Raw genomic sequence first — 55,023 nt, forward strand, 5'->3', positions numbered from 1 at the left:
CTGCCCTCAAGCGCCGTGCCGCTGCCCTGGGCTACCAGATCAATCCGATGGAGGCAGTCGCATGAACGACCGTCCTCAGTTCTGTTTCTTGTGAGGCCACAGAAGTCTTGAAAACCTTGAAAACGAGCCAGTGCCCCGACTGGTCTGTTTCCGTACAGCCCACCTTAAGCACCCCCACCTCTGAGCGACGCATTCCAGTTGTCGCGAAGATGATAGTTATGCAAGAGTCCAGCAAACTTTGAACATACGCCGAAACCTGGGCATAGCTGATGTACTCACCACGGTCCTTTGGATGGCTTCGCTCCAATACGCGCAGATTCCACCAAGGCTCACCGTTGATCAGCTTGGGCTGGTATGCCTTGAAAGCAGCCACACCTGCTGGTTCCCCTAGCGACAGGCCGTCGGCGATTGACGGGGCACGATCGGGCTCCCGACCGATCAGCGTGGGGTAGTAGGTCCGGGCCAACCACAATAGGTCCTCAGCGTAGTCATTTACCATTGACGCCGAATAGGCAAGAAGTTGTGCGTAGTCATCGAGAGGGATGGGCTCAAATGGGACAGCGAGATCATCCATTTCCTTTCGATATTTGTAGACCTCGTCTGCCGTAACGAATTCACCGGAGATGCAATATATCGGCGGCAACATTCCCGATCGAGATAGATTTTGCCAATATTGCAAAGAAGAGGCGAAGTCCCAACGTTGCGACAAAGAAGGTCTTTGGAGGATATATTTATGGACGGTTTCCTTGGATAGGTCATCGAGGATCCCCGTCGGCATTCCGTCATGAGTACCGCTGCAATAGAGCCCGAACTCTTGAAAGAACTTAATCAACGGCAAGAACTTGTTCCTGCTCGATGTGAGTCCATCTCCGTAGGCTCGATTTCTGCCCGAGAAGGAGTACTTTGGAATTCTGTACAGAACCAAGAACTTCATGATCCTCAGCCAATGCACGGACTCTTTGACAAGATTAAACCCGAAATGATTTGTGTAGTTAAAGTGGATTCGCGCCACTTTGACCGCCGACGGATAGCAAGAAAAATCCCAAGTATCCTCACGGAACAATGACAACGGGCTAACTCGAATCGAGCCCCAATCGTCTATTGGGATGCTTGCCAATACCAGCCCATGGATCGCCATATCAGCACCAGAAGCGGTCTCAGAAAACTCGGCCATTTCATCAGCCAGCGAAATTTCGCTCTGAGACGCTGGCGCATCGTCCGCCTCCTCCTGAGCGTGTTTTAGCTCGTCGAGTCGAGCCTTGATTTCCTTAGCAGTGAATGTCATTGGGCACCCCTCATGGTGAGCGGTAGCGAAAACTCCAATTTGAGGCACTGCCGTTGTGCATGTTGGACCGCGTCGCGATCATTCCAGTCATCGAGGATCGCCTGCCAAGCGTGCGCCTCTTGGCCGTAATTCCTCGTCCAATCGCCGATGGTTAGCTGCAGCTTCAGACGCTCAAGATCCATGACACGGCGCGCGACGAACGGCAGCGCTTCCTCGAAGATGACGGCCTTGTCACATAGACAACAACGGTTGAAGAAACTGCAGGATGCCCCTGGCGGCACAAACTGCTCCGCGTTTGGCCAAGACGGACTATTCCTATCCACACAGGCGGCGATGTATGTTTGACCTTTTGGAGATAGGAGATGCACGATCTCGCGATCCGCGAGGCCGGCTTCAGCTCCGGCCCCCGCTGCGGGCGTCACTCGCCTCGCGTCCGCTGCCAACTGGATGGCCGAGCGCAGCTCTTGAAGGGTGACGGAGGTCATCAGCCGCGCCCTGTAATCCCGAAAGTCGTCGACGAACTCTTCCTGCAAACCACGAATACGCTTGTTTTTCAGTTCGATTGCTGCACCGTCTGAGTCGTATGAGGCGTCGGTCGTGTCGATCTGAGCGTGGCCCATGAGCGTGCAAACCTCGTCGATGCTCAGACCAGATTCACGACGCCGTGTTTCGCAGGTCGTTCTGAGCCTCCGCGCGTCAACACGTTGCTGTTTCACAAAGGAAGTGCCGAGCTCGATTGAATGACGCTTGATAAACGCCGCGCTTAGTGGCGCAGACATGCCGCTCCCGATCAAGCCTACGCAGCGGTCAAACTTCATCCAAAGGTTTTTTGACAACACATACTGCCATAGGTCATCAGAAAGCTTTTGGTTGGGGTCGTGCTGCCCCTCAAGCACCATCGACACAAACTTAAGGATGTTATAGACACTAAATGGTGCAGTGCGGCTACTGCGGTGTGAGGCCGGTGCTCCAACCTTCCCCTTCCACCCCCAAATCAACACATACTCCGGATCAATAATGTCCGTCTCAATATGTCTTTCAAGGTTCCGCGAAAGCGAGCCAACCACCTCTTCGTTCCAGCCTGTATTTAATTGAACGTAGAGATAAAATGGATATAGCGTTGCTCCGGTGAAAAACGTCCGTGCGAAGAAGGCGTCTATGCCAACCTCAAACGGTCGATCGATCTCACCGTATCTCATGGACTGAAGCACTCTGTAATTCGAAATCTCAGCGCGACTGTTTCCTTCCCTCGTCCGATTGAATCGCTCTAGCGACATCATGAAGTCGGCGTCAGGCACGTCCACTCCCAACGGCCACTCAGGATAAAACTCGGCCGTCGTGCGGGTCGAAATGTCCCAGGACTCTTGAAAACCAATTCCTGAGAAACATCTGTCGAGGTTGACCCGATAGGTTGGGAAGGGAACGCCGCTACGAGAAAGTTCCTCACCTGATGCCAGGTAAAGGTCAACGAACTGCTGAATGGTCAAATTCGAACGCGCAGCAACCCGCTGCACCATGGCATTCTTGGCAATCCTATTTCTTCGAATTGAAAGGAACTCTGGCGACTTTCCGCGCTCGACGCGCGCCTCCTCAAGGTGTCGCAGCACTAGGCAAACATCGGGAATCGATTGCTCCGGGAATGCCACTACCGGAATACTGTCCCAGCTTTTTTCCAGCCTGTTCCACTCGGCCATTACATAGCGAATATCTGCCAATGAGGCACTAACTAGACTGTTAAATAGCTCGGCCCGATAGCTTTCAACAGGCCGGTCATTGTGCTTCGGCCCTGTTGGCCATTTGAAATCCGGCCCAACATCGGGCAATGCTCCAAAGTCCTTCTTGAGCTTCGAAACAATTGACCGAATCTTGCCGTATCTTTTTCTATTTACAGTCCGCCCAGGGTATACAGAGAGATACCAGGCATCCAGATCCTTCGCAGTTTGAACACCGATGTCTGCGAACGAGCGAATCGACGTACTTGTATATCGACCCGAAAACGCGAATTCAATGAACTCGTCGATGCCGTAATAGAAATCCTGAACAACAGTAAACGAGGTGGCACGCCCTTTAAGGGCCAGTTCAGCGCCGGCAAGCAGTTGGCGAATGAGGAGATTGCGTTCCGGAGGATGGTGGCTGTAGTCCCGGCTCCAACTCCTGCCGCCAGCACTCACCACGAACGACATAGAAATACTATCTAGGTCAAGCGTGGCCCTTGCCAGCTTTCGAGCAGCCAGGCTTGCTCCATCTATCGGAAGCGCCGGGCCTGCTGCAAGTCCTGCTTTACTTTTTGATTTACGTGCTTTGCGTAGCGGGCCTTGAGCCATTTCAATCTTGACGGTGGTCTTTCGATGGCAGACATGTTGCCAAGACTTAGACACAGACAATCAAGACACACATGCTCCATCACTAGATAACGTGCTCGCAGCCCCGGTAGGGGTTGATGGAGTAATCGAAGGCGATGTCGGGCGACTGGTTGCTGGTGACGATCTTCTTCGCCTGCTCCTCGATGACCTGGGTGGCCGGCGCCAGCCTCTCCTCGGCGGCCTGCTGGTCCAGCGTGCCCCAGCCGTCGTCGTACTGCTCGCGCTGGTCCTGCGCGAAGCGGTGCGGCATCGCGCCCGCACTGCCGCGGCCCTTGATCGAGTCGAGCGGGACGAGGCTGGGCTGGGCGGGTGCGATGCGCGTGGGGGTGGGCGGCATGCTGTAAATATATACAGCATTCGTCCACACCGCCAGACGACGGCCCGGCGATTTACTGGGCGGGCTTGAGCATGGTCTTCAGCCGCGCCAGCAGGCGCTCGTCCACGCCGGCCAGCATCGAGGTGCGGGCGGCGACGCGGCCCTCGCCGTCGAGCAGGATCAGCTCGCCGCTGTGGTTGAAGTCGCCATTGGGCAGGGCCCGGTACTGGAACTTCAGCAGCGCGGCGATCTTGCGCACGCTGGCCGGGTCGGTGCGCGCCAGATGCCAGCGCGTACCGTCCACGCCGCGCTCGCGGGCTTTCGCGGCCAGCACGGCGACGCTGTCGCGCGCCGGGTCGAAGCTGACGAAGATCACGCGCAGCTCACGCCTCTCGGCCTCGCTGAGCGAGGCTTCGGTGGCGCGCGCGGCCTCGACGAGCATCGGGCAGACGAACTCGCAGGATGTGTAGAACATGCTGACCAGCACCGGGTGGCCCTGGGCGGCGTCCAAGGCCAGCGACTGGCCCTGCTGGTCGGTCAGGATGGCCTTGAGCTGGTAGACCGAATCGCTCGGCCAGGCCCAGGCCAGGCTGCTGCACAGCAGCGCGGCCGCAAGGCAGAGTCTTCTCTTCATCGTGAAATCTCCTTGGCGCAGCGAAAGCCCAGGCTGGCCGTGCTGTCGGCCGCGCTCAGCGAGGCCAGCAGCGCGATGCGCATCAGCACGGCATAGTTCTGGCGGTCCTGCAGATCCAGCGCGCCAGCGCCGCAGAACTTGAGCCGGTCGGGGTCTTCGGCGCTGCGGCTATCGGAATTGACCAGCAGGCTGTTGAAGTCGTCCACCCATTCCCAGACCAGGCCGTGCAGGTCGCGCACGCCGTAGACATTGGGCGCGCCGCCGACGGCCGGCAGCGGGGTGTTGGCCGGGCGCGCATACCAGCCGAGGATGGTGGCCAGCCAGCGCGGGTCGCTGCGCGCGTCCGGGCGCGTCGCGTCGGCCGCGGCGGCGTACTCCCATTCCAGCCAGGTCGGCAGCCGCGCGCCCTCGCTCTCGCAATAGGCCTGGGCCGCGAACCAGCTGACCGCCGTCTGCGGCGCATCGGGGGCGCCCTCCGCCTGCAGATAGCCGGCCGACGCGAAGGCCTGCGGCGCGCGCTCGGCCTGCCATTCGGGATGCTCCTGCAGGAAGGCCGCGAACTCGGCCCGCGTGACCGGCCGCTCGCGCAGCGCGAAGGCGGCGACGCTGGCCGGCTCGCGGTCCGAGTCGCGCGCCAGCACGCTGGCGATGTGACCAGCAGGCAGGCTCACATAGGCCGCCAGTGCGAGTGCGGCCAGGCTCATCAGTGAGCCGCCGCGGCAGCCGCCGGCTTGCTGGCGCGGGCCTTCTTGACCTCGTCGGCCGCGATGCTGCCACCGGCGTTGTCCCAGCTGTTCAGCACATAGGTCAGGATGTTGGCGACCTCGTCGTCATTGAGCTGATTCATCGGTGGCATCACCGAGTTGTAGTCCTTGCCGTTGACGGTGACCTTGCCCGACAGGCCGTTCAGCACCACGCCGACGGCGCGCTTGGGGTCGGCGCCCAGGAAGTCGGACTTGGCCAGCGGCGGGAAGACGCCCGGCAGGCCGGCGCCACCGGCTTGGTGGCAGACCGAGCAGGTGCCGGCGAACAGTTCCTTGCCGGCGGCGATCTGGTCCTGCAGCGTCAGCTTGCCGCTGGCGGCGGCCTGCGTGGCGGTGGCCACGGCCTTCAGGTTGGGCTGGGCGCGGTCGCCGAGGTAGACGGAGTCCAGTTCCTTGCCAGAGTAGATGCTCTTGTCCTCGGGGCCGTCGATCTTCAGGATGGCCAGCGCGCCCTTGTTGAAGGCACGGAAGATGGAGTGGTCGACCAGCACATAGCTGCCCGGCACCTTGGCCTTGAAGTCGACGATGGCGGCGCCGCCGGCCGGGATCAGCGTCGTCTGCACGTTCTTCTGCGCCAGCGTGCCGCCCTCGAAGCGCACGTTGTCGAAGATGGCGCCGATGACGTGGAAGCTCGACACCAGGTTGGGGCCGCCGTTGCCGACGAACATGCGCACCGTCTCACCGGTCTTGGCCTTCAGCGCGCGGTCGCCGGTCAGCGAACCCTCGGCGCCGTTGAAGACAACATAGGTCGGGCGCTCGTCGATGGCCTTCTCCATGTCGAAGGGCTGCTGGCCCTTCTCGCGGTACTTGCCGGCCGTGTAGAAGTCGCCCTGCATAACGTAGTACTCGTGATCCACCTTGGGCAGGCCCTGCGGCGGCTCGACGAGGATGAGGCCGTACATGCCGTTGGCCACGTGCATGCCCACTGGCGCCGTCGCGCAGTGGTACACATAGATGCCTTCGTTCAGCGCCTTGAACGTGAACTGCGATTCATGCCCCGGCGCCGTGAAGCTGGACGCCGCGCCGCCGCCCGGGCCGGTCACGCCGTGCAGGTCGATGTTGTGCGGCATCTTGCTGCTCGGGTGGTTCTTCAGGTGAAACTCGACGGTGTCGCCCTGGCGCACGCGGATGAAGCTGCCCGGCACCGTGCCGCCGAAGGTCCAGAAGGTGTAGCTGACGCCTTCCGAGAGGGACATCTCCTTCTCGACCACTTCCAGCTCGACGATGACCTTGGCCGGCGCCTTGCGACCGGTGGGCGGCGGCACCAGCGGCGGGCTGGTCAGCTCCGCCCTCACGACGGGCAGGGGCGTCTGGGCCTGCAACGGCTGCAACGCCAGCAGCGATGTGACCAGCACGGCCAAGCCCAACAGTCGGGTACGCATGTGGAAATCTCCTTGTTGTGTGCGGCCATGCTAGGGAGCCCGTGCGACAACGGGATTGCGTTGGATCAAAGACGGCGCCGCGGCCACGCGGCGGGCGCCCGAGACGAGCGCCGCTTGCGCCGCGTCAAAGAGAAATCGCCGCAACCGGCCTAGCCTTGCCCGGCCAAAGCCAGGGGATTCCATGCCAACGCTCTCCACACCTAACCCGGCCACCGATGGCCTCGACATCGAGGCCTTCGGCCTTGCGTTGCGCGCGCGGCGCGCGGTCCTGCACCAGGCCCTGCGGCCCGACGAGGCCGCCAGGGAGGCCGCGCACGATGTGACCGACCAGAAGGACTGCGCGGCCCGCAGCGAGGCCGACGACGTCGAGGACGAGCACCAGCGGCTCGAACTCGCCGAACTGCGCGACGTCGACGCCGCCCTGCAGCGGCTGGAGCGCGGCGAATACGGTCTGTGCGAGCGCTGCGACGAACCTATCCCGCCGGAGCGCCTGCGCGCCAACCCGTCGGCCCTGCGCTGCACGGCCTGCCAGGCCGCGCACGAAGCGCGCGAGCCCTGACCCCGGGGAGCCGCCATGCCGATGATGAAAGCCGCTATCGTCCGCGCCTACCGCGAACCGCTCAGCCTGGAGGAAGTGCCGGTGCCCGAAGTGGCGCCGGGGCGGATCCTCGTCAAGGTGGCGGCCTGCGGCGTCTGCCACACCGACCTGCACGCCGCCGACGGCGACTGGCCCGTCAAGCCGCCCCTGCCCTTCATTCCCGGCCACGAGGGCGTCGGCCATGTCGCGGCCGTGGGGGCTGGCGTGCGCGGCATCCGCGAGGGCGACCGCGTCGGCGTGCCCTGGCTGCACACCGCCTGCGGCCACTGCGAGCACTGCCTGACGGGCTGGGAGACGCTGTGCGACAGCCAGCAGATGACCGGCTACACGGTCAACGGCGGCTTTGCCGAATACGTGCTCGCAGACCCCGCCTATGTCGGCCACCTGCCCGCCGGCCTGTCCTTCGAGGCGCTCGCGCCCATCCTGTGCGCCGGCGTGACGGTCTACAAGGGCCTGAAGGTGCTGGACGCGCGACCCGGCCAGTGGGTCGCCGTCGTCGGCGTGGGCGGCCTCGGGCATCTGGCCGTGCAGTACGCGCGGGCCATGGGCTACCACGTCGCGGCGGTGGACATCGACAGCAGCCGGCTGCAGATGGCCGGGCGCCTGGGCGCCGAACTCTGCATCAACGCCGCCGAATGCGACCCGGCGGCCGCGCTTCAGCAGGAGCTGCGCGGCGTGCACGGCGCCCTCGTCACGGCGGTCTCGCGCGAGTCCTTCGGCCAATCGCTGGGCATGCTGCACAAGCGCGGCACGATGTCCATGGTGGGCCTGCCGCCCGGCGACTTCGCGCTGCCCATCTTCGACGTGGTGCTCAACGCCAAGACCGTGCGCGGCTCCATCGTCGGCAGCCGCCAGGACCTGAACGAGGCGCTGCAGTTCGCCGCCGAGGGCAAGGTGCACGCCGCCACGACGACGCACCGGCTCGAGGACGTCAACCACATCCTCGAAGACCTGCGCGTCGGCCGCGTCGACGGGCGGGCCGTGCTGAGCATCACCTGACCCCGACCCCGCTCCGATCTCATCCCCATCCCATCCACCAGGAGGCATACACGCCATGACTTACCGCAGCATGCTGGTCGCCCTCGATGCACTGCCGGCCAACCCGGCCCGCATCAACATCGCCATTGCCCTGGCCAGGCAGTTCGAGGCCCACCTGATCGGCCTCGCGCCGATCCCCACCCTCGACCTGCAGACCCTGCAGGCCGCCGCGATGGACGACTACGTCGCGCGCGCCAGCGCCACGATGCAGGCCCAGGCGCACGACATCGCCCAGCACTTCCACGCGCGCTGCGAAGCCGCCGCGCTGCCGTCCTTCGAGGCGCTGGTCGACAAGGCGCCGGTGGCCGAATCGCTGACGAGCCGCGCGCAGTGCACCGACCTGCTCGTCATGAGCCAGCCCGACCCCTCGCTGCCCGGCCACAAGCAGCAGCTCGCCGAGCTGGAAGAGGTGCTGCTGGACTGCTCGCGGCCCGTCCTGCTCGTCCCCTATACCCACCTGGAGCCGCTGCGCCTGCGCCGCGTGCTGCTGGCCTGGGACGGTAGCCGCGAGTCGGTGCGCGCGATGACCGACGCGCTGCCGCTGCTGCGCCGCGCCGAGGCCGTCACGCTGATGCACTGGCGCGGTGAGGCCGACGACCAGCGCCCGCTGGAGCGCCTGGCCGGCCTGCGCCAATGGCTGGCCTTCCAGGGCGTCGATGCCGAGGTGCGTGACGAGGTGACGCCGCTGTCGGTCGGCGACGCGTTGCTGAACGCTGCCTCCGACCACGGCGCCGACCTGATCGTCATGGGCGCCTACGGCCATGCGCGCTGGACTGAACGGCTGTTCGGCGGCGTGTCGCGCACGCTGCTGCAGTCGATGACTGTGCCGGTGTTGATGTCGCACTGATGCCCCCGGCCCAGCGGGTACGCTGGGCTGCCTTGCAGGCCGCGCTGCGGCTATCGCCGAAGCGAATGCGGCAACACCCCGGCCGCAGGGAACAGGATGGCGCCATTGACCCGCATCAAGGGCCATCCCGGCGCCGAGGTCTAGGGTGAAGCCATGCCGAAACGCTGTCTCCCTGCCCTGCTTCTTGCCTGTGCGCTGGCCGCGCTGGCGCCCGTGGCGGCTGCCGCCACTGCGACCACGGGCCGCGTGCCCGCGAGCTTCGCTGCCGCCTACCAGCGCGGCGCGGCTTGGGCCGTGGGCGTCTACATGTTCGTGCCGGGCGAGGACGAACCGCGCGTCGGCGCGGGCTTCTTCGTCGACGACAAGGGCTCCATCGCCACCGCCGCCCATCTGCTGGGGCCGGCGCAGCAGATCCTCATCGCCCTGCCCGACAGGAAGCTGCTGGCCGCCGAGGTGCTGGGCCGCGACGAGGCCGCCGACATCGCGCTGCTGCGCATCAGCCCGGCGCCGCGCCTGCGGCCGGTGCTGGCCTGTACCGGCTGCCTGCGGGTGGGCGACTGGGTGATGGCCATCGGCGAGCCCTTCGGCCTGGAGCGTTCGGTGTCGGCAGGCATCGTCAGCGGCAAGGACAGGCACTTCAGCGACGACGACGCGCTGCTGTTCATCCAGAGCGACGTGGGCCTGAATCCCGGCAATTCCGGCGGCCCGCTGCTGGACGCCAGCGGCGCCATCGTGGGCATGAACGCCCGCACCATCGTCGGGCCCGTCGGCACGCCGGGCGCCAGCCTGGCCATCCCCATCGACATCGTCATGCAGGTCATCGGCGAGTTGCGCCCGGACGGCGGCGCGCCGCCACGGCCGCGCCTGGGCGCCGCGTTCGACGACGTGCCGCCGCTGGTGGCCTGGTCGGCCGGCCGGCACGAGACCCGTGGGGCGCTGATCCTGTCGGTCCCGCACGGCAGCCTGGCGGAGCAACTGCAGCTGCACGCCGGCGACATCGTGACGACGATGAACGGCCGGCCCATAGCCGGCAGCGCCGACCTCGTCAACGCGCTGCTCGCATGGCGCAGGCTGGCGGGCACCCGCCTCGTCGTGCGGCGCGCCGGCGAGGAGCTGATGCTGGGGCAGGAATGAGCGCCTGGACCGCCCCCGGACTCGTGGCGCTGGCGCTGCTCGCGGTAGCCTGCTGCGCCCGGGCCCGGCACCGGCTGGCCCGCAGCTGGACGACGTCGCTGGTGTTCGACCACACCGACCTGGGCATCATCGTCACCGACACCCGCGCCAACATCGTGGCCGTCAACCCCGCCTACTGCCGCATGTCCGGCTATGCGGCCGAGGAGCTGATCGACCACAACCCGCGCATCCAGCAGAGCGGCCGGCACGACAAGGCCTTCTACCGCGAGCTGTGGCGCACGCTGCAGGCCAGCGGCCAGTGGCAGGGCGAGATCTGGAACCGGCGCAGGAACGGCGAGGCCTACCCGGTGTGGCAGAACATCAGCGCGGTGCGCGACTCGCGCGGCCGCGTCGTGCAATACCTGGCCGTGATGTCCGACATCACGCCCGTCAAGGCCGTGCAGGAGAGGCTGGACCACCTGGCCCACCACGACGCCCTCACCGGGCTGCCGAACCGGCTGCACTTCATGGCCGCGCTGGAGCGCTCGCTGGCACATGCCGACCGCGAGCGCACGAGCGTGGCCCTGCTGTTTGTCGACCTCGACCATTTCAAATCGATCAACGACTCCTTCGGCCACGCCGTCGGCGACCAGCTGCTGGCCGCCGTGGCCCGGCGGCTGCAGCGCACGGTCCGCTCGGAGGACATGGTGGCCCGGCTGGGCGGCGACGAGTTCGTCGTGACATTGGCGAACCTGCGCGAGCGCGACGAAGCGGTGCGCATCGCCCGCAAGCTGCTCGCCGAACTGCAGGAAGCGCTGGACATCGACGGGCAGCGCCTGGCGCCGGCCGCGAGCATCGGCATCGCGCTCTACCCGGGCGACGGCGGCACGCCTGCGGAGTTGCTCGCGGCCGCCGACGAAGCCATGTACGAGGCCAAGCGCCGCGGCCGGCACACCTTTGCGTTCCGGCCGTCGCCGCCGTCATGAGCCGGCCATGCCCGCGCCACACGATAACGGCTTGATACAGCTCAAGCGCCGCAGCGCTTACTCGCCTAGAGTGGTCTTGAAATCCCGGAGAACCGTCATGCCCGCGATCACCCCCGCCCCCTCGCCCGCCCACCCCTTCGTCGAGTTCGCCTCGCTGTTCGAGCAATGGGCCGCCGGCCCGCTGGCCTACAGCCGCTGGCTCACCCAACTGCTCGATGCGCAGACCAGCCTGTGGAAGGACATGGAGCGCCGCACGGCCAACCTGTGGCAGCCCCTGCTCGGCCCGGTGGCGGCGCCTTCTGCGCAGCCGCTGGTCGACGCGGCCCAGGGCCTGGGCCTGTTCGGGCCGGAGGCCTTGCAGCAGGCCTGGGCCAACTGGGCTCAGGTCTGGGTGGACGCGCTCAGGCATGACGCCACCGAGGCCTGACCCCCGCTAACACCAGGAGAGGCCATGGGCATCCGCAGCATCCTCGTCCCGCTGGACAACGGCAGGCACACGCACGCTCGGGTGGCCGTGGCGGCGGCGCTGGCGCTGCAGCACGACGCCCACCTTGTCGGCCTGGCCTCGAGCGGCTGGGTTGCCGTGCCGGCCGATGTCAGCGGCACGCTGGGCCTGGCGGCCTACCAGGAGGTCGCCACGCAGGAACTGCAGCAGCTGGCCCAGGCCTGCGTGAGCGACTTCCGCGCACAGGTCGGGCGGCTGGGCCTGAGATCCCATGAGGCGCGCATCGAGGTGGGCCATCCGGCGGACGTGATGCCGCGGGCGGCGCGCTACTGCGACCTCACCGTGGTCACGCAGAACGACCCCGATGAAAGCCTCGCCCTCCAGGCCCCGCAGACCTCTCAGCAAGTGCTGCTGCAGTCCGGCCGCCCCGTGCTGGTGCTGCCCTATGCCGGCGATTGCGCCGTCGCGCCGGCCAAGCGGGTTCTGGCCGGCTGGGACGGCAGCCGCGAGGCGGCCCGCGCCCTGCACGATGCGCTGCCCTGGCTGAGGCAGGCCGTGCACGTGGAGGTGGCCGTGTTCGTGCCGCCCGAGGACGCCGACCTCGCCCATGGCGACCTGCCCGGCGCCGACATCGGGCTGTGGCTGGCCCGCCATGGCGTGCGGGTCGAGGCCAGGCATCTGCCGACGCAGGTGGCGGCCGGCGAGGCGCTGCTGTCCCACGCGGCCGACATGGGCGCCGACCTCATCGTCGCCGGCGGCTACGGCCACTCGCGCCTGCGCGAGGCCGTGCTGGGCGGCGTGACGCGCACGCTGATGAACAGCTCGCCGACCCCGGTGCTGCTGTCGCACTGAACCTGGCGCCCCCCAACCCGGCGCCATGACGCAACGCCACCTCGACCGCCTGCTGTCGCCCCGCTCCGTGGCCGTCTTCGGCGCCTCGGACAAGCCCGCCCGCGTGGGCACCACCGTCTGGCGCAACCTCGTGGAAGGCGGCTTCAAGGGCAGGCTCGCCCCGGTCAACCCGCGGCTGAGCGAGCTCGACGGCGCCCGCTGCCACCCTGACCTGGCCGCCCTGCCCTTCGTGCCCGATCTGGCCGTGCTGTGCACGCCGCCGGCCACCATCGCCCCCCTCGTCGCCGAGCTCGGCGAGCGCGGCACGCGCGCGGCCATCGTCGTCACCGCCGGGCTGACGCCGCAGCAGAAGCAGGCGGCGCTGGACGCCGCAAGGCCCTATGTGCTGCGCCTGCTGGGGCCCAACTGCATCGGCGTGCTCAGCCCCCACCTGGGCCTGAACGCCAGCTTCACCCAGGCCAGGGCCCGGCCCGGCGAGCTGGCCCTGGTGTCGCAGTCGGGCGCGCTGCTGACCGCGCTGCTGGACTGGGCCAACACCGAGCGCATCGGCTTCTCCCACCTGATCTCGCTGGGCGAGCACATGGACGTCGACTTCGGCGACCTGCTCGACCACCTCGCCACCGAGCGCCACACGCGTGCCATCCTGCTCTACATCGAGTCGATCACGTCGCCGCGCAAGTTCATGTCGGCGGCACGGGCCGCAGCGCGCGCCAAGCCCGTCATCGTCGTGAAGGCCGGCCGCGCGGCGGCCGGCATCCGGGCCGCCGCGTCGCACACCGGCGCGCTGGCCGGCGAGGACATCGTCTTCGACGCCGCCATCCGCCGCGCCGGCATGCTGCGCGTGGACACGCTGAAGGAGCTCTTCATCGCGGCCGAGACGCTGGCGCGCTTTCGCGACAACCGCAGCGCCGAGCTGATGGTGATGACCAACGGCGGCGGCGCCGGCGTGATGGTGGCGGATGCCGCCTCTGCACTGGGCGTGAAGCTGGCCCAGCCCAGCGAGGCGCTCCTGCGGCGGCTCGACGCGGTGCTGCCACCCAACTGGTCGCACGGCAACCCCATCGACATCATCGGCGACGCACCGGCCCGGCGCTATGTCGACACGCTGGACGCGCTGCTCGACGCGCCCGAGGCGGGCGCCCTGCTCTTCGTGCACGCGCCGACCGCCATCGTCCCGAGCCGCGACATCGCCGAGGCCTGCGCCCCGCGCATCGCGGCGCAGCGCGGCCGGGTCATGAGCTGCTGGCTCGGTGGCGCCACCATCGCGCCGGCGCGGCGGCTGTTCGAGGAAGCCGGCATCGCCGACTACGAGACGCCCGAAGAGGCCGTGCGTGCCTTCGCGCTGATGCAGACCTACCGGCGGAACCAGGCGGTGCTGCGCCAGACGCCCGCCGCCAGCGCCGCGGCCGAGCCCGACCTGCCGCGCGCGCGCCGCCTCATCGACGCAGCGCTGGGCGCCGGCCGCCCGTGGCTGGACGAGGTGGATGCCAAAGACCTGCTCGACGCCTATGGCATCCCCGTCATCGCCACGCGGCGTGTGCCGGCCACGCCCGAGGCCGCCGCCGCGGCAGCCCGCGAGATCGACGGCCCGGTCGCACTGAAGATCGTCTCGCCCGACATCCTGCACAAGTCCGACGCGGGCGGCGTGCGCCTGGACCTGCACGGCGACGAGGCCGTGCGCGGCGCCGCCGTCGACATGCTCGAACGCCTGCGCCGCGAGCGCCCCCAGGCACGCATCGACGGCTTCAGCGTGCAGGCCATGGCGCGGCGGCCGCATGCGCAGGAGCTCATCGTCGGCACGCATGTGGACGCCATCTTCGGCCCGGTGCTGCTGTTCGGCCAGGGCGGCACCGCCGTCGAGGTGCTGGGCGACCGCGCGGTGGCCCTGCCGCCGCTGAACCGCGCGCTGGCACGCGAGCTGATCGACCGCACCCGCGTGGCCCGGCTGCTGGCCGGCTACCGCGACCGCCCGCCCGCGCAGCTGGACGCGCTGTGCGACGCGCTGATCGCCGTCGCGCGCATGCTGGCCGACCTGCCCGAGCTGGCCGAGCTGGACATCAACCCGCTGTGGGCCGACGAGTGCGGCGTGCTGGCGCTGGACGCGCGCGTGCACCTGTCCGCCGCGCGGCCCGCGGGCGTCGCGAGCTTCGCGGTGCGCCCCTACCCGGGCGAGCTGGAGCGCCGGCTGGCCTGGCAGGGCCGCAGCGTCGTCATGCGGCCGATCCGCCCCGAGGACGAGGCCCTGCACCGCGAGTTCCTGGAGGCAGCGGACCCGGAGGACCTGCGCATGCGCTTCTTCGAGGCGCCGCACACCCTCAGCCACGACGAGCTGGCCCGCATGACGCAGATCGACTACGAGCGCGAGATGGCCTTCGTCGTCATCGACACCGAGGCCCCCGGCGGCCCGCGCACGCTGGGCGTCGCGCGCCTGGCCCGCGACCCCGACAACGTCGACGCCGAGTTCGCCGTCATGGTGCGCAGCGACCTCAAGGGCCGGGGCCTGGGCCGCCTGCTGATACAGGCCCTGCTGGACTACGCCGCCTCGCGCGGCACGCAGCGCATCGTGGGCTATGTGCTGCGCGAGAACCGCGCGATGCTGGCGCTGGTGAAGGCGCTGGGCTTCGAGTGCCGGGCCGACCTGAACGAACCGTCCGAGATCATGTTCGTCAGCCGCAGGCTGGCGCCCGCCTGAGCGCTCGAGATCAGGCCGGCGCCGCGACGATGGCGCCGTCCACGACCTCGATGATGCGGTCGCAACGCTGCGCCAGCGCCGGGTTGTGCGTCACGAACAGCACGGTGGTCTTGTGCTCGCGGTTGACATGGCGCAGCAACTCGAACACGACATCGGCCGACTTGGTGTCGAGGTTGCCGGTGGGCTCGTCGGCCAGCAGCACCGCGGGCCGCATGGCCAGCGCGCGCGCCACGGCCACGCGCTGCTGCTCGCCGCCGCTCAGGTGCAGGGCCAGGTTGTCGCGGCGGTGCGAGAGGCCGACGCTGCCCAGCAGCTCGGCGGCGCGCTCGTGCATCGCGCGGCTCGGGAAGCCCGCATCGCCCAGCATCGGCATCATCACGTTCTCCAGCGCGGTGAACGCGCCGATCAGATGGTGGTACTGGAACACGAAGCCGATGCTGCGCCCGCGCAGCCGGGTCAGCGCGGCGTCGTCCAGGCTGGTCGTCTCCTGGCCGCAGATCGACAGCTGGCCCGAGGTCGGCCGGTCCAGCAGCCCGACGATGTTGAGCAGCGTGCTCTTGCCCGAGCCGGACGGTCCCATCACCGCGCAGAACTCGCCGCTGCGCAGCGCCAGGTCGATACCGTGCAGCACCTCCGTCTCCGACGGCAGGCCGACATTGAAGGCCTTGCGCACCTGCTGCAGGCGCACGACGACTTGATCGTTGTCTGCTTCAACCACGGATGGCCACCACCGGGTCAAGGCGCGCGGCGCGCAGGGCTGGCGCCACGGCGGCGAGCAGGCCGGTGACGGTGGCCAGCAGCAGTGCCGCCACGAAGAGCACGGCCTCCAGCGTCACCGGCACCAGCGGCAGCCCGTCGGGGCCGAGGGCGAGCCGCCGCCACAGCAACAGGGCCACGGCGCCGATGGACGAACCCACCGCCGAGCCCGCCAGGCCCAGCAGCCCGCCCTGCAGCAGGAACAGACGCAGCACGCGCCCGCGCGTGACGCCCATCGCGCGCAGGATGCCGATCTCGCGTGACTTCTGCACCACCGACACGAAGAGCACGCTGGCGATGCCGAAGGCCACCGACAGGCCGACGAAGAAGCGGATGGCCGTGTTGGCCGTGATCTGCGCCTGCACCGCGCTGAAGAACTGCGCATTGGTCTTGATCCAGCTGTCGGCCTCCACGCCGGTACGCGCCGTGATGCGCTGGGCGACATCCTCGGCGGCATAGATGTCGGCCACGGTCACGTCGAGGCTGGAGATGCCGCCCTGCAGACCGAGCAGGCTCTGCGCGCCGTGCAGGGCCATATAGGTGGTGCGCTGGTTGGCGCCCTTGTTGCCGAGGTCGAAGATGCCGCTCACGGTGAACACGCTGTCGGCCCCCGAGGCCGCGGTGACGCGCAGCTTGTCGCCCACCCCCAGGCCGAGGTCGCTGGCCAGGTCCACACCGATCAGGATGTCGCCGGCGTTCAGCCGCGTGCCGCCGCGCACCATCTTGTCGGGCAGCGTGACGATGCGGAAGTAGAGCTGCGGCTCGATGCCGACGACACTGGTCGCCCGGCTGGCCTCGCCCCGCACGACCAGGGCCGAGCCGGTCGCCGAGGGCGACACGACGAGCACCTCGGGCATGGCGCGGATCTGCGCGGCGATGGCCTGCCACTGGTCGATGGATTTGAGCCTCTGCAGCGGTGCCTGCACGATGGCGTCCTCGACGAGGCCGGGCTGGCCGCCGCGCAGCGGCCGCGCGGTCTGCTGGGGCGGCAGCAGCTGGATGTGAGACTGGGCGGTCAGCACGCGGCGGATGAAATTGGCCTGCAGCCCGGTGAGCAGCGCGGACATGAAGACGATGACCGCGACGCCGATGGCCACGCCGCCGATGATGAACACGGTCTGCCAGCGCCCTTCGCGCAGAAAGCGCGACGCGACGATCCACTCGAAGGGCTGCCAGTTCCTCACGGCGTGCCGCCCGCGGCGCGCAGCCGGCCACCCTCGCTCACGCCCGCCGAGGCCGGCACGAGCTGGTCACCCGGCTTCAGGCCGTCCAGCACCTCGACGAGGCCGGTGCCGCGCAGCCCGAGCCGCACGGGCTGGCGCCGGGCGTGGCCGGCATCGACCTTGAGCACCCAGGGCTTGGCGGTCTCGGCGTCGTGCAGCAGGTCCACCGGCACGGCCAGCGCATGCGCGCGGCGCGCGACCTCGACATCGACCGAGACGGTCATGTCCTGGCGCAGATAGGCCGGCGGCGTGGGCACGCGCAGCTTGACCTCCACCGAGCCGCGCTGCACGTCCACGCCCGGGTTGATGTAGGTCAGCTCGGCGGCAAAGCGCTGGTCGGCGAAGGCGTCGGCCGAGGCCAGCGCCTTCTGGCCCAGCGCCAGCAGGCCGAGGTTCTTCTCGTCGAACTGCACGACGAGCTGGGTCTCGCCGGCCGGCGACAGCACCATCAGCGTCTTGCCCGGCTGCACGACGTCGCCACGCTCCACGTCGCGGCTGATCAGCACGCCGTCCACCGGCGCGCTGACCGTGGCATAGCGCAGCCGCGCCTGCGCCATCTCGGCATTGGCCTGGGCCTGGGCCAGGGCCGCCGCGGCGATGGCCACATCGCTGCCACCGGGCTGGGCCGACTCGAGCTGCTTGCGGGCCGCGCCGAGCTGGGCATCCGCGAGCTCCACGCTCTTGCGCGCATCGTCGAGCGCGGCCTGGCCCACATAGCCCTGGGCGAACAGCTCTTCCTGGCGGCGCTGCGTGGCGCGCGCGTTGTCCAGCGTGGCCTGGGCCTGGCGCAGCCCCTGCACGGCCACCGGGCGCTGCACCTCCTGCAGCTGGCGCAGGCGCGCCCGTGCCTGCGCCACCGCCACGTCGGCCTCGCGGGCCGCGGCGCGCAGCTCGCCGTCGTCCAGCTCCACGAGAGGCTGGCCAGCCTTCACCGTCTGGCCCTCGTCGACCGGCACGCGCAGCACCGTGCCGACGATCTGCGCGCCAACATCCACCCGGTGCGGCGCCTCGACCCGGCCGGTGGCGACCACGGAGCGCACCAGGTCACGCGGCGCGACGCCGACCGTCTGCACCCTGGGCCCGAGCAGCAGGACGCTGCCCTGCCAGGCCAGCAGCGCGGCCACGGCCAGGCCCGCGCCCAGATAGACAGCCCGCACGCGCTAGGCTCCGCGCACCAGCAGCACCGGCACGTTGGCGGTGCGTAGGATCTGCTCAGCGTCGCTGCCCAGCAGCATGCGCTTCACGCCGCGCCGGCCATGGGTGCCGATGACGATGAGGTCGGCCTTCCAGCCGGTGGCCTCCTCCAGCACGATCTCGTGGACGCGCTCGGCCATCACCTCGCGCAGGCAGGTGTCGACCTGCACACCGGCCGCCGCGACACGCTGGCGCGCGCGGTCGAGCACGATCTGCCCGCCCTCGCGCAGCAACGGCAGGATCTCCGCGGAATAGCCGGCGAAGGCGTCGGCATCGACGACGACGGGCATCGCATCCACGACATTCAGCAGGCGGATGTGGCCGCCGGTCAGCTTGGCCAGCGAGATGGCTTCGTCCAGGCCCTTCTCGGACGTGACACTGCCGTCGGTGGGAACGAGGATGCGTTGATACATGATTCAGCCTTCCTGGAAGTGCCGCGATCGGCACGAGCCCGACCTTAGGCCAACGCCCTCCGCCGCCTCTTGATCGCGGTCAAGCGTTCAGGCCATGCTGACGATCAGCGCGGCCTGCAGGATGCGGCGGCGCTTGTCGGCCGGCGACGCGTCGCCATCGAGCTCGGCGGCGAGCGCCGTGGTCGGATGCGCCGCGGTGGCCAGGCCGGCGAACACCGGGATGCCGGCGCTGCGCGCGATGCGCTGCACCAGCGCGGCCGGCAGGTGCTGGCACTCGACCGCGTCGTAGAGCCGGCCCAGCATGCGCGCGGTGTCTTCGACCTGGCGCGCGCTGCTGCGCGCATCCAGGCCGGGCTGGACGAGGGAGACATGGGCCCCGAGCGCCGCGGCCGCCTGCACGAACTCGCTGGCGCTCTGGTCATCCTTGCTGGGCGACAGCAGGGCCAGGTTCTTGCCGTTGAGCAGCTGCCGGGCGGCTTCGCCCGCACCGGCCAGGGCACGCGCCTGGAGCACCAGGGCTGCGGCGTCCTGGGGGCCGGAGAAGTCGGCGGGCATGGCGCCTTGACGGGGTCTGGAGGGCATCGGCGCCAGCGTAGCGAAGCGATTCGCGCGCTCTTTGACGGCCGTCAACCCCCGGGGCCCTTGGCCTGCCTGTTGCCATCCATTCACCGTCGGCTCACGCAGCGTTACGCAGCGCTACCGAACGATGCCGCGCATTGCCGCGGCATTGGCGGCCGCTGCCTAGCATCGATGCCATCGACGCAATATCGGACACCGCCATGCAGCTCCAGCCCGCCTGTACCGCCAGCAACTTCACCGCTGCCCCCCGTCAGGCCGCCCCCGAGGCCGGCGCCTGCGGGCAGCGCATCGCCGACGCGTTGAAGCTGATCGCGACGCTGCTGGAACCCCAGCGCCGCGTGGTGCACGCGGGCGACGTGATCTACCGGGCCGGCGAGCCCTTCAGCAGGCTGCATATCCTGAACTCGGGCCTGTTCAAGCTGCTCAGCCTGTCGGCCGACGGCCGCGAGCAGGTCGTCGGGCTGCGCCTGCGCGGCGACTGGCTGGGCTTCAGCGCCATCGCCGGCGGCGTCTATGCCTGCGACGCCATCGCGATGGACACGGGCGAGGTCTGGACCGTGCCCTACGACGCGCTGCTGCGGGCCTGCAGCCGGCACCCCGAGCTGACGGCGATCGTCCACGAGGCCATGAGCCACGAGATCGTGCGCGACCGCGACTCGCTGATCGCCCTGTGCACGCTGCCCGCCGATGCGCGGGTGGTGGCCTTCCTGCAGTTCTGGGCCGACTCGCTGGCCCGACGCGGCCTGCGGACCGACCAGATCAGCCTGCGCCTGACCCGCGCCGAGATCGGCAACTACCTGGGCCTGACGCTGGAGACCGTGAGCCGCGTGCTGTCCAAGCTGGCACGCGCCCGCCTCATCGCCTTCAACGAGAAGAACCGCCGCGACATCTGCATTCCCGACTTCCATGCCCTCGGCGCCTTCGTCCAGAGGCGCGAGGCCGGCGTGGGCCTGCACTGAAGACGCAGCGGCCTGGCGTCAGCTCCCGGCCGACAACGCGCGCGAGATGGCCTGTGCCAGTTCGCCGCGCGAATACGGCTTCTGCAGCAGCTCCCAGCCGGGCGGTGAATCGCGGTCGGCGTCGAGCAGCTCGGCCGAGAAGCCGGACATCAGCAGGATGGGCAGGCCGGGCAGGCGCGCCTGGGCCAGGCGGGCCAGCTCGGTGCCACGCATGCCGGAGCCCAGCGCGATGTCCGTCAGCAGCAGCTGGAAGCCGGCGCCGGGTACCAGCAGCAGCAGCGCCTGCTCGCCGCTGGCGCAGCTCGTGACCTCGCAACCCAGCATGCCCAGGAAATGCCAGGCAACCGAGCGCACCTCGGTGTCGTCCTCGACCATCAGCACCTTCAGGCCGGGCGGGATCGGGCCGGCGCTCCCGGCCGGCCCGCCGGCCGCGCCCTCGGGCAGCAGCGGCCGGGGCAGGTAGAGCGAGATCGTCGTGCCCGCGCCGGGCGCCGAGTCGATGGCCACGGCGCCGCGCGACTGCTTGACGAAGCCGTAGACGGTGCTGAGCCCCAGCCCCGTGCCACGCCCGGCCTGCTTGGTCGTGAAGAAGGGCTCGAAGGCCCGCTCCCTGACCTCCTCGGGCATGCCGGCACCGGTGTCGTAGATGGCGATGCGAAGGAAGCCGTCGTCCGCGGCGCCAGGGTCGTCGATCTCGCGCCTCACGTCCGCCGGCAGCGCGCTGGCGGGGCTCACGGCAAAGCGCAGCGCGCCGCCGTCGGGCATCGCGTCGCGCGCGTTGATGGCGATGTTCAGCAGCGCCGCCTCGAGCTGGCCGGGGTCGGCCTGCACCGTGCTGGCGGCGGGGTCGGCAAGGTCGACGCTGATCTCGATGCGCTGGTCCAGCGTGCGGCGCAGCATGTCGGCCAGCGAATCCAGCATCGCGCCCACGTCGACCGTGCTCGGCTGCAGCACCTGGCGCCGCGAGAAGGCCAGCAGCTTGCCGGTCAGCTCGGCACCACGCCGGGCCGCACGCGTGGCGGCGCCGACGAGCTGCTGGCCGAACTTGTCCCGGGCCAGCGCCGGCAGTTCCTCGAGCACCTGCAGATTGCCCTGGATGACGGTCAACAGGTTGTTGAAGTCATGCGCGATGCCCCCCGTGAGCTGCCCGACGCTCTCCAGGCGCTGCGCATGGCTGAGGGCCTCCTCGCTCTGGGCCCGCTGCAGGCAGGTGGCCAGCAGGCTGGCGAGCGATTCGAGGAAGAGCGTGTCGTCGCTGCCGAAACGGCCGGCGCTGCGCGACTGCACGGACAGCACGCCGATGATGCGGCCCCGATCGGACAGCGGCACGGCCAGCAGGCTCGCCACGCCGGCTTCGACATAGGCCTGCGGCAACTCGAAGCGAGCTTCCTGCGCCAGGTCGGCGACGACGACGGGGCCGCCCTGGGACAGCACATAGCCCGCCGCCGTGTCGGGCCGGTTGTCCATGCCGGAACCGACCGGCGCACCGGCCATCTCGCCACAGCAGCCGACGACGCGGAACGCCAGCCGGTCAGGGTCCAGCAGCAGCACGCTCGCGAACTCCACCTCCAGGGCATCGGCTGCGACGGCCAGCGCCTGCATCAGCAATTGCTGCGGATCGCGCTCGTCCACGGCGCTGCGGCCGAGCTGCGCGAGGAGCTCGCTGTGGCGGGCACGCTGCAGCGCCTGCTTCACGCGCGGGTAGGCGCCGATGCCCCGGATGGCCGCCACGACGAAGGGCAGACCGTGGCTTTGCAGCGGGCTCAGCGCGATCTCGACCATGACCTCGCTGCCGTCGCGGCGCTTGGCCACCAGCTCCATCTGCGTGCCCATGGGCCGCGGCCTCGGCGCCTGGCCATAGGCCTGGCGGTAGGCCGCATGGCGCGGGCGGATGCTGTCCGGCACGAGTTCGTCCACGCCCAGGCCGATGAGCTCCTGCGCCGGATAGCCCAGCAGCGCGGCCGCCGCGGGATTGGCCAGCACGATCAGGCCCGCGGCGTCCACGAGCAGCAGGGCGTCCGGGTAGGCCGAAAACAGCGAGCGGTAGACCGTCAGGTCGTCCACGGCCTGCGCCGGCCCGGCCGCGGAGGGGGCAGGCGGCAGCAGTTCCATCAATGAACGGAAGCGACCGGCGGAATGAAGATGTAGCCGGCGCCGCGAACCGACTTGATGATCTGCGGGTTGTCCGCGTCGGGCTCAAGCTTCCTGCGCAGGCGGCCGATCTGGACGTCGATGGTGCGGTCGAAGGGAGCCGCCTCGCGGCCACGCGTCTGCTCGAGCAGGAAATCGCGCGACAGCACGCGGCCCGGATGCTGCACCAGGGCCGCGAGCAGTTCGAACTCGCCCGTGGTCAGCCTCACTTCCGCGCCGCCCGGCGCATCCAGGCGGCGCGCGGCGAGATCCAGGCGCCAACCCAGGAAAGCCATGCAGCGGCGCGCCTCGGCAGCGCTCGCGGCAGGCACCGCGGCGGGTGACGTGACCGGCGCCTGCGGCATCCGCCGCAGCACGGCCTTGATGCGCGCCACCAGCTCGCGCAGGTCGAAGGGCTTGGTGACGTAGTCGTCGGCCCCCACCTCCAGGCCCACGACCTTGTCGACCGCGTCGCCCCGCCCCGTGATGATGACCAGCCCGCATCGCCAGTGCTCGCGCAGCTGGCGTGCGATGGCGAAGCCGTCCTCGCCCGGCAGGCCCAGGTCCAGCAGCACGAGGTCGGGCGGGTCGCTCGGCATCAGCGCCATCAGCGCGTGGCCGGAGTGCAGCTGCGTGGCGCGAAAGCCATGCTCCCCGAGGTAGTGGGCCAGCAACTCGGTGATGGCCGACTCGTCGTCGACTACGGCAATATGCTGATGCGTCACGGTGTCGCGCAGCTGCAGCGTTATGGTGCTGGCGATTCTTGCATCGATTGGGGTCCGGCGCTCAAGGGCATCCGGCGGCACACGCGAAGAAGTGCAGCGGAAAAAACAAAACCCGCGCATGGCGGTTTTCGTGATGTTGAGCCAAATCGTTGATTCAGCTCGAAATTTTGGTGCCTGTTGCGCTGACCGTCTCTATGAAAAGTGAGGCTTTTCGCTACAAGTTACCCGCAAGCGCGATGGCTTTTAGCCGAAACCAGGTTCGATTCCTAGGCCGCCGTTCCGGCGGGCCTAGCTGCCTTCTCCCTGCTCATCTAGCCCAACGAACTTCGCTGGGTTCACCAAGTCATGCAGTGGCACTCCGATGGCGCGGGACAGGGCGTCTGCATTGTCCATCGAGATGTTGATGGTGCCACGCTCCACGCGGCTCAAATAGCCTCGGGGCACCCCGGCGTCGAGGGCGAGGCTCTCTTGGGTCAGTCAGTGTACGAACGCTGGCGCAGAAAGGTCAAACGATGCGCTACGCGTGTAGGCAACAAGGTGCCTACATCTTGCCCAGCCGCTGCGATCGCCTTGCCCTTGCAAATGGGAGGCCACAGCGAGTCGGCCCAACTTGACCGCGGGATACGCACTCAGCGGCACGTCGAGGCCGAGTTCCATTTGCTCTGATGACATCAACGGCAACGCATCGTTGGCAAGCGTGAAGTACGCGACAACGCCGGCAACGTCTCGATGAAAAACCACCGTGGTGAGGCCGATGCGCTTCCTGTGCCAATCGACGGCCTGGTTCGTCAGGAACTCGTCAAGGTGGGCCCTGCCGCATTGGAACGCAGCAAGCGGCGCGTGCGCAACGTCAGCAACCGGCAATAAGCCGTAGTCATCCGCTGCGAGCGGCATCAGACAACGATTCGGTACTGCTGCAGGAAATCCGCGGCCTTCGCGGCGCGCACGCTCTCTACAAGCTGGCTAGCTTTGAGACGCGTTTCTTCAGTGGGCTCCGTGGCCCGCAATTGAGCCAAGAACTGCGCGCGTGCAGCCTTCCTTGCGACAACGCGCTTCACCGCAACCTTTTGCAGGCGCTGCTTCGCAAGCTGGAGCGTTGGAGAAAGAGCCTTCTTGGACATTCCAGAAGTTCTAGCAAACTGCTAGAACACGACAAGGCCGACTATGCAGCAGGCCCGCTAAGCCACAAGAAAACGCACCGCACGCGGTGACCAGCGACTGCTACGCTCGGTCACGAGGATCTTTTCAGCGAGCGTAGCAGTCGCTGGTCACCACCTGGCATGAAAGCCAACAGCGCGCAGAGGGACTTTGCGAATGCCACTCCGCACATACACCAGCGCCTACAGACGCGCGGCAATGAAAAAAGCACTTAGCCGCTCACGCCGCTAAGTGCTTGATTCAAAACGAAAATTTTGGTGGGCCCTGAAGGATTCGAACCTTCGACCAACGGATTAAGAGTCCGCTGCTCTACCAACTGAGCTAAGAGCCCTGATTCAGTTCGGCGTGCGCCTCGCTGAGCCAATGATTATAGCGTGATTCTTTCGAATCTCCGCCAGAAAGTCTGGTGGGATGTGCAGGATTCGAACCTGCGACCAACGGATTAAAAGTCCGCTGCTCTACCGACTGAGCTAACATCCCGCGTCAAGCAGAGCCTGCCATTATAGGCAAGTTTTCGACGGCCCTGCAAGAATTTTCATTGAATTGTGGCTCGACCCGGCTTGCGGGCCAGATACAGACGTTGCAGCTCGGCCGCGGCGCACAGGCCGAAGGTCGCCGTGACGGCGACGCTGGAGCCATAGCCATGGCAGTTCAGGCTGCCGTCGCCACTCGCGGCGACTTCGCAGGCCTCGCCCTCCCCTTGCTGCGGCAACTGCACGGGCTCGCGCGAGTAGACGCAGGCGATATCCATGCGACCGGAGCGCGGCGCGCCGTGATGTTTGCGCAGGCGCTGGCGCAGTGAAGCCAGCAGCGGGTCGTGCGTCGTGCCGGCCAGGTCGTCGATCTGCACGCGGTGCGGCTCACGCTTGCCGCCAGCCGCGCCGACGGTGACGAAGGGCAGTTGCCGCTCACGCGCCCAGGCGGCGAGCGTGGCTTTGGCGCGGACCTGATCGCAGCAATCGATCAGGCCGTCGAACTCGGCGGCGCCGATCAGTGCGGGCCAGTTGCCGGGCTCGACGAACTCCTCGATGACACGCACCGCGCAGCCGGGATGAATGTCGGCGATGCGCAGGCGCAGCGCCTCGGCCTTGGCCATGCCGACGGTGGAGCCCAGGGCCTGGATCTGGCGGTTGATGTTGGATTCGGCGACCTGGTCGAGATCGATCAGCGTCAACGCCGCCACGCCGCTGCGCGCCAGCGCCTCGACGGCCCAGGAGCCGACGCCGCCCAGGCCCACGACCGCAAAGCGCGCGGCACGCAGGTGCTGGTAGGCGGCATCGCCATGCAGACGGCGCAGCCCACCGAAACGGCGCTCCAGATCAGCCTCGTTGACATCGATCATGCGTTAAGCCCCCGAGCCCGACTTACGCGGCAACTGCCGCGGAACCGGCTTGGCCGGGCCGCTGGCAGCGGCCCCTTGAGGGGGCCGGCGCAGCCGATAGGGAATGGGCCTATTTGAGCGCGTGCAGGCGTTCCTTGCCGGCCTGCGCGGCCTCGGTGCCGGGGTAGGCCTTGATGAGGTCTTCGAGGCTGCGGCGGGCCGACTTGTTGTCCTTCAGCTCGATCTGGCAATTGGCCAGCGCGAGCAGGGCTTCGCCAGCGCGCGGATGGTCGGGGTTGCCGGCGATGAAGGCCTTGAAAGTCGCGATCGCGTCCTTGTAGTCGCGCTTACCGTACTGCGCATTGCCCAGCCAGAAGCGCACCGAGTCGGTGTAGCCGCTGGCTGTGTAGCGCTTCAGGAACGCGTTCAGCGCGGCCACGGCCTCGGCGAAGTCGCCGCGCCGCACGAGGCCGATGGCGGCTTCGTACTGGCTGCGCTCGTCCGGGCTGACCTGGAACTCGCGGCCATCGAGGCTGACCTTCTGCGGCTCGAGCGGCTTCAGGCGGGCATCGACGGACTGCGACTGGTCGGTCAGCTTGCGCTGGGTATCTGCCAGGTCGCGGGCCAGTTGCTCGTTGGTGCCGCGCAGCTTGGCGATCTCGGCGCGCAGCGCATCGATCTGGGCGTTCAGGTCCAGCACGCTGCGGCGCAGCGGCTGGATCTGGTCCTGGATCAGGGAGTTGAGCTGCTCGGCCCGCTTGTTGGCCAGGTCCTCGTTGGCCTGCACCTTGCCGCGCAGTTCGAGGATGGCCTTGCGGGCCTCGTCATCCTCGAACAGGCCTGCCCGGGCCGGCTGGACAAAGGCCGCGCTGGCCGCAACGGCGATCAGCGCCAGACGCAGAACCCGCATCACTTGTCCTTGAGCTCGACGCGACGGTTCTTGGCCCAGGCTTCCTCGGTGCTGCCCTGCACGGCCGGACGCTCCTTGCCGAAGCTGACGGCTTCAACCTGGTTGGCGGCAGTGCCCAGCAGCGTCAGCGACTTGGCGACCGACTCGGCACGGCGCTGGCCCAGGGCCAGGTTGTATTCGCGGCCACCGCGCTCGTCGGTGTGGCCTTCGAGCATCAGCGCGGCCTGCGGCTTGGCCTTCAGGCGGCGGGCATGCAGGTCCACGAGGCCGCGGTACTCCTCCTTGACGACGTCGCTGTCGAAGTCGAAGTAGATGACGCGCTTGTCCTTGACCTGCTGGGAAAGCTCGCTGAACAGGTCGACCGTCGAGACGCGCGAATCGGCGAGCGGCTCGGTCTTGCCCTGAGACGTGTTGCCCGTGGGCGCGGTCGTGGAGATGTCCTTGACCGGCGCGGGTTCGTCCAGCTTGACGGTGGAGCCGCAACCGGCAAGGGCGGCGGCGGCAACCAGGGTGAGCGCGTAACGGGTCAGCTTCATTCGAGTGTTCTCCAGAACGGACAGAGAGAGCGAGGGTTGGGGTACAGGGGCCGCGGCGGCGCGGGCCGGCCATTGTCCAACATGGTGCGAACTGTCAAGTTACTGACGTGTAAACGGTCCCCAGGTGGGCTCGCGCACCTCGGTCAGCGTGACGAGCAGGGGGGTCTTGATCTTGCCGTCCAGCGTCGTCGTCATCAGCACTTCCTTGCCGCCGGCGCGGGTCGCGTAGACGATGAGCTTGCCGTTGGGCGAGAAGTCGGGGCTCTCGTCGTCATTGGTCTCGCTGATCTGCTGCACCTGGCCGCTGGCCAGGTCCATCACGCACAGGCGGAAATTGCCGTTCACGCGCGTGATGTAGGCCAGCGTGCGGCCGTTGGGGCTGATGGCCGGGCTGATGTTGTAGTTGCCGCTGAAGGTGACACGCTCGGCCGCACCACCGCCGGCCGGCATGCGGTAGACCTGGGGGCCGCCGCCACGGTCGCTGACGAAATAAATCTTGCTGCCATCGGGCGCATAGCAGGCCTCGGTGTCGATGGCGCTGCTCTGCGTCAGGCGGCGCAGGCCGGAGCCGTCACGGTTGATGACGAAAAGCTGGGTGCCGCCCTCGCGCGACAGGCTCAGCGTCAGCTGCGAGCCATCGGGCGACCAGGCGGGCGCGCTGTTGGTGCCCTTGAAGTCGGCCAGCACGCGGCGCTGGCCGGTCTGCACGTCCTGGATGCGCACGGTGGCCTTGCGGCTTTCGAACGATACATAGGCCAGCTCACGGCCATTGGGCGCCCAGGCCGGCGAGATGATGGGCTCGGGGCTGGTCAGCGCGATCTTGGCGCCCTCGCCGTCGGCGTCCGCGACGACGAGGCTGTAGCGCGAGCCGGCCTTGGTGACATAGGCCATGCGCGTCGCGAACGCGCCCTTGTCGCCGGTGAGCTTCTCGTAGACCACGTCGGCGATGCGGTGGGCAGCAAGGCGGGCGTCGTCGGGCAGCACGGCCTGGGCCTGGCCGACGATCTCGGCGCCCTTGACGACGTCCCAGAGCTTGAAGCGGATGTCCAGCCGCCCGTCGGCCAGGCGGCTGACCGAGCCGGCCACCAACGCGTCGGCCTGGCGGGCGCGCCAGTCGGGCCAGACGGGGCTGCTGGTCTCGTTCAGGCCACCCGGTGCATCGACGCTGCGGAATTGGCCGCTGCGTTCGAGGTCGGCACGCACGATGGCGGCGATGGGCTGGGGCGACTTGGACTCGTCGCGGAAATCGACGATGGCCACCGGCACGCGCGAGCCGCCGACGCCGGCGATGTCGATGCGCAGTTGGGCAAAGGCGGGCGAGGCGCCAAGAGCGGCCAGGGTCGCAAGGCCGCGGCGACGGGAGACGGGCGCGAAAGATGCAAGCATGGCGCGGGATTCTGCCGCAGCCCGGCAAGTTGTAACGTCAGACAAGGCCGCGTCGGGCCGGAGAGCGGACGCTGCACCCGGCCCTGGTTCAGAGCAGCACGATGTCGTAGTGCTCGGTCTGGTTGGTCGGCTCGGCGGTCAGCGAGATGGGTCTGCCGATGAAGTCCGACAGCCCCGCCAGATGGGCGCTCTCCTCGTCGAGCAGCATCTCGACGACATTGGCCGCGGCGACGACGCGGAACTCCCGAGGCGAGAACTGGCGCGCCTCGCGCAGTATTTCTCGAAGGATGTCGTAGCAGACCGAGCGCGCCGTCTTGACCTGGCCGCGGCCCTCGCAGGTCGGACAGGGCTCGCAGAGCATGCGGGCCAGCGACTCGCGGGTGCGCTTGCGCGTCATTTCGACGAGGCCGAGCTGGGTGAAGCCGCCGACGGTGACCTTGGTGCGGTCGCGGTTCAGCTGCTTCCTGAACTCGGCCAGCACGGCGGCCTTGTGCTCCTCGCGCGTCATGTCGATGAAGTCGACGATGATGATGCCGCCCAGGTTGCGCAGCCGCAGCTGGCGGGCTATTGATCCCGCCGCTTCGAGATTCGTCTTGAAGATGGTGTCGTCGAAGTTCTTGGCGCCGACGAAGCCGCCGGTGTTGACGTCGATGGTCGTCATCGCCTCGGTCTGGTCGAAGACGAGCGAACCGCCGGACTTCAGCTCCACCTTGCGCGCCAGCGCCCGCGCGATCTCGGCGTCGACATTGCACAGGTCGAAGATGGGGCGCTCGCCGCGGTAGTGCTCCAGCTTGGCGGTGGCCGCGGGCATGAAGGTCTCGCCGAACTGGCGCAGCACGTCGTACTGCATGCGCGAGTCGATGCGGATGGAGCCGGTGCGTTCGTTCGTCAGGTCGCGCAGCACGCGCTCGACGAGGCTGAGGTCCTGGTGCAGCAGGCTGGCCGGCGGCGTGGTGAGGGCGCCGGCGCGAATCTGCTGCCAAGTCTTGCGCAGGTAGGCGATGTCGGCGGCCAGCTCCTCGTCGGAGGCGTCCTCGGCATTCGTGCGCAGGATGAAGCCGCCACCGCCGCCCTGCTCCTTCGTGCCCACCAGCGCGAGCATGCGCGCGCGCAACGCCTCGCGCGCCTCGGGCGAGCCGATCTTCTGGCTGATGCCAATGTGGTCGTCCTGCGGCAGATAGACCAGCATGCGCCCGGCGATGCTGATCTGGCTGGACAGGCGCGCGCCCTTGGTGCCGATCGGGTCCTTGATGACCTGCACCGTCAACGGCTGCCCCTCGAAGACCAGGCGCTCGATGGGCGTGGGCGGCGCATCCGTGTTCTGGTGCCGGCCATGGCCGAACTGCGAGGCGCTGTGCAGGTCGGCCACGTGCAGGAAGGCCGCGCGCTCCAGGCCGATGTCGATGAAGGCCGACTGCATGCCGGGCAGCACGCGCACCACCTTGCCGAGATAGACGTTGCCGACCAGGCCCCGCTCCAACGTGCGCTCGATGTGCAGCTCCTGCACGGCGCCGTTCTCGACCACGGCCACCCGCGTCTCCTGCGGGGACCAGTTGATCAGGATGTCTTCCATCGCGAACCCTTGAATGCTGATGCGTGCCGCCGGCCAGGGCGGCACGCATCAAAACTCAAAGCCGAATTGTTCGAGCAGCGAGGCGGTCTCAAAGAGGGGCAACCCCATGATGCCCGAGTAGCTGCCGGCAATCTTCACGATCCAGGCCGCGGCCTGGCTCTGGATGGCATAGGCGCCGGCCTTGCCGAAGGGCTCGCGGCTGGCGATGTAGCGGGCTATCTGCGCGGCGGACAGCGGCGCGAACTCGACCTGCGAGATGTTCAGCGCGGCCGCGCGCCGCGTCGCATCGGCCACCGCGACGGCCGTGATGACGCGATGGCTGCGCCCAGACATCAGCCCCAGCATGCGCGCGGCATCGGCCGCGTCGGCGGGCTTGCCGAGGATGAGGTCGTCGACCGCCACCGTCGTGTCCGCGCAGAGGATGGGCGCCGGCGGCAGGCCACGGGCCGCCAGGCGGGCGAGCGCGGCATCGAGCTTGGCGGCGGTCACGCGGGCACAGTAGCTCTGCGGCAGGTCGTTGGCATGGACGACCTCCAGCGCCTCGGCGTCTTCGTCGGCGCCGGGCAGCAGCAGCTCGTGGTGCACGCCGATCTGCTCCAGCAGTTGGCGACGACGCGGGCTTTGCGAGGCCAGGTAGAGAAACTTATTCACGGTGATAGGGATGGCCGGTGGTCACCGTCCAGGCGCGGTACAGACCCTCGGCCAGCAGCACGCGGGCGAAGGCATGCGGCAGCGTTAGGTCTGACAGGCGCAGCGTCTCGTCGGCCGTGGCCTTGAGGTCGGGATGCAGGCCGTCGGGGCCGCCGATGATCAGCGCCGCGTCGCGGCCCTCGCCCATCCACAGTTTGAGGCGCTCGGCCAGCTGCACCGAGGTGCGGCGCTCGCCGCGTTCGTCGAGGATGATGCGGCGCACGCCTTTCGGCAAAGCCGTCTCGATGCGCGCCGCTTCGGCCGCCATCAGCTGCTCGGCCGTCTTGCTGCCGCGCGTCTCGGCCTTGACGGCCTTCAGCTCCAGCCTGAGCTCGGGCGGAAAGCGCTTGGCGAAATCCTCGTAGGCCGTGTCGGCCCAGGCCGGCTGGCGCTGGCCCACGGCGACAAGCAGCAGCCGCATCAGGCCTTCTTGGCCGCTGTCTTCTTGGCCGGCGCCTTCTTGGCGACGACCTTCTTCGCCGGTGCCGCCTTCTTCGCCGGCACAGACTTGGCCGCCGTCTTCTTGGCAGCCGGCTTGGCCACGCCGACCTTGACGGTCTTGGCCGCCGGCGTCTTCGCGCCGACGACGCGGCTGACGCCCTTCTTGGCCGGCACCGCCTTCTTCGCCGCAGGTGCGGCCTTCTTCGCGGCGGGCGCCTTCTTCGCGGGCGCGGTCTTCTTCGCCGGCGCCTTCTTCGCGACCGGCTCGGGCTCGGAGGCCTTCACCAGCTTGACCTCGGCGCTGCCGAGCTTGAGCTTGACCGGCTTGTCACCCCAGATTTCCTCGAGGTGGTAGTAGTCGCGGATGGCCGGCTGCATCACGTGCACGACGGCGGCGCCGCAGTCCACGATGATCCATTCGCCGTTGTCCTCGCCCTCGGTGCGCATCACCTGCATGCCGCGGCCCTTGACCGTTTCACGCACGCTGGAGGCCAGTGCCTTGGTCTGCCGGTTGCTGGTGCCGGAGGCAATGATGACGCGCTCGAACAATGGCGACAGGTGCTCGGTATTGAACACGACGATGTTCTGAGCCTTGACGTCTTCCAGACCATCGACGATGGCGCGTTGCAGCTTGCGAATATCCATTCAGGGCTTCTTCCCGTAAAGACGGTGCGAGGCAATATAGCTCGCCACGTCGGCGCCCACCAAGGGGCTGATGTCGTCGCCGCGCGCAATGGCGGTGCGCACGGCGGTGGATGAGATGGGTACGTCCGGCAGATCCAGCACCTGCAGGCGGTGCGGGGGCATGCCGGGCGGCGTGACGACGGCCACGCCCGAGCGCGGCACGACGACGAGAGTCGCCAGCTCGACGACGAGCTCGGCGCGGTACCAGGTCGGCAGCCTTTCGTACTGGTCCTGGCCGATCAGGAACATCAGCTCGGCGCCCGGATACTCGGCCGTGAACTCACGCAGCGTGTCGGCCGTGAAGCTGGGGCCGCGGCGGTGCAGCTCGCGCTCGTCGAGCTCGAAGCGCGACTCGGCACCGAACAGCAGGCGGACCATGGCCGCGCGATGCACTGCCGCCGCCATGACCTGGTCGGGCTTCTGCCACTGCCGGCCGGCCGGCAGCCACAGCAGGCGGTCGGGCGCCAGCACATGCAGCGCGAAGCGCGCGAAGGCCAGGTGGCCGAGGTGGGGCGGGTCGAAACTGCCGCCGAAGAGTGCCAGTTTCAAAGCCAGAGCGCCGTCGGGGTTTCGTCGGCCCAGTCGCGCGGGCGCAGGAAGTCGCTGTAGAGCCGCGCCTCGGGCGTGCCCGGCTCGGGCGCCCAGTCGTAGCGCCACTTCACCTGCGGCGGCATGGACATCAGGATGGACTCGGTGCGCCCGCCGGACTGCAGGCCGAACAGCGTGCCGCGGTCGAACACAAGGTTGAACTCGACGTAGCGGCCTCGCCGGTAGGCCTGGAAGTCGCGCTCGCGCTCGCCGTAGGCATAGCCGTGACGGCGCTCGACGATGGGCAGGTAGGCCGCCAGGAAGGCGTCGCCCACCGAGCGGATCAGCGCGAAGCCGGCATCGAAGCCGCCCTCCGCGTAGTCGTCGAAGAAGATGCCGCCGATGCCGCGCGGCTCGTTGCGGTGCTTCAGGAAGAAGTAGTCGTCGCACCAGGCCTTGAACTTCGGATGCAGCTCGGCGCCATACGGCACGAGCGCGTCGCGGCAGACACGATGGAAGTGCTGGGCGTCGCGCTCGTAGCCATAGTAGGGCGTCAGGTCCATGCCGCCGCCGAACCAGGTGACAGCGGGCCCACCGGCCGGCAGGGCCGCAAACATGCGCACGTTCATGTGCACCGTCGGCACGAAGGGGTTGTGCGGATGCAGCACCAGCGACACGCCCATCGCCTCGAAGGGCGCACCGGCCAGCTCGGGGCGATGCTGCGTGGCGGAAGGCGGCAGCACGCGGCCCTTCACATGCGAGAAGTTGGCGCCGCCGCGCTCGAACACGGAGCCGCCTTCGATCAGGCGCGACAGGCCGTCGCCCTCCAGTCGGCCGCCGGGCTCGCGGCTCCAGCCGTCGCTGAGGAAGGCGTTGCCGTCGGCCGCCTCCAGCGCGCTGACGATGCGCTGCTGCAAGGCCAGCAGATAGTCACGGACGGCTTGCGAGTTCATGGGCGCGGCGGCTTGGGTTGGATGGGGCTGGCCAGCGCCGGGCGCTTGCCCACCCGCGGACCGAGGTAGTCGGCAAAGGCGGCGAAGTCGGCCTGGACATCGCCGGTCAGCATGATGAAGCGATTCAGCGACACGACGCGGCGCTGGAAGTCGAAGTAGCACAAGCCTACCGGCACGCCGGCCTGCACGGCGACCTGGTAGGCGCCGGTGCGCCAGCCGGCCGTCAGCGAGCGCGTGCCCTCGGGCGCGACGGCCAGCCAGAAGCGCTCGCCGCGCGCCGCCGCCGAGCGCATCTGCGCAACCGTGTCGGCCACGATGCCGTGCGGGCTGCCGCGGTCCACCGCCACGCCGCCGATCCAGCGCACCCAGCGACCGAGCAGCGGCACGCGGAACAGGCTGTCCTTGCCCCAGAAGCGCAGCTGCAGCCCGAGGGCCCACTTGGCCAGCACGCCGACGACGAAGTCCCAATTGGACGTGTGCGGATAGACCAGGATGACGCCCTGCTCTGTCGGCAGGCCCGGTGCGTCCACCGTCCAGCCGAACAGGCCGAGCACCCCCCTTGCCAGGCGGCTCTGACCGCCGTGAGGATGCAGCGGTCCGGTCAGGACGGCAGGGGTCGCGGTCAACGCTTGATGGCCCTGTGGCCGATATCGCTGCGGTACTGGCGGCCGTCGAACTGGATGGCCGCGGCCAGATCGTAGGCGCGCTGCGCGGCCGTGCGGGCCGATTCGCCCAGTGCCGTCACGCACAGCACGCGGCCACCGCTGGTGACGAGCTTGCCGTCCAGCTCGGCGGTGCCGGCATGGAAGACCATGGCCTCGTCCTCGTCGGCCGGCAGGTCCGTGATCGCGTCGCCCTTGCGGGGGCTGAGCGGATAGCCCTCGGCCGCGAGCACGACGCCCAGGGCCACGCGGCGGTCCCACTGCAGCTCGACCTGGTCCAGCGTGCCGTCCGTCGCGTGCATCAGCAGCTCGAACAGGTCGCTCTTGAGCCGCATCATGATGGGCTGGGTCTCGGGGTCGCCCATGCGCGTGTTGAACTCGACGGTGCGCGGCTGGCCGTGCTCGTCGATCATCAGCCCGGCGTACAGGAAGCCGGTGAAGGGATGGCCATCCTTGGCCATGCCGGCGATGGTCGGCTGGATGATCTCGTGCATGACCTTGGCATGCACATTGGGCGTGACCACCGGCGCGGGCGAGTAGGCGCCCATGCCACCGGTGTTGGGGCCGGCGTCGCCGTCCAGCAGGCGCTTGTGGTCCTGGCTGGTGGCCAGGGACACGACATGCCTGCCGTCGCAGACGACGATGAAGCTGGCTTCCTCGCCGGCGAGGAAGTCCTCGATGACGACGCGGGCGCCGCCCTCGTTGTGCGTCACTCCGAGCTTGTTGTCCTCCAGGATCCAGGCGATCGCCTCGTGGGCCTCTTCCAGCGTCATCGCGACGACGACGCCCTTGCCCGCCGCCAGGCCGTCGGCCTTGATGACGATGGGGGCACCGCGGCCGTCCACATAGGCGTGCGCGGCGGCCGGGTCGGAGAAGGTCTCGTAGGCCGCGGTCGGGATGCCGTGGCGCTTCATGAAGTCCTTGGCGAAGGCCTTGGAGCTTTCCAGCTGGGCCGCGGCCTTGGTGGGGCCGAAGATGCGCAGCCCGCGGGCGCGGAACTCGTCGACGACGCCGGCGGCCAACGCCGCCTCGGGGCCGACGACCGTCAGCGAAATCTTCTGCTCGGCGGCGAAGTCGGCGAGCGCCTTGGCGTCGGTGGGCCCGATGGCGACGTTCTCCAGCCGCCCGTCGCGGGCCGTGCCGCCATTGCCGGGGGCCACATAGACATGGCTGACCCGCTGGCCCTGGGCCAGCTTCCAGGCCAGGGCGTGTTCACGGCCGCCGTTGCCGATGACAAGAACCTTCATGCTCAGCCCAGCTCGGCGTTGTGATAGACGGCCTGAACGTCGTCGAGATCCTCGATGACGTCCAGCAGTTTCTGCATGCGCTCGGCGTCCTCGCCGGCCAGCTCGATGGTGTTCTCGGGGCGCATCGTCACCTCGGCCAGCTCCGGCGCCAGGCCGGCTGCCTCCAGCGCGGCCTTGACGACCTCGTAGTCGGCGGGCGAGGTCAGCACCTCGATGGCGCCGTCGTCGCCGGTGACGACGTCCTCGGCGCCGGCATCCAGCGCCACTTCCATGATCCTGTCCTCGGACGAGCCGGGCGCAAAGATCAGCTGGCCGCAGTGCTTGAACTGGAAGGCCACCGAGCCGTCAGTGCCCATGTTGCCCCCGTACTTGCTGAAGGCGTGGCGCACCTCGGCCACGGTGCGGACGCGGTTGTCCGTCATCGTGTCGATCATGATGGCCGCGCCGGCGATGCCATAGCCCTCGTAGCGGATTTCCTCGTAGGTCAGGCCGTCGAGGTTGCCGCTGGCCTTGTCGATGTTGTACTTGATGCGGTCGGCCGGCATGTTGGCGGCCTTGGCCTTGTCGACGGCCAGGCGCAGGCGCGGGTTGTCCTTGATGTCAGGGCCGCCCTGGCGCGCCGCGACCGTGATCTCACGGATGATGCGCGTCCAGATCTTGCCGCGCTTCTCGTCCTGGCGACCTTTTCGATGCTGGATATTGGCCCATTTGGAATGACCGGCCATAGGTTGGCTCCTGGAGGGCAGCCGTTGCAGCAGCCCGTTTATCGTTGAATAGCCCCTGATTTTAGAGGACGCCCCATGACCGACCCGATCCTGCTGGCCCGACGCGAGCAGACCGAGTGCCTGCTGCTGCCCGCGCTGGCCAACCGCCACGGCCTGATCACCGGCGCAACCGGCACCGGCAAGACCATCAGCCTGCAGAAGCTGGCCGAGAGTTTCTCCAGGCTGGGTGTGCCCGTCTTCATGGCCGACGTGAAGGGCGACCTGACGGGCATCAGCCAGGCCGGCAGCCCCGCGCCTAAGCTGCTGGCCCTGCTGAAGGACCGCGGCCTGGAGGCGCCCGAGCCGCAAGCCTGCCCGACGACGCTGTGGGACGTCTTCGGCGAACAGGGCCACCCGGTGCGCGCGACAGTGTCCGACATGGGCCCGCTGCTGCTGAGTCGCATGCTGGCGCTGAACGAGACCCAGGCCGGCGTGCTGCAGATGGTGTTCAAGATCGCCGACGACCAGGGCATGCTGCTGCTGGACCTGAAGGACCTGCGTGCGATGCTGCAATACGTCGGTGACAACGCAGGCCAGTTCACGACCCGCTACGGCAATGTCTCGGCGGCCAGCGTCGGCGCCATCCAGCGCGGCCTGCTGCAGATCGAGGCCCAGGGCGGGACCAAGTTCTTCGGCGAGCCCATGCTCGACATCGAGGACTTCATGCAGACCGACAACGGCCTGGGCGTTGTCAACATCCTGGCCGCCGACAAGCTGATGAACGCGCCGCGGCTGTACGCGACCTTCCTGCTGTGGATGCTGTCCGACCTGTTCGAAACCCTGCCCGAAGTGGGCGACCTGGAGAAACCCAAGCTGGTGTTCTTCTTCGACGAGGCCCATCTGCTGTTCAAGGACGCGCCCGACGCGCTGATCGAGCGCATCGAGCTGGTCGTGCGCCTGGTGCGCTCCAAGGGCGTGGGCGTCTACTTCGTGACCCAGAATCCGCTGGACATCCCCGACACCGTGCTGGGCCAGCTCGGCAACCGCGTGCAGCATGCGCTGCGAGCCTTCACGCCGCGCGACCAGAAGGCCGTCAAGAGCGCGGCCGACACGATGCGCCCCAACCCGGGTCTCGACATCGCGGCGGCGATCACCGAGCTGGCCGTGGGCGAGGCGCTGGTCAGCCTGCTGGACGACCATGGCCGGCCCAGCGTGACCGAGCGCGTCTTCGTGCTGCCGCCGGGCAGCCAGATCGGCCCGATCACGACCGAGCAGCGCCAGGCGCTGATCGAGAACTCCACCGTCGCCGGCGTCTACGAGGAGCAGCTCGACCGCGAATCGGCCTACGAGAAGCTGACCGGCAAGGGCACGACGGCCGTCGAGGCACCTGCGGACGGCCGCGCCGCGCCGACCACCAGCGCACCGCAGGGCGCTCCGGCCGCGCCGGCTCCCGCCGCAGGCGGCGGCCTGCTGGACGGACTCAAGGACATGCTCTTCGGCAGCACCGGCCCGCGCGGCGCCCATCACCCGGGCCTCGCGGAAACCGCGGCCCGCTCGGCCGTGCGCACCATGGGCTCGGCCGTCGGCCGCGAGATCATCCGCGGCGTGCTCGGCTCCATCCTGGGCGGCAGCAACAGCCGCCGCAGCTGACCCGACCTGGCGACACCACGCACGCCCCACTGGCGCCAGGGCGATGAAAACCGTATAAACGGTTTTCATCGTTTATGAGCCACGATCGCAAGCCCCCGCCTCCCGAGCGCGCCAAGCTGGTGCGCGACGGCTTCACGATGCCCGAGGCCGACTACGCCCTGCTCAAGGAGCTCAAGCACCGGCTGCACGACGTGAAGCGCGAGGCCAGGAAGAGCGAACTGCTGCGTGCCGGCCTGCGGGCGCTGGCCGAGCTGGACGCCGAGGCCCTGGCGGCCGCGCTGGACCGGCTGACGCCGGTGAAGACGGGGCGCCCGCCGAAGTCGGGCTGAGGAGACTCCCATGGGTGACGCGACCTACTGGTGGCATCTGCTCTGCGGCATCGCCGGCCTCAACCTCGTCGCCTGGACGGTCTCGACCGCCTGGCTGCACCGCAGCCACCCGGATGGTTCGACCTGGCCCCATCAGCGCCTGCAGCTGCTGCTGTCGGCACTGTATGTGCTGGGCTGCGGCTACCGCTCCCTGCTGCCGGTCTTCGACGTGCCGCGCGTCGTCATGGTGGACTCCTGGGCCTCCAGCGTGCTGGTGGGCCGCACGGTGGCGACGCTGGCCGAGCTGAGCTTCGCCGCCCAGTGGGCGCTGCTGCTGCGCGGCGCGGCGCTGCTGACGGGCGGCGGCCTGGGCCTGCTGGTGTCGCGCGCCGTGCTGCCGCTGATCGGCATCGCCGAGCTGAACTCGTGGTTCGCAGTGCTGACGACGCGCAACATCGGCCATGTCGTCGAGGAGACGCTGTGGGGCACGGTCGCCCTGCTCAGCGTGGTGGCGCTGCTGGGCCAGTGGTCGCTGACCTCCGCCCGCGGCCGGCGCTGGCTGGCCCTGGCCATCGCAGCGGGCCTGGCCTACGCGGCCTATATGTTCGCGGTGGACGTGCCCATGTACTGGTCGCGCTGGCTGGCCGACGAGGCCGCCGGGCGGGCCTACCCCAGCCTCGCGGCCGGCGTGGCGGACGCGGCCTACCGCTGGCATGTGTCGCACGACTGGGCGCACTGGCGCAGCGAGGTGGTCTGGATGACGCTGTACTTCAGCGTGGCCGTGTGGATCAGCATAGCCCTCGCGCACGTGCGGCTGCCGCTGCGCGCGCATCCTTAGAATCGACGGCATCGCGGGCCTGAGACACGGCCCGCTTCCATTTCAGAGCCGACGATGAGCCACAACGCCCCCGCCGCCCCCGCGACGAACTTCCTGCGCCAGCGCATCGAGCACGACCTCGAAAGCGGCGACCTCAACGGCCGCCATTTCGCCGGCACGCCCGGCGACGCTGCCCACCATGCGGCCGGCCCGCTGGACGAGGCACGCATCCGCACGCGCTTCCCGCCCGAGCCCAACGGCTATCTGCACATCGGCCATGCCAAAAGCATCTGCCTGAACTTCGGCCTGGCGCGCGACTTCGGCGGCGCCTGCCATCTGCGCTTCGACGACACCAACCCCGAGAAGGAGGAGCTGGAGTACGTCAACGCGATCAAGGAGATGGTGCAGTGGCTGGGCTGGAGCTGGGGCGGCAACCTCTTCGAGGCCAGCAGCTATTTCGACTTCATGTATGCCGCCGCCGAGGCGCTGATCGACGCCGGCCATGCTTATGTGGACGAGCAGAGCGCCGACGAGATGCGCGCCAACCGCGGCGACTTCGGCAAGCCGGGCGTCAACAGCCCCTTCCGCGATCGCACGCCGGCCGAGAACCTGGCGCGCTTCCGGGAGATGCGCGACGGCCGGCACGCCGACGGCGCGATGGTGCTGCGTGCCAGGATCGACATGGCCTCGCCCAACATCAACCTGCGCGACCCGACGCTCTACCGCATCAAGCATGCGGAACACCACGCGACCGGAGCGAAGTGGTGCATCTACCCGATGTACACCTATGCCCACCCGATCGAGGACGCGCTGGAGCGCATCACGCACAGCATCTGCACGCTGGAGTTCGAGGACCAGCGGCCCTTCTACGACTGGCTGCTGGAGCACCTGGCCGACCTCGGCCTGCTGGCCCGGCCGCTGCCGCAGCAGATCGAGTTCGGCCGCCTGAACCTGAACTACGTCGTCACCAGCAAGCGCAAGCTGCGCCAGCTGGTCGAGGAGAAGCATGTCAGCGGCTGGGACGACCCGCGCATGCCCACCCTCGTCGGCCTGCGCCGCCGTGGCTTCACGCCGGCCAGCATCCGCGCGATGGTCGAGGCCACCGGCGCCAGCAAGCAGAACGCCTGGATCGACGACACCGTGCTCGACCAGGCGCTGCGTGCCGACCTCGAACCCCAGGCGCCGCGCGCGTTCGCCGTGCTGCAGCCGCTCAAGCTCAAGCTGGTGAACTACGCCGAAGTGTTCGGTTCCAGCGGCCACCGCGAGCCCTGCGAGACCGCCGCCCACCCGCACAAGCCCGAGCTGGGCCAGCGCAGGTTCTCGCTCGGCCCCGAGCTGTGGATCGAGGCCGAGGACTTCGTCGAAGTGCCGCCCAAGGGCTATTTCCGGCTCTTCCCCGGCAACAAGGTGCGCCTGAAGGCCGGCTATATCGTCGAGTGCACCGGCGCCGAGAAGGACGCCGACGGCAAGGTCACGGCCGTGCTCGCCAATGTCGTGCCCGACACCAAGAGCGGCACGCCGGGCGCCGACGCGGTCAAGGTCAAGGGCACCATCGGCTGGGTCGGCGCCCACGAGGCCCTGGCCGCCGAGGTGCGCCTGTACGAGCGCCTGTTCACCGAGCCCCAGCCGGATGCCGGTGGGCGCGACTTCCTGGAGTTCGTCAACCCGAACTCGCTGCGCGTCGTGCAGGGCTTCGTCGAGCCCTCGCTGGCCGACGCCGGCGCCGGCCAGCGCTGGCAGTTCGAGCGCCACGGCTACTTCGTTACCGACCGCGTCGACCACCACGCCGACCGCCCGGTGTTCAACAAGATCACCGGCCTGAAGGACAGCTTTGGCCGCTGATCAGGCGGGCATGCGGTCGTCGCCGAACTCTTCCAGCGCGCGCTGGTAAAGCCGCGCGATGCTGCCATCGCGCTGCAAGGCTTCGACCGCCCGCCCCAGCCGCTCGATCAGCTCCGGCGTGCCTCTGTGCAGGGACAGGTGCAGCCAGAAGGCCTGGCGCTCCACGAGCAGCGGCCGCGCGAACTCCTGCATGCGCAGCCCCATGCCGCGCGCGGCACCGAACAGCCCCAGATTGCTGCCATAGGCGGCGTCCACGCGCCTGCCCATCAGCATCTGGACGGCGTGCTCGTTGTTGTTCACCGACTGCACGCGCAGCCCCGCCAGGTTCGCCAGGCTCTCGGGCATGGGGAAGCTGCGCGGCACAGCCAGCGACAGCCGGGACAGATCCTCCAGCCGCAGCACCGGAGCGTCGCGGCGGCTCACCACCACCGTCGGCAGGGTCAGCACGGGCGCCACCCGATAGGCCACCGCCTTGAGCTCATCGTTGGAGAAGCGCAGCACCATGTCCGAGACGCCGTTCTGCAGGCTCAACACCGTGCGGGCATAGGGCACGACATGGTTCTCGGCCACCAGGCCGGCCCGCTGGGCGATCAGGTTGCCGATCTCGTACATCAGCCCGCCCGGCCCCTGCGGGCCGATGCGCCCGAAGGGCTCGGACTGGATGGTCTCGATGCGCAGCACGTCGGGACCCGCCGCGCGGCCCCAAGCCGGCGCCAGGCAGGCCAGCCCGGCAGCCTGGCAAATCCTGCGCCGGCCGGCTGACCTCAGGCGGCTCTGCGCGCCTCCCGATTCAGGTCGCATCCGGACATTGCACCACACGCGGGCGCCTCGACGCAGCGGGATCCGGCCTCCCGATGCGCCTTGCCATGACCGCCGTCAATCCCGTGCGCCGCCGCAGCGCAGCACGATAGGGCTGGCGAACTCGCGGCCAACCACCGCACGCGCGAACAGGTAGTTCTGCCGCGCCCGCTCGCTCAAGCCGTCAAGTCGCACGCCGCCCGTGGCATCACAGGGGAATGCGAGTGCACGGCCGGCCTGGAACAGGGATTCGAACCGCAGTTCGTAGTCGTCGCTCAAGGGCATGGGGCGTGAATTCATGGGACACCTCGTCTTGAGTCCAGACTAGGCGCCGCACCCCGGCATTGCGCGTGAAAAGGTCGCACCCGCGGGAGCGGACTCCCGCGAACGCGGCAGGGCGTGAAATACCGCTCAGCCCACCTCGGCTCACTCCAGGTCCGCCAGCCTTCTGACCTTGACCTTGCGGCCCTTGAGCTTGCCCGCGGACAGGCGCTTCACCGCCTCCCGGGCGATGCCGCGCTCCACCGCCACATAGCTGTGGAAGTCGGTCACGTTGATCTTGCCGATCTGCGCCGCGGTGAAGCCGGCCTCGCCGGTCAGCGCGCCCAGGATGTCGCCCGGGCGGATCTTCTCCTTGCGCCCGCCCAGGATCTGCAGCGTGTCCATCGCCGGCAGCAAGGGGCCGCCGGGCGCGTCCTTCAGCTCGCCCAGCGCCTGCCACTTGAAGGGCTCGCCCTGCAGCTGCTCGATGCGGCCGATGCGGCCCATTTCGTCCAGGCTGGCCAGGCTCAGCGCCAGGCCCTCGGCGCCCGCGCGGCCGGTGCGGCCGATGCGGTGGACGTGCTGCTCGACATCGGCGCTGATGTCCACGTTGATGACGCAGGCCAGGTTGACGATGTCCAGGCCGCGCGCGGCCACGTCGGTGGCCACCAGCACCGAGGCGCTGCGGTTGGCGAACTGGATCAGCACCTGGTCGCGGTCGCGCTGCTCCAGGTCGCCGTGCAGGGCCAGTGCGACGAAGCCCTGGGCCGCGAGCACGGCCTCCAGGTCGCGGCACTGCTGCTTGGTGTTGCAGAAGGCGATGGCCGACTCGGGCCGGAAGGCGCGCAGCAGGCGCGGCACCGCGTCCAGGCGCTCGCCCTCGCCCACCTCGAAGGCGAGCTGGCGGATCGTCGACGCGGCGGCGCGCGTGGCGCCGGCCACCTTGACCGTCTGCGGCTCGCGCATGAACTTCGCGGCGATGTCCGTCACGCCATCGGGGAAGGTCGCCGAGAACAACAGCGTCAGCCGGTTGGCGGGCGCTCGCTTGGCAATCGCCTTGATGTCGTCCAGGAAGCCCATGTCCAGCATGCGGTCGGCCTCGTCCAGCACCAGCGTGTTCAGCGCGGCGAGGTCCAGCGTGTCGCGCTCCAGATGGTCGATGAGCCGCCCCGGCGTGCCGACGACGATGTGGGCGCCGTAGCCCAGGCTCTCGATCTGCGGCCGCATCGGCGAGCCGCCGCACAGGCTCAGCACCTTGATGTTGTCGGCCGCACGCGCCAGGCGGCGGATCTCCTGCGTGACCTGGTCGGCCAACTCGCGCGTGGGGCACAGCACCAGCGACTGCACGCGCGGCACGGCGGCATCCAGCCGGTGCAGCAGCGCGATGGCGAAGGCGGCGGTCTTGCCGGAGCCGGTCTGCGCCTCGCCGATGACGTCGCGGCCGGCCAGGGCCAGCGGCAGGCTGGTGGCCTGGATGGGCGTCATCTGCGCATAGCCGAGCTGGGCGAGGTTGGCCTGCATGGCGGGGCTGAGAGGCAGGCGGGAGAAAGCGGTGTCGGTCATCACGCGATTGTCCAGGCTGTGACTTCCTGCGCAGAAATCGCACCCACCCGGTGCGGGCTTGCATTTGCATACACCTCGCCGCGGTCGCCTTCATAGCATGCCACTGGGCCCTGGTCGGCCCGGCAATCGCCATGCCCAGTACCCCGAACTCCTCCACCGCCTCAACCGGCTCCGCCCAGCCTCGCCTGCTGAGCGGAGCCGGCGCCTCCCGCAGCACCGGCACGAAGACCGCCGAAGCCTCCACCTTCACGGCCACCGTGCCCTTCAAGCGGCCACAGCCGCAGGCCAGGCCGGCCCAGCCGGCACCAGCCGGTCCGCTGCCGCGCTGGGCCAAGAACTTCGTCATCGGCGGCGTGCTGCTGGCGGTGGCCATGCCCGCCGCGGTGCTGATGTCGCGCTCCATGCTCGTGCAGCAGATCCTGACCGAGGAGAGCAGCTCCAAGGCCGCCATGGTCTGCACGGCCGGCGACGCCCACGCGGCCGACAGCTCCAGCTTGCTCGGCTGGCTGTTCGGCGGCTCCTATTTCCAATGCGGCGAATGGGAGACCCGCGAGGCCCGCCAGCAGCGCGAACGCGACCAGGAGCAGGCCAACTACCTTGCCCGCGAAAGGGCGAAGCTGCAGCGCTGAGCCGTCGCGACTCCCGTCAACCGCCAGCCCGCCTCACCGTCCAGCCCTCGGGCCGGGCCTGCAGCCAGGCCACCACCTTGTCGAGGTGATCGCCCTGGATCTCGACGACGCCGTCCTTCACCGTGCCGCCGCTGCCGCAGGCGGCCTTGAGCTGCTTGGCCAGCGTGGTCAGCGCCGCGTCGTCCAGCGGCAGGCCCTGGATGGTGGTGACACCCTTGCCCTTGCGCCCCGCCGTCTCGCGGCGCACGCGCACGATGCCGTCGCCGGCGGGCCTCGCCTTGGCCTTGCAAACGCATTGCGCGGCGGGCTTGCCGCAGCCCGGGCAGGCGCGGCCGAAGTCCGTGGAGTAGACGAGAGTCATTGGCCGGGCTTGAGGTGCCGCTCGAAGAAGGCATCCATCGTGCGGTAAAGGTGCAGGCGCGCCGCGCGGCCGGCGATGCCGTGGGCCTTGCCGGGGTAGATCTGCAGGTCGAAGGTCTTGCCGGCGGTCTGCAGGGCCTCGACGAGGCGCAGCGTGTGCTCGAACAGCACGTTGTCGTCGGCGGTGCCGTGCATCAGCAGCAGCGGTCTGTTCAGCAGCGCCGCCCGCGCCGGCAGGTTGGCGCCGGCATAGGCCGCAGCCTTCCCATCCTCGGGCAGACCGAGATAGCGCTCGGTGTAGGCCGTGTCGTAGAGCGTCCAGTCCGTGACCGGTGCGACGGCGACCGAGGCCGCGAAGGGCGTATCAGCATCCAGCACCGCGCGCGCAGCCAGGAAGCCGCCATAGCTCCAGCCGAAGAAGCCGATGCGCGCCGGGTCCACGCCCGGCACGCGGCCGGGCAGTTCGCGCACGGCGGCGAACAGGTCGGCCACCTCGTTCTTGCCGAAGGCATGGTGATGGGCGCGCGTGAACTCGCGGTCACGGTGCTCCATGCCGCGCGTGTCCAGCATCAGCACGCCATAGCCGCGCTGCTGCCAGTAGGCGATCAGCGGCATGTCGCGGCCCCAGGCCCAGTTCACGGTGGCTGCGCCGGGACCGCCGTAGGCCATCACGATGACCGGGTGCCGGCCCTCGCGGCGGTCCTGGGCGGCGAAGAAGAAGGCGTTCAGCGGCGTGTGACCGTCGGCGGCGGTCAGCGCCAGCGCCAGCGGCGTGTTGGTATAGGCCTTGAGGTCGGCCGAGGGCGGGTCGCCAGCCAGCGCAATGGCGCCTTCCTGCCCCAGGCTGCGCAGTTCCAGCCGCGGCGGCGCGCCCCAGGCCGAGCGGGTGACGAGCAGCCGCGTGCAGCCGCTGTCGGCCTTGGCGTCGCGCCACTGGCGGCCGTCCATGCCCGGCAGGGGCTGCGGCCTGCCGCCGGCCAAAGGCAGGCTGTAGAGCTCCTGCGCCTTGCCGACATCGCCGGCTGCAGCGAAGACGACCTGCCCGTCGTTGGCGCAGACGGCATGGGCCACGGGCTCGGGCATCCGGGTCAGCGGCGTGCGCCTGCCGCTGGCGCGGTCAATCAGCAGCAGCTGGCGCCGGCCCGAGGCCTCGCCGGACCAGAGCAGGCCCTTGGGCGTCTCGATGAGGTCGTCATGCACCTCGACCCAGGCCGGGTCGGTCTCGACGGTGATGTCGCGCGGGGACGTGCCGGCCTTGAACTCGGTCAGCGTCAGCCGCGTCTGGTCGCGCGTGAACCACTGCAGCCAGGGCGTGCCGTCGGCAAACCAGCCGGCGCGGGCGATGTATTCGGCGCCGGCCGGCAGCAGCAGTTCGCGGCGCTGGCCGGTCGCGGCGTCGATGGCGAAGGCCGTGACCCTGGCATTGGCCGCTCCGGCCGCCGGGTAGCGCTGCTCGGTCATCGCCGTGCGGTCGGCAAAGATCTGCGCGCGGGTCTTGATGGCGACGCCGGACTCGTCGACGCGCAGCGCCAGCAGCGACCTGCCGTCTTTGCTCCACCAGTAGCCGCGCTGGCGCGACAGCTCTTCGGCGGCGATGAACTCGGCCAGGCCCCAGCTCACGGTGGCGCCGCCGTCGCTCGTCAGCCGGCGCGGCTTGCCGCCTTCGGCCAGCGGCAGCACGAAGAGGTTGCCGTCCTGCACATAGGCCAGGGCCTGGCCGTCGGGCGTGCAGCGCGGGTCCTGCTTGGGCGCGCCGGCTTCCAGCGCGAGCTTCTGGGCCTGCGGGCCACCGGCCGTGAGGCGCACGAGATAGAGATCGCCCGACAGCGGGAAGAGCAGCGCGCCGTCGCCGCCGCCGCACCACTGGTAGCCGGTGATACCGCTCTGGCTGATGCGCTGGCGCTCCAGCGCCATCTTCTCGGCCTCGCTGAGCTTCTGCACGGCGCCGCCCAGCAGATCGGCCGCGGCCACGAGCTTGCGCGGCTCGCCGCCCTGGCCCGCCGCGTCCACGGGCTGGGCCCACAGCTCCAGCACCTCGCTGTCCGCCTGCGAGGGCCGCAGGAAGCTGACCCAGTGCCCGCCCGGCGAGACCTCGGCCTGGCGCGGCAGGCGGCCGGCCAGCGGCGGGTCGATGCTGATGCGCTCAAGCGTCAGCGGGGATTCGGCATGCGCGCCGCCGGCCAGCAGCGCGGCGGCAAGAAAAAGGGCTACGGACAGTTTCATGCGCGCATGCTAAGCGCGCGGCACGGGCGGCTCAGCCCGCCGTCAGCCCACCAACCAAGGCGGCGACGCCGAACCAGGCCCTGATGGCCAGCTCGCCCCGTTCACCCCATGCAGGGCAAACACGTCCTTGGCGGGATCCACGGTCCACGCACAGAATGGTCATGCCCTCCGCTTCCGAAGGTCTCGATGAGAAACGGCGCTTTCCATCGGGGCACCGGGCCGCCGTTCGCCGCGTCGCGGCCGCAGCGGGGCGGGGAAGTTCCTCTCATCCGTCAAACAACGACGCGGCGACGGAAGCAGTACGAATGCCCTCACCCCGACAGGAGCCGACCATGACCGAACCCGAAGTCTCAGTCCCGGCCATCATGCGCAACTACCACGAGGTGCTACGCAACGATCTCGCCAAGGTGCTGGCGCCGCGCGCTGCAGGCGGCGACCTGGCCGGCTTCGCGGCGGCATGGAAGGACTATGTCCACGCCATCGCAGTACATGCGGCGATGGAGGACGGCGTGGCCGGCGCCGGCGGTGGCATCACGACGATGCTGGACCGCTACTTCGACGGCGCCGTCGACGCGGCGCTGTTCCGCGCCGAGCATGCCGACGAGCACGAACTGCAGGCCGCCGTCACCCGCGCCGCCTCCCGGGACGCCACCGCGCTGCGCGACGCCTGGGGCGCCTACCGCATCTGCGCCGAGGCGCATCTGCTGCACGAGGAGGACGTGATGATGCCCCTCGTCGCCAGGCTGCCCAAGGAGGGCAAGGCCGCGCTGTTCGCCGACTGGTGCGTGTCGGCCGGCGTCGCCCACGGTGGCTTCGAGGACTTCATCGCCCACGGCGTGGCCTCGCTGGCCGCCTACGGCAGCGCCAAGAACTCGCCGGCCGGCGCGACCCGCGTCTTCGTGCACTCGCTGAAGACGGTGAGCACGCCGGCCCAATGGGTGCGCTTCCAGCCCATCGTGTGCGCCGCGGCCGGCGCGGATGTCTGGGCGGCCGTCACCGCCGAAGTGCCGAGCCTGGCTTAGGCGCTTTTCAAGCAAGCGCATTCGCGACAGGCGCTCGCTTCCTTCCTATCATTCACCCCCCGCCCCCAAGGAGCCATCACCATGTCCCTGCGCATCAACGACATCGCCCCCGATTTCACCGCCCAGACCACACAGGGCACGATCAAGTTCCATGACTGGATCGGTGACAAGTGGGCCATCCTGTTCTCCCACCCCAAGGACTTCACGCCGGTGTGCACGACCGAGCTGGGCTATATGGCCAAGATCGAGCCCGAGTTCGCCAAGCGCAACGCCAAGCTGATCGGCCTCTCCGTGGATCCGGTGGACAACCACCACCGCTGGGCCGCCGACATCGAGGAGACCCAGGGCCATCTGCCCAAGTACCCCATGATCGGCGACCACGACCTGCACGTGGCCAAGCTCTACAACATGCTGCCGGCCGACATCGAAGGCACGTCCGAGGGCCGCACGGCCGCCACCAATGCCACCGTGCGCTCGGTCTTCGTCGTCGGCCCGGACAAGCGCATCAAGCTGATGCTGACCTACCCCATGACGACGGGCCGCAACTTCGACGAGATCCTGCGCGTGTTGGACAGCATGCAGCTCACCGCCAAGCACAAGGTCGCCACGCCGGTGAACTGGAAGCCGGGCGAGGACGTCATCATCGCCGGCTCGGTGTCGGACGAAGACGCCAAGGCGCTGTTCCCCGCCGGCTGGAAGGCACCCAAGCCCTATCTGCGCATCACCAAGCAGCCGGGCTGAAAGGCCTCGGCCAGCGACGCGGCCGGGTGCGGGCGGGAGCCTGGCCCGGCCGCTGCGCTTTCAGGCTTCCGCGGTGGTCGGGTCGATGATGCGGCGCACCTGGGCCACCGAGTCCGCCGGGAAACCGCCGAGGCGGGCGTGCTCGCGCACCTTGGCCTCGTCCGGCGCGTTGTAGACGCAGTAGATCTTGTCGTCGGTCACATAGCTGTGCACCCACTGGATGCTCGGCCCCAGCTCGCGCAGCACGCCGCAGGAGGTCGCGGAGATGGACTGCAGCTCGGCGGGCGTGAGGCGGCCGGCGCCGGGAATGTTTCTTTCGATGACGAACTTGGGCATGGCTTGCTCCGTTGAAGCTGGCCGGCCGCGGATCGACCGGCCTGGCGGCATGCTCAGCCCCGGGGACGCAAGCGTCCTTTAGCCGGCCTGAAATCTGGATAAATTCAGCCCGTGCCCGCCTCCCAATACCGCTTCGGCGACTTCAAGCTGCTGCCGGCCGAACGCCTGCTGTTCCGCCGCGGCGCCGAGGTGGCAATGACGGCGCGCGCCTTCGAGCTGCTGGTCGCCTTCGTCGAGCGCGCCGGCCAGCTGCTGGCCAAGGACGAGCTGCTGCGGCGCGTCTGGGCCGGCGTCGTCGTCGAGGAGAACAACCTCGCCGTGCAGGTGGGCACATTGCGCCGGCTGCTGGGCGCCGAGGCCATCACCACCATCCCGGGCTTCGGCTACCGCTTCGCGCTGCCGGTGCTGGAGGTGGCCGAAAGCCGCGAGCCCGCACCGCAGACCCACGGCCGCCTGCCCGTGCGCCTGCCAGCGCTGATCGGCCGCGAGGACGAGCTGCGCGCGCTGCAGGCGCTGCTGCGCCAGCACCCGGCCGTCACGCTCTGCGGCGGCCCCGGCATCGGCAAGACGCGGCTGGCCCAGGAGCTGGCCCGGCGCCTGGCGCACGACCACGCCGACGGCGCCTGGTGGGTGGACCTGACACTGCTGCACGAGGGCGAGCCCGTGGCCGCCGCCGTGGCCCGCGCGCTCGGCCTGCCGCCCGGCCCCGAGCCGCTCGCGACGCTGGCGGCGCGCCTGTCGTCGCTCGCGATGCTGCTGGTGCTGGACAACGCCGAGCACCGCGTCGAGGGCGTGGCCGAGGTCGTCGCCACGCTGGCGCGCGACACCGGCGGCGTGAGCCTGCTCATCACCAGCCAGCTGCCGCTGCAGATCCCGGGCGAACGCGTCTACCGCCTCGACGCGCTGCCGCTGGACGACGCGGTGCGCCTGCTTGCGGCGCGCGCCGGCGAGGCCGAGGCGGGCAATGGCGCCAAGGCCGCCGAAGTCTGCGCGGCGCTGGACTGCAACCCGCTGGCCATCGAGCTGGCCGCCTCGCGCCTGGACGCGCTGGGCCTGGACGGCCTGGCCGCCCGGCTGAATGAACGGCTGACGCTGCTGGCCCCCGCCGACGCTCGCAGCGCGTCGCGCCACAACGCGCTGGCCGAGGCGCTGCGCTGGTCGCACGAGCTGCTGGCCGAGCGCGAGCGTCGCGTGCTGCGCCGGCTGGCCATCTTCCCCGGCAGCTTCTCGCTCGAAGGCGCGGCCCTGGTGCTGGCCAGCGACGAACTGCCCGCCGCCGCGGCCGTCGCCTCGGTGCTCGGCCTCGTAGAGCGTTCGCTGATCAGCGTGGACCGCGGCTCGGCATCGCGGCGCTTCAGGCTGCTGGAGACGATGCGCCTGTTCGCGCGGGACAGGCTCGCGGCCGCCGGCGAGACCGCCCAGGCCCAGGCCCGGCTGTGCGCCGGCCTGCGCTGGCTGCTGGACGACGCCTACGAGGAATCCTGGCGCCTGCCGCCCGCCGCCTGGCGGGCCCGTTACGAAGCCGAGCTGCCCGGCCTGTGGGCGGCGCTGACCTGGGCGGGCCGGCACGACCTGGCCAGCGCGGCGGCCCTCTTCGGTGCCAGCGCGCCGCTGTGGATGCCGCGCGCCACCCAGGCCCGACCGCACGCGCTGGCGCTGGCCGCCCGCCTGGCCGGCGATGGCGCCGGCATCCCGGCCGCGGTGCTGGCGCGCTTCTGGTGGGCCTGCGCGCGCTGTCACAGCGTCGTCCACCCCGGCCTGGCCCGCGAGGCCGCCGACCGCGCCGCGCGGCTCTACCGGGATCTGGGCGACGCGCGCGGCGAATACCTGGCCCTCGTCGAGCATGCCTTCAACTGGCGCGTCGACGGCCCCGAGGCCCGCGCGACGCTGGCCGCGGCGCGCCGGCTGGAGAACCCCGGCTGGCCCGCGGCCGTGCTGGAGCGCGGCCTGACGACCGAGGCCGTGCTGCACCTGACCTCGGGCCGGCACGACGAGGCGCGGCGCTGCTACCGGGCGGCGCTGGAGGTCTGCGAGCGCGACGGCTTCGATGCCGGCATCATCCGCGCCCGCCTCAACCTCGCCGACCAGGCCCGCGCTGCCGGCGAACTGGCGCTGGCCGTCGAGCTCGGCGAGGCCCTGCTCGCCGAGCAGCGCGATGCCGGCGACCTGACCGGCCTGGCCACGCTGATGGGCAACCTCGTCGGCGCCCTCGTCGCCCAGGGCCGGTTCGAGCGCGCCCGCGAGGTGGCGCAGGACTGCCCACGACTCCTGGGTTGGCTGGGGCTGGACGAGCAGCTCTGGATGAGCCTGGACGCACTGGCCCTGATCCAGCTGCACGCCGGGCACGTCGCGCTGGCGGCACGGCTGGCCGGCGTGGCCGACCGCGAGTTCGAGGCCCACGGCCAGATGCAGCGCCAGCCCAACGAGGCCGAGGACCGCGCCGCGCTGGCCGCCGGCCTGGCCCGGCGCCTGGATGCCGACGAGATCGAGCGCCTGGCCCGGGAGGGCCGGCGCATGAGCCTGCCCGACGCGATGCGGGCCGCCCTCGCGCCGGGCTGAAGGCCCGCGCAGGAATTTCTATCAATTAGACAGCAGGTCCGGCGGCGCAGGACGTCATCGCTGCCGCATGGTCGCGGCGTCGCGTCTTACACAAGAAGCGCTATTTTCATGGGAAAACATGAGAATTTTTGCACACCCGGAGCGTGCCAAAGGTGGCACATCAGTTGAAAAATCGGATTTATCAAATTTATCATTTTATCACTTCAGCAGAGGCCACCATGACAGCACTTTCCATCCTCGAGAACCGCGCCGTCGCATCCGCCGCACCACCCGAGGTGCTCACCTCGACCCTGGGCGGACAGGAGTACGGCATCGACATCCTGGCCGTCCAGGAGATCCGCCGCTACGAGGCGCCGACCCGCATCGCCAATGCCGCCAGCCACCTGCTGGGCATCGTGAACCTGCGCGGCGTGATCGTGCCCATCGTGGACCTGCGCCGCAGCATGGGCCTGCCGGCCGAGCACGGCGCGAGCACGGTGACCGTCATCGTCAACGTCGGGGCCCGCACGGTGGGCCTGGTCGTGGACGAGGTGTCCGACGTGGTGACGCTGGACCCCGAGCAGATCCAGCCCCGCCCCAGCCTGGGCAACGGGGCGAGCGCCGACTTCATCGTGGGCTTTGCCACGGTCGCTGGCGCGGAAGGCCCGCGCATGCTGCTGCTGCTGGACCTCGAAGCGCTGCTGCGCGACTTCTGAAACCCAAGCCCTCAACCGGGAGACTCTCATGATCGCAATGAAGAACCTGCGCATTGGCACCCGACTGGGTGTCGCCTTCGCCCTCGTGGTGCTGCTGATGACCGCCCTGGCCGTGGCCGCGAGGCTGGGCCTGGCCAATGCGCGCGCCGACATGGACACCGCCCTGCATGACCGCTACGCCAAGGTCAAGATCCTCACGGGCATCTCCGACGACCTGAACCTGCATGCCCGCATCATGCGCAACCTCATCATCATGGACTCCCAGGCCCAGCGCGGGCAGGAGATCAAGAAACTGGAGGAGTCGCGCGAGCACGCCTCCAAGGCCTACGAAGACCTGCGCAGCCGCCTCAGCAGGCCCGAGGGCCGCGCGATGTTCGAGAAGGTCCAGCAGGAGCGCACCGGCTTCGTCGCGGAGGAGAACCAGTTCGTGAAGCTGGTGCAGGCCGGCGACGTCGCCGCCGCCAAGACCCTGCTGCTGGAAACACTGCGTCCCCGCCAGCTGAGCTACCAGAAGCGGCTGCGCGAGCTGGCCGACTACCAGGAGGGCCTGATGAATGACGCCGGTGAGGACACCATGGCCACCGTGGACCGGGTCACGACGCTGCTGATCGGCGGCACGCTGCTGGGCCTGGCCCTGGCCATCGCGGCCGGCGTCATCGTCACCCGCTCCGTCACGCGGCCCGTCGCCGCCGTCGTCGCCGCGCTGAAGACCGTCGCCAACGGCGACCTCACCGTCGACGTCGTCACCGACCGCGGCGACGAACTGGGCGAGTTGCAGCGCGCGCTGTCGAGCACGGTCACCGGGCTGCGCCGCGTGGTCAGCGATGTGCGCGCCGGGGTCGATTCGGTCTCCACCGCGTCCAACCAGATCGCAGCCGGCAACCAGGACCTGTCCAGCCGCACCGAGCAGCAGGCCTCCAGCCTGCAGGAGACGGCGAGCTCGATGGAACAGCTCACGGCCACCGTGCGCCAGAGCGCCGACACGGCCCGTGCCGCCAGCAATCTGGCCGCCAACGCCCGCGTGGCCGCCGGCCATGGCGGCGAGGTGGTCAGCCAGGTCGTGGGCACGATGGACGAGATCAGCGCCAGCAGCCGCAAGATCGTCGAGATCATCGGCACCATCGACGGCATCGCCTTCCAGACCAATATCCTCGCGCTGAACGCAGCGGTGGAAGCCGCCCGCGCCGGCGAACAGGGCCGCGGCTTCGCGGTCGTGGCCAGCGAGGTGCGCGTGCTGGCCCAGCGCAGCGCCGAGGCGGCCAAGGAGATCAAGGCCCTGATCGGCAACAGCGCCGACAAGGTCGAGGCCGGCAGCCGCCAGGTTGCCGAGGCCGGCCAGGCGATGCAGGACATCGTCGCGCAGGTCGGCAAGGTCAACGACCTGATCGGCGAGATCGCCAGCACCGCCGACGAACAGAGCCGCGGCATCGCCCAGGTCAACACCGCCGTGACGCAGATGGACCAGGTCACGCAGCAGAACGCGGCCCTGGTGGAGGAAAGCGCCGCGGCGGCCAGCAGCCTGGCCCAGCAGGCCCAGACCCTGGCCGAGGCCGTGGCCACCTTCCGCCTCGAAACGACGGTCAGCTCCGCCAAGCCTGCGGAGCCCGTCAAGCTGGCACCGGTGCCGACCGCGGTGAAGGCCGCACTGCCGCCCCCCGAACCGCGCGCAGCCTCGCCCCGCCCCGCCACGCCGGCGCCGGCCAGGCGCGCCGCGGCAGTGCGCGAGGACGAGCTGGCCTGGGAATCGTTCTGAGCCTGTGCGCCATGCAAGCCCGCCCTCGCGGCGGGCTTTTTGCGCTCAGAACAGGCGCAGCGCCAGTTCGTCCGCGGCGTTGACCGTGCGCAGCGCCGCATAGGCCGCCTCGGCTTCGGGATAGGCCCGCTTCAGATAGTGCAGCCACTGCTTGAGCCGCCCGCCCTGGTGCCGCGGCGCGACCGTGGCGCGCACCTGGTCGAAGAACAGCCGCATCAGCGGCAGCAGCTCGCCCCAGGGCAGCGGCGTGGCACGCGCACCGGCCACGCGCAGCGCGAGGCCGGGGTCGGCCACCATGCCGCGGCCCAGCATCAGGTGCTCGCAGCCGCTGCGCTCGCGCGCGAGCTCGGCGTGCTCGACGGTCCAGATCTCGCCGTTGGCGATCAGGGTGATGGGCAGGGCCTCGCGCACGGCGGCGATGCGCTCCCAGTAGGCCGGCGGCTTGTAGCCATCGGCCTTGGTGCGGGCATGCACGACGATCTCGCTGGCGCCGGCCTCGTGGATGGCGCGGGCCACGTCCAGCGTCCTGCTGTCGTCCATAAAGCCCAGGCGCATCTTGGCCGACACCATCACGTCGGCCGGCACCGCGCGGCGCACGGCCGCGACGATAGCGTGGATGAGCTCGGGCTCGTCCAGCAGCACGGCGCCGCCGCGGTGGCGGTTCACGCACTTGGCCGGGCAGCCGAAGTTCAGGTCTATGCCCTCGGGCTTGAGCTCGGCCAGGCGCGCGGCGTTCTCGGCCATGCATTGCACGTCGGAGCCCAGCAGCTGCGGATGCACCGGCACGCCGGCGGCCGTGCGGCCGCCGGTCTTCAGCTCGGGCACGATGCGCGTGAACACGCGGCTGGGCAGCAGCTGGTCGGTGACGCGGATGAACTCGGACACGCAGCGGTCCACGCCGCCGACGCGGGTCAGCACGTCGCGCAGGATGTGGTCGAGCAGGCCTTCCATCGGCGCGAGGACGATCACTTCGCGTCCTCCTGGTGCATCAGGTAGAGCCGCAGGTCGAACTCGAGCTGGAAGTAGTCCGGCTCCATGTGCTGGCAGAGCGAATAGAAGGCCTTGTTGTGATCCAGCTCGCGCAGATGCGCCAGCTCGTGCACGACGATCATGTTCAGCAGCGCGGCCGGCGCTTCCTTGAACAGCGTGGCGACGCGGATCTCGCGGCGGGTCTTGAGCTTGGCACCCTGCACCTGGCTGCGGCGCGTGTGGGTGCCCAGCGCCTGCTGCAGCACACGCAGCTTGGCATCGAAACCCACGAAGTTCAGCGGGCCGGCATTGCGCATATGACGGTTCTTCAGCGCCTGCACATAGTCGAACAGGGCCGTGTCGCTGCGCACCTCGTGGCGCTCGGGCAGGCGGCGGGCCAGGTGGTCGGC

At 69.3% G+C, this 55,023-nt stretch carries 56 protein-coding genes and 2 tRNA genes (1 of these 58 only partly in view); 19 read left to right on the forward strand and 39 right to left on the reverse strand.

Annotation, left to right across the window (positions count from 1 at the left end):
* Positions 1-31: 31 nt before the first annotated feature.
* The 6 genes from EV671_RS19900 to nirK all read right to left on the reverse strand — a co-directional run bounded on the left by EV671_RS19900 (position 32) and on the right by nirK (position 6,744).
* Positions 32-1,285, reverse strand: coding sequence for a hypothetical protein (locus EV671_RS19900; protein ID WP_132575001.1), 1,254 nt, complete (start codon positions 1,283-1,285; stop codon positions 32-34).
* Positions 1,282-3,609 (reverse strand): site-specific integrase, encoded by a 2,328-nt coding sequence (locus EV671_RS19905; protein ID WP_132575003.1) that lies wholly within the window; start codon positions 3,607-3,609, stop codon positions 1,282-1,284. Before EV671_RS19905 ends, EV671_RS19900 begins: the two co-directional genes overlap by 4 nt.
* An 82-nt stretch (positions 3,610-3,691) precedes the next feature.
* The gene (locus EV671_RS19910; protein ID WP_132575005.1) at positions 3,692-3,985 is read right to left on the reverse strand and encodes a hypothetical protein; all 294 of its coding nucleotides are present in this window, start codon (positions 3,983-3,985) and stop codon (positions 3,692-3,694) included.
* 52 nt (positions 3,986-4,037) lie between these two features.
* Positions 4,038-4,598, reverse strand: coding sequence for an SCO family protein (locus tag EV671_RS19915; RefSeq protein WP_132575007.1), 561 nt, complete (start codon positions 4,596-4,598; stop codon positions 4,038-4,040).
* On the reverse strand, positions 4,595-5,302 hold the full coding sequence (locus EV671_RS19920; RefSeq protein WP_132575009.1) for a formylglycine-generating enzyme family protein: 708 nt from the start codon (positions 5,300-5,302) through the stop codon (positions 4,595-4,597). Before EV671_RS19920 ends, EV671_RS19915 begins: the two co-directional genes overlap by 4 nt.
* Positions 5,302-6,744 carry a copper-containing nitrite reductase gene (gene nirK, locus EV671_RS19925; RefSeq protein ID WP_132575011.1) on the reverse strand — a complete coding sequence of 481 codons (1,443 nt, stop codon included), beginning with the start codon at positions 6,742-6,744 and terminating at the stop codon, positions 5,302-5,304. The genes EV671_RS19920 and nirK overlap by 1 nt, the downstream gene beginning before the upstream one ends.
* Before the next feature lie 181 nt (positions 6,745-6,925).
* Between nirK and EV671_RS19930 the strand changes: the two genes are divergently transcribed.
* The 8 genes from EV671_RS19930 (at position 6,926) to EV671_RS19965 (ending at position 15,315) form a co-directional block, all read left to right on the forward strand.
* On the forward strand, positions 6,926-7,303 hold the full coding sequence (locus EV671_RS19930) for a TraR/DksA family transcriptional regulator (protein ID WP_132575013.1): 378 nt from the start codon (positions 6,926-6,928) through the stop codon (positions 7,301-7,303).
* Positions 7,304-7,318: 15 nt separating this feature from the next.
* A complete protein-coding gene (locus EV671_RS19935) occupies positions 7,319-8,341 on the forward strand; it encodes a zinc-dependent alcohol dehydrogenase (RefSeq protein WP_132575015.1) in 1,023 nt (340 codons plus the stop codon).
* Positions 8,342-8,396: 55 nt separating this feature from the next.
* Positions 8,397-9,227: a universal stress protein gene (locus EV671_RS19940; RefSeq protein ID WP_132575017.1), complete on the forward strand. Its 831-nt coding sequence runs from the start codon at positions 8,397-8,399 to the stop codon at positions 9,225-9,227.
* Between the two features lie 153 nt (positions 9,228-9,380).
* A complete protein-coding gene (locus tag EV671_RS19945; protein ID WP_132575019.1) occupies positions 9,381-10,361 on the forward strand; it encodes a S1C family serine protease in 981 nt (326 codons plus the stop codon).
* Positions 10,358-11,326, forward strand: coding sequence for a GGDEF domain-containing protein (locus EV671_RS19950; RefSeq protein WP_165917650.1), 969 nt, complete (start codon positions 10,358-10,360; stop codon positions 11,324-11,326). The genes EV671_RS19945 and EV671_RS19950 overlap by 4 nt, the downstream gene beginning before the upstream one ends.
* A 97-nt stretch (positions 11,327-11,423) precedes the next feature.
* A complete protein-coding gene (locus EV671_RS19955; protein WP_132575023.1) occupies positions 11,424-11,753 on the forward strand; it encodes a hypothetical protein in 330 nt (109 codons plus the stop codon).
* Between the two features lie 24 nt (positions 11,754-11,777).
* Entirely contained in the window at positions 11,778-12,623 is an 846-nt protein-coding gene (locus EV671_RS19960) for a universal stress protein (protein WP_132575025.1), read from the forward strand.
* A gap of 25 nt (positions 12,624-12,648) precedes the next feature.
* Positions 12,649-15,315, forward strand: a complete 2,667-nt coding sequence (locus EV671_RS19965) for a bifunctional acetate--CoA ligase family protein/GNAT family N-acetyltransferase (protein ID WP_132575027.1) — start codon at positions 12,649-12,651, stop codon at positions 15,313-15,315.
* A gap of 10 nt (positions 15,316-15,325) precedes the next feature.
* On the opposite strand, the gene EV671_RS19970 is transcribed toward EV671_RS19965, so the two are convergent.
* The 5 genes from EV671_RS19970 to EV671_RS19990 all read right to left on the reverse strand — a co-directional run bounded on the left by EV671_RS19970 (position 15,326) and on the right by EV671_RS19990 (position 19,483).
* Positions 15,326-16,033, reverse strand: a complete 708-nt coding sequence (locus EV671_RS19970) for an ABC transporter ATP-binding protein (protein ID WP_132575029.1) — start codon at positions 16,031-16,033, stop codon at positions 15,326-15,328.
* Positions 16,026-17,255: an ABC transporter permease gene (locus EV671_RS19975; RefSeq protein ID WP_132575031.1), complete on the reverse strand. Its 1,230-nt coding sequence runs from the start codon at positions 17,253-17,255 to the stop codon at positions 16,026-16,028. Before EV671_RS19975 ends, EV671_RS19970 begins: the two co-directional genes overlap by 8 nt.
* Positions 17,252-18,451, reverse strand: a complete 1,200-nt coding sequence (locus tag EV671_RS19980) for an efflux RND transporter periplasmic adaptor subunit (RefSeq protein WP_132575033.1) — start codon at positions 18,449-18,451, stop codon at positions 17,252-17,254. The genes EV671_RS19975 and EV671_RS19980 overlap by 4 nt, the downstream gene beginning before the upstream one ends.
* 3 nt (positions 18,452-18,454) lie before the next feature.
* On the reverse strand, positions 18,455-18,901 hold the full coding sequence (locus tag EV671_RS19985) for a universal stress protein (RefSeq protein WP_132575035.1): 447 nt from the start codon (positions 18,899-18,901) through the stop codon (positions 18,455-18,457).
* Between the two features lie 87 nt (positions 18,902-18,988).
* Entirely contained in the window at positions 18,989-19,483 is a 495-nt protein-coding gene (locus EV671_RS19990; protein ID WP_132575037.1) for a Rossmann-fold NAD(P)-binding domain-containing protein, read from the reverse strand.
* 197 nt (positions 19,484-19,680) lie between these two features.
* On the opposite strand from EV671_RS19990, the gene EV671_RS19995 reads away from it, so the two are divergent.
* Positions 19,681-20,439: a Crp/Fnr family transcriptional regulator gene (locus tag EV671_RS19995; protein ID WP_132575039.1), complete on the forward strand. Its 759-nt coding sequence runs from the start codon at positions 19,681-19,683 to the stop codon at positions 20,437-20,439.
* 18 nt (positions 20,440-20,457) lie between these two features.
* Here EV671_RS19995 and EV671_RS20000 read toward each other — a convergent pair whose 3' ends face one another.
* From EV671_RS20000 to EV671_RS20095, 20 genes are all read right to left on the reverse strand, one after another.
* Positions 20,458-22,551, reverse strand: coding sequence for a PAS domain S-box protein (locus EV671_RS20000; protein ID WP_132575041.1), 2,094 nt, complete (start codon positions 22,549-22,551; stop codon positions 20,458-20,460).
* Positions 22,551-23,294 carry a winged helix-turn-helix domain-containing protein gene (locus EV671_RS20005; RefSeq protein WP_243655821.1) on the reverse strand — a complete coding sequence of 248 codons (744 nt, stop codon included), beginning with the start codon at positions 23,292-23,294 and terminating at the stop codon, positions 22,551-22,553. The genes EV671_RS20000 and EV671_RS20005 overlap by 1 nt, the downstream gene beginning before the upstream one ends.
* Positions 23,295-23,582: 288 nt before the next feature.
* Positions 23,583-23,771 carry a helix-turn-helix domain-containing protein gene (locus EV671_RS28000; protein ID WP_132575144.1) on the reverse strand — a complete coding sequence of 63 codons (189 nt, stop codon included), beginning with the start codon at positions 23,769-23,771 and terminating at the stop codon, positions 23,583-23,585.
* Positions 23,772-24,188 (reverse strand): hypothetical protein, encoded by a 417-nt coding sequence (locus tag EV671_RS20015; protein WP_132575045.1) that lies wholly within the window; start codon positions 24,186-24,188, stop codon positions 23,772-23,774. It abuts the gene before it with no gap.
* Positions 24,188-24,415, reverse strand: a complete 228-nt coding sequence (locus tag EV671_RS20020) for a hypothetical protein (RefSeq protein WP_132575047.1) — start codon at positions 24,413-24,415, stop codon at positions 24,188-24,190. Before EV671_RS20020 ends, EV671_RS20015 begins: the two co-directional genes overlap by 1 nt.
* Positions 24,416-24,707: 292 nt before the next feature.
* A tRNA-Lys gene (locus EV671_RS20025) sits at positions 24,708-24,783 on the reverse strand.
* Positions 24,784-24,856: 73 nt separating this feature from the next.
* A tRNA-Lys gene (locus EV671_RS20030) sits at positions 24,857-24,932 on the reverse strand.
* A 55-nt stretch (positions 24,933-24,987) separates the two neighbouring features.
* Positions 24,988-25,794 carry a tRNA threonylcarbamoyladenosine dehydratase gene (locus tag EV671_RS20035; RefSeq protein WP_132575049.1) on the reverse strand — a complete coding sequence of 269 codons (807 nt, stop codon included), beginning with the start codon at positions 25,792-25,794 and terminating at the stop codon, positions 24,988-24,990.
* Positions 25,795-25,903: 109 nt separating this feature from the next.
* On the reverse strand, positions 25,904-26,683 hold the full coding sequence (gene ybgF, locus EV671_RS20040; protein ID WP_132575051.1) for a tol-pal system protein YbgF: 780 nt from the start codon (positions 26,681-26,683) through the stop codon (positions 25,904-25,906).
* Positions 26,683-27,219 (reverse strand): peptidoglycan-associated lipoprotein Pal, encoded by a 537-nt coding sequence (gene pal / locus EV671_RS20045; protein WP_132575053.1) that lies wholly within the window; start codon positions 27,217-27,219, stop codon positions 26,683-26,685. Before pal ends, ybgF begins: the two co-directional genes overlap by 1 nt.
* Positions 27,220-27,318: 99 nt before the next feature.
* Complete coding sequence (tolB, locus tag EV671_RS20050; RefSeq protein WP_132575055.1) at positions 27,319-28,605, reverse strand: Tol-Pal system beta propeller repeat protein TolB; 1,287 nt, start codon at positions 28,603-28,605, stop codon at positions 27,319-27,321.
* Positions 28,606-28,693: 88 nt separating this feature from the next.
* The gene (rng, locus tag EV671_RS20055) at positions 28,694-30,178 is read right to left on the reverse strand and encodes a ribonuclease G (protein WP_132575057.1); all 1,485 of its coding nucleotides are present in this window, start codon (positions 30,176-30,178) and stop codon (positions 28,694-28,696) included.
* A 48-nt stretch (positions 30,179-30,226) separates the two neighbouring features.
* Positions 30,227-30,829, reverse strand: coding sequence for a Maf family protein (locus EV671_RS20060; protein WP_132575059.1), 603 nt, complete (start codon positions 30,827-30,829; stop codon positions 30,227-30,229).
* On the reverse strand, positions 30,822-31,289 hold the full coding sequence (rlmH, locus tag EV671_RS20065) for a 23S rRNA (pseudouridine(1915)-N(3))-methyltransferase RlmH (RefSeq protein ID WP_132575061.1): 468 nt from the start codon (positions 31,287-31,289) through the stop codon (positions 30,822-30,824). Before rlmH ends, EV671_RS20060 begins: the two co-directional genes overlap by 8 nt.
* Positions 31,289-31,954, reverse strand: coding sequence for a ribosome silencing factor (gene rsfS, locus EV671_RS20070; protein WP_132575063.1), 666 nt, complete (start codon positions 31,952-31,954; stop codon positions 31,289-31,291). The genes rlmH and rsfS overlap by 1 nt, the downstream gene beginning before the upstream one ends.
* Positions 31,955-32,542, reverse strand: coding sequence for a nicotinate (nicotinamide) nucleotide adenylyltransferase (nadD, locus tag EV671_RS20075; RefSeq protein WP_165917651.1), 588 nt, complete (start codon positions 32,540-32,542; stop codon positions 31,955-31,957).
* Positions 32,539-33,474, reverse strand: a complete 936-nt coding sequence (gene hemF, locus EV671_RS20080) for an oxygen-dependent coproporphyrinogen oxidase (RefSeq protein WP_132575067.1) — start codon at positions 33,472-33,474, stop codon at positions 32,539-32,541. Before hemF ends, nadD begins: the two co-directional genes overlap by 4 nt.
* A complete protein-coding gene (locus tag EV671_RS20085; RefSeq protein WP_165917652.1) occupies positions 33,471-34,100 on the reverse strand; it encodes a 1-acyl-sn-glycerol-3-phosphate acyltransferase in 630 nt (209 codons plus the stop codon). The genes hemF and EV671_RS20085 overlap by 4 nt, the downstream gene beginning before the upstream one ends.
* The gene (purD, locus tag EV671_RS20090; protein ID WP_132575071.1) at positions 34,097-35,383 is read right to left on the reverse strand and encodes a phosphoribosylamine--glycine ligase; all 1,287 of its coding nucleotides are present in this window, start codon (positions 35,381-35,383) and stop codon (positions 34,097-34,099) included. The genes EV671_RS20085 and purD overlap by 4 nt, the downstream gene beginning before the upstream one ends.
* A gap of 2 nt (positions 35,384-35,385) precedes the next feature.
* Positions 35,386-36,108, reverse strand: a complete 723-nt coding sequence (locus EV671_RS20095; RefSeq protein ID WP_132575073.1) for a YebC/PmpR family DNA-binding transcriptional regulator — start codon at positions 36,106-36,108, stop codon at positions 35,386-35,388.
* A 75-nt stretch (positions 36,109-36,183) separates the two neighbouring features.
* On the opposite strand from EV671_RS20095, the gene EV671_RS20100 reads away from it, so the two are divergent.
* The 4 genes from EV671_RS20100 to EV671_RS20115 all read left to right on the forward strand — a co-directional run bounded on the left by EV671_RS20100 (position 36,184) and on the right by EV671_RS20115 (position 40,704).
* The gene (locus EV671_RS20100; protein WP_132575075.1) at positions 36,184-37,737 is read left to right on the forward strand and encodes a helicase HerA-like domain-containing protein; all 1,554 of its coding nucleotides are present in this window, start codon (positions 36,184-36,186) and stop codon (positions 37,735-37,737) included.
* A 74-nt stretch (positions 37,738-37,811) separates the two neighbouring features.
* Positions 37,812-38,066 carry a hypothetical protein gene (locus EV671_RS20105; protein WP_132575077.1) on the forward strand — a complete coding sequence of 85 codons (255 nt, stop codon included), beginning with the start codon at positions 37,812-37,814 and terminating at the stop codon, positions 38,064-38,066.
* A gap of 10 nt (positions 38,067-38,076) precedes the next feature.
* Entirely contained in the window at positions 38,077-38,883 is an 807-nt protein-coding gene (locus EV671_RS20110; RefSeq protein WP_132575079.1) for a hypothetical protein, read from the forward strand.
* 54 nt (positions 38,884-38,937) lie between these two features.
* Complete coding sequence (locus tag EV671_RS20115) at positions 38,938-40,704, forward strand: glutamine--tRNA ligase/YqeY domain fusion protein (RefSeq protein WP_132575081.1); 1,767 nt, start codon at positions 38,938-38,940, stop codon at positions 40,702-40,704.
* Here the strand turns inward: EV671_RS20115 and EV671_RS20120 are convergent, their stop codons facing one another.
* The 3 genes from EV671_RS20120 to dbpA all read right to left on the reverse strand — a co-directional run bounded on the left by EV671_RS20120 (position 40,705) and on the right by dbpA (position 43,326).
* Complete coding sequence (locus tag EV671_RS20120) at positions 40,705-41,385, reverse strand: substrate-binding periplasmic protein (RefSeq protein ID WP_165917653.1); 681 nt, start codon at positions 41,383-41,385, stop codon at positions 40,705-40,707.
* A 195-nt stretch (positions 41,386-41,580) separates the two neighbouring features.
* Positions 41,581-41,802 (reverse strand): hypothetical protein, encoded by a 222-nt coding sequence (locus tag EV671_RS20125; RefSeq protein ID WP_132575085.1) that lies wholly within the window; start codon positions 41,800-41,802, stop codon positions 41,581-41,583.
* A gap of 126 nt (positions 41,803-41,928) precedes the next feature.
* On the reverse strand, positions 41,929-43,326 hold the full coding sequence (gene dbpA, locus EV671_RS20130; protein ID WP_132575087.1) for an ATP-dependent RNA helicase DbpA: 1,398 nt from the start codon (positions 43,324-43,326) through the stop codon (positions 41,929-41,931).
* A gap of 131 nt (positions 43,327-43,457) precedes the next feature.
* Here dbpA and EV671_RS20135 point away from each other — a divergent pair, with 131 nt between their 5' ends.
* Positions 43,458-43,955 (forward strand): hypothetical protein, encoded by a 498-nt coding sequence (locus tag EV671_RS20135; protein WP_132575089.1) that lies wholly within the window; start codon positions 43,458-43,460, stop codon positions 43,953-43,955.
* Positions 43,956-43,971: 16 nt separating this feature from the next.
* Here the strand turns inward: EV671_RS20135 and EV671_RS20140 are convergent, their stop codons facing one another.
* Together EV671_RS20140 and EV671_RS20145 are read right to left on the reverse strand one after the other, a co-directional pair.
* Entirely contained in the window at positions 43,972-44,316 is a 345-nt protein-coding gene (locus EV671_RS20140) for a translation initiation factor Sui1 (RefSeq protein ID WP_132575091.1), read from the reverse strand.
* Entirely contained in the window at positions 44,313-46,538 is a 2,226-nt protein-coding gene (locus tag EV671_RS20145) for a S9 family peptidase (protein ID WP_132575093.1), read from the reverse strand. The genes EV671_RS20140 and EV671_RS20145 overlap by 4 nt, the downstream gene beginning before the upstream one ends.
* A gap of 332 nt (positions 46,539-46,870) precedes the next feature.
* Between EV671_RS20145 and EV671_RS20150 the strand changes: the two genes are divergently transcribed.
* Together EV671_RS20150 and EV671_RS20155 are read left to right on the forward strand one after the other, a co-directional pair.
* Entirely contained in the window at positions 46,871-47,560 is a 690-nt protein-coding gene (locus EV671_RS20150; protein WP_132575095.1) for a hemerythrin domain-containing protein, read from the forward strand.
* A gap of 81 nt (positions 47,561-47,641) precedes the next feature.
* Positions 47,642-48,301 carry a peroxiredoxin gene (locus EV671_RS20155; protein WP_132575097.1) on the forward strand — a complete coding sequence of 220 codons (660 nt, stop codon included), beginning with the start codon at positions 47,642-47,644 and terminating at the stop codon, positions 48,299-48,301.
* Positions 48,302-48,361: 60 nt separating this feature from the next.
* Here the strand turns inward: EV671_RS20155 and EV671_RS20160 are convergent, their stop codons facing one another.
* Positions 48,362-48,637 (reverse strand): DUF4242 domain-containing protein, encoded by a 276-nt coding sequence (locus tag EV671_RS20160; protein WP_132575099.1) that lies wholly within the window; start codon positions 48,635-48,637, stop codon positions 48,362-48,364.
* Positions 48,638-48,748: 111 nt separating this feature from the next.
* On the opposite strand from EV671_RS20160, the gene EV671_RS20165 reads away from it, so the two are divergent.
* From EV671_RS20165 to EV671_RS20175, 3 genes are all read left to right on the forward strand, one after another.
* Complete coding sequence (locus tag EV671_RS20165) at positions 48,749-51,196, forward strand: ATP-binding protein (protein WP_132575101.1); 2,448 nt, start codon at positions 48,749-48,751, stop codon at positions 51,194-51,196.
* Between the two features lie 218 nt (positions 51,197-51,414).
* The gene (locus EV671_RS20170) at positions 51,415-51,891 is read left to right on the forward strand and encodes a chemotaxis protein CheW (protein ID WP_132575103.1); all 477 of its coding nucleotides are present in this window, start codon (positions 51,415-51,417) and stop codon (positions 51,889-51,891) included.
* Positions 51,892-51,919: 28 nt separating this feature from the next.
* Complete coding sequence (locus tag EV671_RS20175; protein ID WP_132575105.1) at positions 51,920-53,644, forward strand: methyl-accepting chemotaxis protein; 1,725 nt, start codon at positions 51,920-51,922, stop codon at positions 53,642-53,644.
* 45 nt (positions 53,645-53,689) lie between these two features.
* On the opposite strand, the gene EV671_RS20180 is transcribed toward EV671_RS20175, so the two are convergent.
* Entirely contained in the window at positions 53,690-54,595 is a 906-nt protein-coding gene (locus tag EV671_RS20180; protein ID WP_132575146.1) for a tRNA dihydrouridine synthase, read from the reverse strand.
* Between the two features lie 14 nt (positions 54,596-54,609).
* Positions 54,610-55,023: the 3' portion of a M48 family metallopeptidase gene (locus EV671_RS20185; protein WP_132575107.1), read on the reverse strand. Its footprint extends 81 nt past the window's final position; the window shows 414 of its 495 coding nt (coding positions 82-495); its start codon lies beyond the right edge, outside the window; it ends in the stop codon at positions 54,610-54,612.

Origin of the sequence: Roseateles saccharophilus, assembly GCF_004342485.1 — a bacterium.
GTDB lineage: Bacteria > Pseudomonadota > Gammaproteobacteria > Burkholderiales > Burkholderiaceae_C > Pelomonas > Pelomonas saccharophila.

Coding starts and splice junctions, on each gene's coding strand:
- EV671_RS19940 (WP_132575017.1), top strand. CDS start 8,397: ATGACTTACCGCAGCATGCTGGTCGCCCTCGATGCACTGCCGGCCAAC.
- ybgF (WP_132575051.1), bottom strand. CDS start 26,683: ATGCGGGTTCTGCGTCTGGCGCTGATCGCCGTTGCGGCCAGCGCGGCC.
- EV671_RS20110 (WP_132575079.1), top strand. CDS start 38,077: ATGGGTGACGCGACCTACTGGTGGCATCTGCTCTGCGGCATCGCCGGC.
- nirK (WP_132575011.1), bottom strand. CDS start 6,744: ATGCGTACCCGACTGTTGGGCTTGGCCGTGCTGGTCACATCGCTGCTG.
- EV671_RS20145 (WP_132575093.1), bottom strand. CDS start 46,538: ATGAAACTGTCCGTAGCCCTTTTTCTTGCCGCCGCGCTGCTGGCCGGC.
- EV671_RS20150 (WP_132575095.1), top strand. CDS start 46,871: ATGACCGAACCCGAAGTCTCAGTCCCGGCCATCATGCGCAACTACCAC.
- pal (WP_132575053.1), bottom strand. CDS start 27,219: ATGAAGCTGACCCGTTACGCGCTCACCCTGGTTGCCGCCGCCGCCCTT.
- EV671_RS20035 (WP_132575049.1), bottom strand. CDS start 25,794: ATGATCGATGTCAACGAGGCTGATCTGGAGCGCCGTTTCGGTGGGCTG.
- tolB (WP_132575055.1), bottom strand. CDS start 28,605: ATGCTTGCATCTTTCGCGCCCGTCTCCCGTCGCCGCGGCCTTGCGACC.
- EV671_RS20020 (WP_132575047.1), bottom strand. CDS start 24,415: ATGTCCAAGAAGGCTCTTTCTCCAACGCTCCAGCTTGCGAAGCAGCGC.
- EV671_RS20170 (WP_132575103.1), top strand. CDS start 51,415: ATGACAGCACTTTCCATCCTCGAGAACCGCGCCGTCGCATCCGCCGCA.
- EV671_RS19905 (WP_132575003.1), bottom strand. CDS start 3,609: ATGGCTCAAGGCCCGCTACGCAAAGCACGTAAATCAAAAAGTAAAGCA.
- EV671_RS20015 (WP_132575045.1), bottom strand. CDS start 24,188: ATGCCGCTCGCAGCGGATGACTACGGCTTATTGCCGGTTGCTGACGTT.
- EV671_RS19920 (WP_132575009.1), bottom strand. CDS start 5,302: ATGAGCCTGGCCGCACTCGCACTGGCGGCCTATGTGAGCCTGCCTGCT.
- EV671_RS20155 (WP_132575097.1), top strand. CDS start 47,642: ATGTCCCTGCGCATCAACGACATCGCCCCCGATTTCACCGCCCAGACC.
- EV671_RS19990 (WP_132575037.1), bottom strand. CDS start 19,483: ATGCCCTCCAGACCCCGTCAAGGCGCCATGCCCGCCGACTTCTCCGGC.
- EV671_RS20135 (WP_132575089.1), top strand. CDS start 43,458: ATGCCCAGTACCCCGAACTCCTCCACCGCCTCAACCGGCTCCGCCCAG.
- EV671_RS20175 (WP_132575105.1), top strand. CDS start 51,920: ATGATCGCAATGAAGAACCTGCGCATTGGCACCCGACTGGGTGTCGCC.
- EV671_RS20115 (WP_132575081.1), top strand. CDS start 38,938: ATGAGCCACAACGCCCCCGCCGCCCCCGCGACGAACTTCCTGCGCCAG.
- rlmH (WP_132575061.1), bottom strand. CDS start 31,289: ATGCGGCTGCTGCTTGTCGCCGTGGGCCAGCGCCAGCCGGCCTGGGCC.
- EV671_RS20140 (WP_132575091.1), bottom strand. CDS start 44,316: ATGACTCTCGTCTACTCCACGGACTTCGGCCGCGCCTGCCCGGGCTGC.
- rng (WP_132575057.1), bottom strand. CDS start 30,178: ATGGAAGACATCCTGATCAACTGGTCCCCGCAGGAGACGCGGGTGGCC.
- EV671_RS19935 (WP_132575015.1), top strand. CDS start 7,319: ATGCCGATGATGAAAGCCGCTATCGTCCGCGCCTACCGCGAACCGCTC.
- purD (WP_132575071.1), bottom strand. CDS start 35,383: ATGAAGGTTCTTGTCATCGGCAACGGCGGCCGTGAACACGCCCTGGCC.
- EV671_RS19930 (WP_132575013.1), top strand. CDS start 6,926: ATGCCAACGCTCTCCACACCTAACCCGGCCACCGATGGCCTCGACATC.
- EV671_RS20000 (WP_132575041.1), bottom strand. CDS start 22,551: ATGGAACTGCTGCCGCCTGCCCCCTCCGCGGCCGGGCCGGCGCAGGCC.
- EV671_RS19995 (WP_132575039.1), top strand. CDS start 19,681: ATGCAGCTCCAGCCCGCCTGTACCGCCAGCAACTTCACCGCTGCCCCC.
- EV671_RS20160 (WP_132575099.1), bottom strand. CDS start 48,637: ATGCCCAAGTTCGTCATCGAAAGAAACATTCCCGGCGCCGGCCGCCTC.
- EV671_RS20180 (WP_132575146.1), bottom strand. CDS start 54,595: ATGGAAGGCCTGCTCGACCACATCCTGCGCGACGTGCTGACCCGCGTC.
- EV671_RS19960 (WP_132575025.1), top strand. CDS start 11,778: ATGGGCATCCGCAGCATCCTCGTCCCGCTGGACAACGGCAGGCACACG.
- EV671_RS20100 (WP_132575075.1), top strand. CDS start 36,184: ATGACCGACCCGATCCTGCTGGCCCGACGCGAGCAGACCGAGTGCCTG.
- EV671_RS19950 (WP_165917650.1), top strand. CDS start 10,358: ATGAGCGCCTGGACCGCCCCCGGACTCGTGGCGCTGGCGCTGCTCGCG.
- EV671_RS19900 (WP_132575001.1), bottom strand. CDS start 1,285: ATGACATTCACTGCTAAGGAAATCAAGGCTCGACTCGACGAGCTAAAA.
- EV671_RS20095 (WP_132575073.1), bottom strand. CDS start 36,108: ATGGCCGGTCATTCCAAATGGGCCAATATCCAGCATCGAAAAGGTCGC.
- EV671_RS19910 (WP_132575005.1), bottom strand. CDS start 3,985: ATGCCGCCCACCCCCACGCGCATCGCACCCGCCCAGCCCAGCCTCGTC.
- EV671_RS19985 (WP_132575035.1), bottom strand. CDS start 18,901: ATGTATCAACGCATCCTCGTTCCCACCGACGGCAGTGTCACGTCCGAG.
- hemF (WP_132575067.1), bottom strand. CDS start 33,474: ATGAACTCGCAAGCCGTCCGTGACTATCTGCTGGCCTTGCAGCAGCGC.
- dbpA (WP_132575087.1), bottom strand. CDS start 43,326: ATGACCGACACCGCTTTCTCCCGCCTGCCTCTCAGCCCCGCCATGCAG.
- EV671_RS20125 (WP_132575085.1), bottom strand. CDS start 41,802: ATGAATTCACGCCCCATGCCCTTGAGCGACGACTACGAACTGCGGTTC.
- EV671_RS19945 (WP_132575019.1), top strand. CDS start 9,381: ATGCCGAAACGCTGTCTCCCTGCCCTGCTTCTTGCCTGTGCGCTGGCC.
- EV671_RS19955 (WP_132575023.1), top strand. CDS start 11,424: ATGCCCGCGATCACCCCCGCCCCCTCGCCCGCCCACCCCTTCGTCGAG.
- EV671_RS19965 (WP_132575027.1), top strand. CDS start 12,649: ATGACGCAACGCCACCTCGACCGCCTGCTGTCGCCCCGCTCCGTGGCC.
- EV671_RS20105 (WP_132575077.1), top strand. CDS start 37,812: ATGAGCCACGATCGCAAGCCCCCGCCTCCCGAGCGCGCCAAGCTGGTG.
- rsfS (WP_132575063.1), bottom strand. CDS start 31,954: ATGGATATTCGCAAGCTGCAACGCGCCATCGTCGATGGTCTGGAAGAC.
- EV671_RS19915 (WP_132575007.1), bottom strand. CDS start 4,598: ATGAAGAGAAGACTCTGCCTTGCGGCCGCGCTGCTGTGCAGCAGCCTG.